Genomic DNA, 57,671 nt, shown 5'->3' with positions numbered 1-57,671 from the left:
CCACCGGAACCAGGTGCTCGCCTTTCAGCTCGTACAGGCTCTTTCCGATCACGGGAACAAGCACGCGCTGGTTGACCTCCTGCAGGAACATGAAGTTGTTATGCGGATTAATTTCGGTCAGATGTTTCCCGTCGTACCTGTAAATGCGCGAGAATGACTGAAAGTAAATGTATCGGGAGGTTTTGATAATGTGCCAGATCTCTTCGGTTTTGAGACTGGCAAAGCCCGCATTCCTGCTTAAAGACACATATTGCAGCTGTCCCTCCGGCGCTTTGCGCCAGTACCCGAACTCACCGAACCCACCTGCGTAAATCCGGTATTCCTTTCTGGCCGGCATATTCACGACCCGGCTGGGTACGGATGCAATGCTTACCTGATCAAAAAGGATGGTCCGGACAATCTGACGGTCGGGCAGCTGGTAGAGCTTCCAGGTACCTCCGTCATATTCCAGGAGGCCGTCGGAATTGGCGGCGTATACCAGGTGATCGTTGCCTTCGTCGATAGACCAGTTTTGGTTGTGGGCTTTATAGGCAGAAGCAGGATAGTTGATCAGCGGCGGTATTTCCTGTGCTTTTACAGGAAAGAAAGTAATGCCTGCTATGAGTAAAGTCAAAGCCCAAAAGGCCTTGTATGCGCATACTCCTCTTTTTATAGCTGAAAATTTAAGTTCTTCCAGTTCTTTCCCAAAAACCATTTTACCATACTTTTAATCCCGATCCAGTCGCAGGCAAAATGCTTAACGCTGGAATAGCTGCTCACCTGATTGAATTCCGTTAAATGAAAAGAGTACTTTCCCTGATGTTCCTTGCCTCAACTGCCATGGCGCAGGTGACGCCCGCAGACGAAAACACGAAGAGCGATATCCGCTACAATCTTAACGAATCCGGCTCACATTATGTAAAGATGACATTTACCAACCAGGCATGGTTCCGGTTCAACGAAAGTAACCCGGGCACAACCGTGCTGGGCGACCCGAAAGGCACTACGTTCGATATCGGTTTGCGCCGCACCCGCATGCAGTTGTTCGGGCAAATCACCGACGGACTGTTTTTCTATACACAATTCGGGATGAACAACTTCAACAAGCTGAATGCATTTCCGGCCTACAATACAAACGGAACGCTATCCAACAGGAAGATCGGCGCGTTTTTTCATGATGCACTGGGAGAGTATGAAGTTTACCGTAAAGGTACCAGCTTCGTACGCTTTGGCGGGGGACTTACGATTCTCAATGGATTGTCGCGGTTTTCACAGCCCGGTATTGCAACGATCATGACCATGGATGTGCCGTTGTTTGCCCAGGCTACGGTGGATCAGACAGACCAGTTTTCACGCAAGCTGACGGCATACAGCAGGGGTCAGATCGGTCCCGTCAACTATCGCCTGGGGGTGTCAGATCCGTTTCCGGTTGAGACCAGCGGCCTGGTACCTCCACCCATCGGACTAAATTCGACTTTTGCCCAGCGTAAGGCCAGCAAGCAGTTTCAGGCATTGCTTATTTACAACATTTTAGATACTGAAGATAATACAACGCCTGGCTACATGGCAGGTACTTACCTTGGCAAAAAGGAAATATTTAACATTGAAGCCGGAATTATATCACAAAAAAATGCCACCTGGCGGACGGAGGGTTCGGACACGCTTTACAACAATATGACCTTGTGGTCTGTGGCGGCTTACCTGGACATTCCACTCAATAACCAGAAGGCATTTTCGGCTTATCTGGGTTATTTCAGCACGGATTATGGAAAAGGCTACCTGCGGTACAACGGCGTGATGAACCCGGCTACGGCAACTTCACGTACCATTGCAGGCGTGAGTGGCAACCATGGTAATGCCTTTCCTACATTCGGAACCGGCAGTGTTATTTATGCGCAGGCAGGATATAAGCTTAAAGAAGGACTACTGGGCCGGAAAGGCACGCTGATGCCCTATGCTTCCTTACAATATGCTGATTATGATCGCATTCAGGATGGAATGGATGTATACTCGGCCGGCATAAACTGGCTGATCAAAGGACACAACGGGAAGTTTACACTGAACTGGGAAAACCGCCCGCTTTACAAGCCAGGCTCAGTGGCAAACGAACTTTCAAAAGATGGTCGTCGCAGTTCGTTTACGCTGCAGTACCAGGTTTCCATTTAGGGATAACAAAAAAGGTGACTTCATCAGTCACCTTTTTTGTTGTTTACGATTTATAAAAAATGACTTACTGCTGGGTAAGTGTCAGTGCGCCGTTCATCGACCGCACTGCTTCGGCAGACTTCTCAAAAGCTGCTTTTTCGGCATCGCTCAGGCGCAGGTTAATGATCTTCTCCCAGCCCTGACGGCCCAGTACCACAGGCACACCCATACAGATGTCTTTCTGACCGTACTCACCATTAAGGGAAACGCTGCAGGGTACAATGCGCCTCTGGTTGCGCACAATGCTTTCAACCAGCAGCAGGGTAGCTGCACCGGGGGCGTACCAGGCAGAGGTGCCGATGAGCTTGGTTAGCGTTGCGCCACCCACCATGGTGTCCGAAGCGACTTTCTCGAGTTGCTCGGGCGAGAGGAAGCGGCTTACCGGAATTCCGTTATAAGTTGCCAGGCGGGTAAGCGGGATCATGGTCGTATCGCCATGGCCGCCAATGACCATACCGTGAATGTCCAGCGGTGAAACGTCCATGGCAAGAGCGAGGTAGGTTTTGAACCGCGCACTATCCAGCGCACCACCCATACCAATCAGACGTTTTTTAGGAATTCCTGATTCTTTAAGTGCCAGGTAAGTCATGGTGTCCATAGGGTTGGAAACCACGATGATGATGGCTTTCGGGGAGTACTTCAGGATATTTTCAGTAACACCTTTAACAATGCCTGCATTGATTCCGATAAGCTCTTCACGGGTCATGCCGGGCTTGCGGGGAAGCCCCGAAGTGATTACTACTACGTCCGAGCCTTTGGTCTTTTCGTAGTCGTTGGTGGTGCCGACAGGCTTGGTGTTGAAGCCGAGCAATGCGGCAGTCTGGTACATGTCCAGCGCTTTGCCCTCACTTACTCCTTCTTTAATGTCCAGCAGTACAACTTCCTCAGCCAGTTCACGACGTATGATATTATCGGCAGTGGTTGCACCGACAGCGCCAGCACCTACAACAGTAATCTTCATAAAAAATATGGTTTATTGTATAGAAAATGATGCTTTTTAAATTTTTTTCCTAAAATAGGATACATAATTTGTTTAAACCAAGTGGAATATGATTTTTTGCCTGAAATGTAACAAGCCCTGCGGTAATTACAACTTTTTGCCTGTTTTAATGGTTATATTGTCTTTTCCGAGCTATTTTTCCTGCCTTTAACATGAATGACGAATCGATGATTTCCCGTGTATTAAAGTCGGTATTTTTTAAGAAGGCGACCGGCAAGGCCGGCAAGTACGCCCGCAACTCGGCCCAGCTTCTGCAGCTTGCCAAAGATGTGGTAGGTAAGTTACAAAAGGTAGGTTTCAGCGGAAATCTCAGTGAGTTTCAGACGCAGGTTCAGCTGCTGATCCGGATGGTACGGGCCTATGCCTCGGGCGACTATCGTGCATTGCCCTGGAAAAGTCTGATCTCTATCGTCGCCGTGCTCGTATATTTCGTTTCACCGATCGACCTGGTACCTGATTTTCTGCCCTTTATCGGGATCACCGATGATGTCGCGCTGGTACTCTGGCTCATCAAGACCATGTCCTCGGACATCCAAAAGTTCAGTGCCTGGGAGAAGCGTGAAAAAACGATCAATATCGGATAAAGTGGCCTGCAGGTATAGTTGTTTAAAATTATAATCAGTATTTTTGTAAACATTAAAAAATAAACGATATGGAATCAATAACCGTTTTGGGCATCATGGGATTAGGAGGACAGGAGATCTTTTTAGTCGCGTTGTTCGTTTTACTGTTCTTCGGTGCGAAGAAAATTCCAGAACTGATGCGTGGTTTGGGACAGGGCATCAATGAATTCAAGAATGCTACCAAAGACGTTAAAGAGAATATTGAAAAAAGCATGGAAGATCCCAAATAACGCTTTCACTTTCACACCGACAATATTGGCAGAGCCACTAAGCAACCACTTAATGGCTCTGATTTTTTTACAACCCCCACAAAGATCCTACATTGAAAGAGTATCTGACGCTGACGCAAATTCAGGAAGATTTACGTGAAGGTGTTTTAACCTGCGTCAACTTAGTTAAGCATTACCTGGACAGGATTCAGGAAAATGCGCATCTCAATGCTTTCGTCGAAGTGTATGCCGCAGAGGCGCTTGCCGCCGCCGAGGTAGTCGACCAGAAACTTGCCCGGGGAGAAGCGGGCCGGCTTGCAGGCCTGATACTAGGCCTCAAAGATGTACTTTCACATCAGGGCCATGCCGTTCGGGCCGGAAGCAAAATCCTTAATTCTTATACAGCTCCATATACGGCGACGGCGGTTCAGCGACTGCTGGACGCAGATGCTATTGTAATCGGCAGGCAAAACTGCGATGAGTTTGCCATGGGGTCATCCAATGAAAACTCGGCCTTCGGGCCAGTGCTGAACGCTGCCGACCATACGCGGGTTCCGGGGGGATCTTCGGGAGGTTCTGCTGCGGCAGTTCAGGCGGGCCTGTGCCATGCCTCACTGGGTAGTGATACAGGCGGATCTGTACGGCAGCCTGCGGCATTTTGCGGCGTAGTCGGCCTGAAACCGTCTTACGGGCGGATTTCCCGTCATGGACTGATTGCATACGCTTCCTCATTTGATTGCATCGGGCCCATTACCAGAAGTGTAGCGGACGCTGCGCTGCTCCTCGAAATCATGTCCGGTGCCGATGATTTTGACAGCACGGTCTCAACCCGGGAAGTACCTGCATACAGTGAATCACTTGCCTGGTCCGGCAAAGCCAGAATCGGCTACATACGTGAATCAGTGGAAAGTACTGCAATAGCACCCGAAATACGGGAAAAAACTACGGCATTGCTTGACCGGCTGAAAGCCAAAGGTCATGCGGTAGAGCCTATTGAAATGCCCTTGCTGCACTCTTTACTGCCAACTTATTACATTCTGACCACCGCAGAGGCAAGTTCAAACCTGTCCAGGTTTGATGGGGTGCGTTATGGTCACCGCAGCCAGGAAGCAACCGATCTGGAAAGCCTTTACAAGCGCTCACGTACGAAAGGTTTCGGAGAAGAAGTGCGGAGGCGTATCCTGCTCGGGACATTTGTATTGAGCGCAAATTACTACGATGCATACTATACCAAAGCGCAGCGCGTTAGAAGGTTGGTGCGGGAAGAATCAGAACGGTTTTTCAAGCAGTTTGATTTTCTGATATCCCCGGTAACACCTACAACTGCATTTAAAATAGGAGAAAAAACGGAAGATCCTTTGCAAATGTACCTGGCTGATATATTTACGGTACAGGCTAATGTGATTGGAAATCCGGCTATTGCAATACCTTGCGGATCCGGAGAAAACAGCCTTCCTATTGGAATTCAGGTCATGGCTCCTTATTTTGGCGAGAAAAACATGCTGGCATTTGCCAGCTACCTGGAGAGTCTCGGCTTAAAGCACTGATAGAATCATGTTAGCAGATCACCAAACTGCTAACGTTTCATTTGACAAATTTGAGTACACACGCAACATACACTGCATTAAACAAAATAATCATGCCAGCATATAGGTGTGATAAAAAAGCCACAAAGCGCGTAAAAATAGCTTTACAGGGTAATCAGAAATGTAGTAGAGATTATTCTATTTCACGAACAAATTCTCGGGAAGCCGAAAATTATGACGGAATTTTTATCTGTAAGTCGTCAGCAGGTAGTAGCCATCGAAAAACCGGAAATTGATTAACCTTCAAAAAACATTTATTGATGAGGATTTCAAAAAAAGTGTTGTGGCTCGGGGCCATCTGTGTTGGAGTTTGGAATATGCCGGCAAGGGCGTTTGTTCCGCAGGAGCAGTTGGAAGTTGAGCCCGATACATTTGAAGCAGTAAGCCAGGAAGAAACGGCCATTATGCCTTATCTCCCGGAAGTTGAAGAGATTGGTGAAAACCCGGCTATACCCGAAAAGCTTTTGAGGGCACGTTTTGCCAAGCTTGAAAAGTCCATTCCTCTTACTTACCACAAGTCTTCCCACGAGTTTGTAGAATATTTCATTTATAAAAAGGCCCATTTTACGCGGATGGTCATGGAGCGTATGCCCCTATACTTCCCGATGTTTGAAAAAGCCCTTCAGAAACATGGTCTGCCAACTGAGCTGAAGTATCTTTCCATGATTGAGTCGGGGCTCAACCCGACCATCATTTCTCATGCGAGGGCAGGCGGGTTGTGGCAGTTTATGCCAGCGACAGGCAGGGAGTTCGGATTGTACCAGGATAAATATGTAGATGAACGTTTTGAACCTGCAAAGGCCACCGAAGCTGCCTGCCTTTATCTGAAACAGCTATATAACATTTTCGGTGACTGGGAACTTGCACTCGCTTCGTATAACACGGGCCCGGGAAATGTAAAAAGGGCCATGCGCCGCTCGCGTGGCACTACTTTCTGGACGATCTATAATGTTCTTCCACGTGAGACACGGTCGTATGTACCTCAGTATGTGGCCATGAACTATATGATGAACTATGGTGCAGACCACGGTATTTATCCTGAAAATACCGAGTTTCCGGTCCCGCATGATACGATTCATGTGAACGGGTACATTGACCTGTTATCATTCTGCCAGCAGAGCGGCATGAACTTCGAGGAAATCAGGAAGCTTAATCCGCAAATTACCAAAACAAGCCTTCCGGAGCAAACGCGTGATTTTATTCTGAAAGTGCCCAGCGTGCAGTATACTTACTTTGTGAGCAACCGTGATACCATCATGAGTGCTTGTACGAGGAAAAACGGTCTGCTTCCTGCTGTGATGCTGGCGCGTGCCGACAGTACCGGGACAGACTCCCTGGGACGTGCTGCAACTGCATTTCCTTATGCTTCCGTAGCCTCCGCTGATGTGGATGAGGAAGAAGATGAACCATCCGCCGTCAGCAGAACGCGTAAGTCGTCACATACAGTGCGCCGGGGCGAAACACTGATGTCCATTTCAAGAAAGTACCATGTAACGGTATCTGAACTGAAAAAATGGAACCACCTTCGCCGCAGCTCTATCAACCGCGGTCAGCGGCTTGTGCTCTGGAAAGAAGTAAAAGTGGCCGAGCCGCGCACCAGAGTTGCTTCGGCAGAGCCCGAAAAGCCGAAAGTAGCAACCATTTCGCACAACCGGCATACTAAAAAGCGTTATCATACCGTACAGAAGGGAGATACACTCTGGATCATTTCCCAGCGCTACGGGCTCGAAATCGGGCAGCTGAAAAAGAAGAACAGAATTCGTGGAAACTCCATTAAACCAGGTCAGCGACTCATCATATCATCCTAGTGAACAAGCGTATTACACACACATACTATTTTTATGATTGCTTACGTTAACGGAACAGTAGTCTACAAAGATCCGGCTTACGCGATCATCGACGTAAATGGATTGGGCTATGAGGTTCGTATTTCGTTGCAAACCTACACATCACTCCCGGAGCTGGGCGAACGTTGCAAACTTGTGACGTACCTTAGTATACGGGAAGACGCCCACATTCTTTATGGTTTTTGGGGGAACGACGAAAAGAAGTTGTTCCTGGATCTGATCGGAATTTCCGGGGTAGGTCCCTCGACCGCTTTGGTCATGCTGTCTTCACTTTCTTCGTCCGAAATCAGGCAAGGTATTTTAGACGAAAACCTGCGCCTGATCCAGTCGATTAAAGGAATCGGATCCAAAACTGCTCAACGTGTTATCCTCGAATTGCGGGACAAAATCCGCAGGGAAGACCTTACTTCAACAGGTCTGAAACCAGCGGATCATCATGCCGGAACATTAAAAAGTGAAGCACTCGCTGCATTGGTAACCTTAGGTATCCCGAAGGCCACTGCCGAGAAAAGCCTCGACGCAATTATCAAGCGCGAGGGGCATGAGCTTACAGTAGAGAATTTGATTAAACTAGCACTTCGTTAACCGGAATTAACATGACATTGGGGAAAACTTTACGAAAGTAAAATCGCTTTGATAGATTTAAATGTAGCCAACCTGCTTTAATTAGTATACTACCTTGTCGTCAACGATTTACTCATTTTTATTCAAGACACTCACAGTTTCGGCGGGAGCAGTATTACTGGCTAACGTTTCCGGTGAAGGGGATACTACTTCCTCCGCCCAACCCATAGAGTGGGCAGCCGAAGCAGATACTGTGGGTGACACCACCAGAAGGAGCATAGACCGCTCCGGAAGCCAGCTTATTATGCGCTGGAAGGACTATTACAACAATAAGGTAGTAGCCCCCCGCCCAAGGTCGCCTTTCTACCTGCGCGATCCTTCCAATATCTCAACTAACATTACGCTGGACAGTACCGGTAAAGTTGCAATTACCGAGAAAATACAGACTCCCTCGGGTACGCTTAATTACCGTGCCCCGGAGCGTATGGACCTGAATACCTATGACAAAATTCAGGAGGACCGTGCGTTCAGAAGCTTGTTGCGGGAGTATGCCAGCAGGCAGGATGGTACCAGTGCAATGGGTGCGCGGGGCTTGCTTCCCAAGCTTGACGTACCGCCCGCAATTTCCAAGTTGCTGGGCGATGATTTCATTGATTTTAAACCCACGGGCTTTGTGTCCCTGGATCTGGGGCTAATGCACCAGTTCCTGGATAACCCTGCGATACCGATTCGTCAGCGCAGGAACACGCAGTTTATTTTCAACGAGCAGATCAGCATCAATTTTGACGCCAGGCTGGGCGATATGCTGGGTTTTCAAACCAACTTTGATACCAAGGCCAACTTCAACTTTGAAAATGCAATCAAGCTGAATTATAAGAATCCCGAAGAGAGCTTCATTAAGAAAATTGAGGCGGGTAACATCAACTGGGCCATCAACAGCCAGCTGATTCCCGGTGTACAAAACCTTTTCGGTCTGAAAACGGACTTTCAGTTCGGCCGTCTGAATGCAACATTTGTTGCCTCCCAGCAAAAGTCAAGCAAAGAGCGGATTGTACTGAGGGGCGGCGCGCAAAGCCGTGACTTCGAGCTTAAAGCAGATACTTACGACGAAAACCGGAACTTCTTCCTTTCGCAGTATTTCCGGAACAAATACGAAGCATCCCTGCAGAATACCCCTACCATTACTTCCGGTGTTACCGTAACCCGCCTGGAAGTGTATGTAACAAACCGCACAACAACGACGGAATCACTGCGCAATGTGGTAGGCTTTGCGGATCTGGGGGAGCCCGCACCTTACAAGGCTGCGAATCCGAGCGTGCAGCCGATCCGCTCGACATCGCCGGCTGACAATGCAGCCAATGGTTTATACAAAAGCCTGACGGACAATGCCGCTTTCAGGAATGTGGACAATACCAATGCGGCAATTATCAGTCTGGGTTTCGAGAAAACACTGGATTATGAATTATTGCGCGGAGCCAAACGCCTTGTAGCCGACCGCGACTATACTTTCAATCCGCAGTTAGGCTATATTTCTTTGACCAATGCATTGCGGAACGACGAAGTACTGGGGGTTTCTTATGAATATACACTTAATGGCCGGTCCTTTAAAGTAGGGGAGTTGACCGAGGATTACCAGGCACGTCAGGACGATGAAGTAATTGCATTGAAATTGCTGAAATCATCGACGATCCGCAATAATACCAAACTGCCGATGTGGGATCTGATGATGAAAAACATCTACTCGCTCGGTACGAGCTCCATAGAAAAACAGGGTTTCCAGCTGCGCATCATTTATAAAGATGATATTACCGGTATTGACAACCCTAACCTTCAGGAAAGTAGTATTGCCAACATTCCATTGGTCCGTCTGATGGGATTAGACCGGCTAAATCCGGTAAATGACCTGCAACCGGATGGAAATTTTGACTTCGTGGATGGCATTACGGTAGACAGCAGATCCGGCCGCATCATATTCCCGGTGCTCGAACCCTTCGGCTCCACACTCTCCCGCAAGTTTGGTGCCGGTGAAGACCAGTTCCGTAGTAAGTATGTCTTCAATGAGCTGTACCGGACTACCATGATCGATGCGCAGCAGGTGACCGAGCGCAATAAGTTTTATCTCAAAGGTACTTATCAGTCCAGCGGCGGCGCGGAGGTGCAGCTGCCTTTTGGCGTACTCGAAACTTCGGTAACGGTAACTTCCGGCGGCGTGCCGCTGGCCGCAGGTTCGGACTATATCGTGGAAGCCCAATTAGGTCGTGTAAGGTTGCTCAACAGCAGTGTACTTAATTCGGGCAGGGAGATCGTGATTGAATACGAACGTCCTGATATGTTCCAGAACCAGATCCGCTCACTGCTGGGTACACGTCTGGACTATGTGGTTAACCGGGATATGAGCATAGGCTTGACAGCCATTAAGTACCGGGAACGTACCGCAGGATTCCTGAGCCGGGTATCCATAGGCAATGAGCCGGTGAACAATACCATGCTTGGTTTCGATATCAATTTCCGGAAAGATGTGCCTTTCCTGACCAAGCTGCTTGACAAGCTGCCCCTGCTGCAAACTAAAGAAATGTCGAGCATCCAGTTCAAGGGTGAATTTGCCAAATTATTGCCGGGCGTTTCCAAAGATGTGAATAACCGCTCGCTGGTGGACGATTTTGAAGCGGCGCGTACCATCTATGACCTGTCGCGTCAGCCACAAAAGTGGCGGCTTGCGTCTGTTCCGCCATCTTTCCGTACCAATGCAAGCGCGACAAACCTCGACTACGGTTACAAGCGCGCCAAAATATCTGCTTATACCGTAGACAATATTTTCGGTGGAGCGCAGGGACTGGGAGGCGGATATGAGCCACCTGCCAATATTAATGAAAACGACCGCAAGAATTTTTACGAGAGACTTTACCTCCCTAACGAAATCTTCCCGAACCGGCCGATTGCAGGTTTGGTAACATACCCCCAGAACATCCTGGACATTGCTTACTATCCGAGCGAAAAGGGGATGTATAACTATAATACCGACATTGATCAGAATGGCCGGCTTAAAAACCCACGTCAGAACTTTGGGGCAATCAGCCGGGCTATTACTTCGGATAATGATTTTGACAATGCCAACATTGAAAGCATTGAGTTCTGGATGCTGGATCCTTTCATTGCAGGAGAAAACGGCAAGGTTCGCGATGGTACCGAAGACCGGAACAATACAACCGGTGGTAAGCTGGTATTTAACCTCGGGGATATTTCGGAAGATGTTATTCCGGATGAGCGCTACAATTTTGAAAATGGCTTGCCGATTGTGGACAGGCAGATCGGTGTAAATGTGGATTCCACAGCCTGGGGATATGTTACCAAGTCGCAGTACCTGATCAATGCATTCAGTAATGAGTCGGGTGCCCGCGAGAGGCAGGATATTGGTCTGGATGGATTGAACAGTGCCGACGAGCGGACATTTTTCCAGCAATATATCAACCGCCTGCCCGCAAACCTTACCCCCGAAGCAAGGCAGCTGATCCTGAATGACCCTTCCGGTGATGATTTTCAGTTTTTTCTGGGACCTGACCTGGATGCTGCCGATGCAAAGGTTTTGCAGCGATATAAAAACTATATGGGCATGGAGAACAACTCTCCGGAAAGTCAGGGAAGAGCTACCGACGTAACACCCGCCTCTACCAATGTGCCCGACGGAGAGGATATGAACGTTGATAATACGATCAATGATAATGAGTCATACTACGAGTACGAAGTAAACCTGCGTCCCGGCCAGCTCGCCGTGGGCAATGGATATATTGTGGATAAGACCGAAGCCGACGGTCAGAACTGGTACTTGTTCAGGGTTCCTATCAAGGAATTTTCGGGTGTAGTTGGTAATATGAGCGGCTTTAAGTCGATCCGGTTTATGCGTATGTACCTTACCGATTTCCAGCAGCCGGTTGTACTGCGTTTTGCACAGCTTCAAATGGTGGGTCAGCAATATCGTAAATACACCTATAACCTGGACTCACCCGGATTGCAGGAGGTACCTGAGCCGTATGATGCCAAGTTTACTGTTGGAACCGTAAGCATTGAAGAAAACAGCCAGAATAACGGCGGTGCCAACAAGTACCTCTACCAGATTCCCCCGGGATGGGTGCGCGACCAGGATAATACCCAGCGCCCTCCTTTGCTGCTCAATGAACAATCCATGAGCCTTTGCGTGACCGACCTTCGTGATGGTGATTCGCGTGCAGTCTATAAAAACGTAAACCTTGACCTGCTTTTCCGCAAGCGCCTCAGAATGTACGTCCACATGCAGAATGAGCTCAGCGAAGACAACATGGTGGGCGCATTCATGCGTATCGGTACTGACCTTACACAAAACTATTACGAGATCGACCTTGCATCCCTCAAAGCAACGCTCCCTTCGGCTTCCACTTCCGAGGATATCTGGCCGGAGCAGAATGAGATTAATATTGCACTGGCAGACCTGATTTCGGCCAAATCGGAGCGGAACAGGCAGCTGGACCGTAACCTGAGCATTCCGTATACAATCCGCACTTCTGATGGACGGTACAACCTGTCGGTAGTCGGTAACCCCGACCTGAGTGCAGTTAAGGTGATCATGATCGGAATGCGCAATCCGAAAACCAATGACGAGCGCACCAAGACGTTCTGTATCTGGGTGGATGAAATGCACGTTGAAGGCTTTGATGATACGGGTGGTATGGCGGCTATTGCTCAGCTGAATGCCAAGCTGGCTGATTTTGCAACGCTGACGGCGTCGGGAAGGATGGAGACTTTTGGATTTGGAAGTGTTCAGCAAAGAATCGGCGAGCGGTCAAGGAATTTTACGACAGAATATGGCATCTCTACCAATGTAGCCCTGGATAAGTTGCTGCCGCAAAGCTGGGGTTTCAGTATCCCGCTGTTTCTGAGCTACGACCGCCGGAATGTGAAGCCGCACTTCAATCCGCTCGATCCGGATACGCCATTAAGCACGTCACTGGATAACCTGCGGAGCGATGAGGAAAGGGATGGTTACAGGCGGATGGTCGAAGAGAACCAGGTGAAGCGGGGAATCAATTTTTCCAATGTGCGAAAGACCAAGACCAGGCCGGGCGCGCGGAACCATTTCTATGATTTTGAGAACTTCTCGTTTACGTATGCCTTCAGCGATGACAAACGCCGGAACATCCTGACGCAGGAATATAACCAGCGCATGTATAAGGCGGGAATATCTTACGTATACAGCAGCCAGCCCAAGCCTCTGGAACCTTTTAAAAACTGGAAAGCAACAAGCCGGTGGGCAGACATTATCAAAGATGTAAACCTGACTTTGCTGCCCAATATGGTCTCCGTGAGGACCGACGTCGACCGCAGGTTCCTGAAAACGCAGCTGCGCAATGCGGACCTGACCACCGACGGCATTCAGCCTTTGTATGAAAAGTATTTCTGGTTTAACCGGTACTATGATTTCGGCTGGAACCTGACCCGCAACATGACACTGACCTACTCGGCGTCAGCCAACTCGATCATTGATGAGCCGGAAGGTGACATTAATACGGGAGCCAAGAAGGATTCTCTATGGAACAACTTCAAAAAGCTGGGCCGTATCAAGAATTTTGATCAGAAAATTGACCTTACTTACCGCCTTCCGCTGGATAAAATTCCGCTTACAGACTGGGTGAGTGCGGACTATAAGCATTCAGTTGGATACCAGTACCAGGCCAATGCATTGGGATTGAAAGATACGCTGGGATTGCCTTTCGGGGATATCATCCGAAACAGCCGCGAGCGTGGTGTTACGGGAAAAGTGGATTTTGTACTGCTTTATAATAAGCTCCGGTATCTGAAGTTTGCCAATACGCCCAATACCGTGCGCAAAAACTTCGCAAGGAGCCCGGGTGATATCGAGGACATTGATATGCGTTCAACAGACCTGCTGAAAACACTGGCGAGAACACTGATGACGGTACGGGGTATTAACGTAAGCTACTCCATTCTGGAAACGACGGCGCTGCCAGGTTACCTGAAAGCACCCAAGTACTTCGGATTGGATAACTCCAATGCACCCGGACTTCCTTTCGTACTCGGAAGGCAGGATCGTGACTTCCAGGTCAGGGCGGCGCAGCGTGGCTGGATTACCAAGAGTGAGCAGCAAAACCAGCCTTTCCAGCAAACAATTGCCAAAAACTTCTCTGCCAATACAACTCTCGAACCTTTCAAGGATTTCAGGATGGTTATAGAGGCCAGGCTGACGCGCCAGGATGCATACCAGGAGTTTTACCGACCCAATTCCACCGGCGGTTTTGCATCTCAGAACCCTTTGCGGAACGGACAGTTCAGTATGTCTTTCCTTTCATTCAGAACTGCATTTGCCAAAATGCGGAGAGACAATTCCTCTCCTGTTTTTGACAAGTTCCGGGAGTACAGGGCCATTCTACGTGAACGGATGAACCGCGAAAACCTGAGTGGCGGCGAGTACAACGAGAACTCACAGGATGTACTGATATCGTCCTTCTTTGCCGCCTACCGCGGTAAGGATCCCAATACGGTACGTACGAATCCGTTCCTGAAATTCCCGATGCCCAACTGGGATGTGAAATACAGCGGACTTTCGCAGCTTCCGGCTTTCAAGCGGCTTTTCAGCTCGTTTACCTTGTCGCACAAATACATGTCCAACTACAGTGTAGGAAACTTTACTTCATCGCTGGACTATGAGGCATTGTACGTGAACCTGGCTGTGACGGGTTATCCGCTATCTTCCCGCCTGAATGACCTGGGTCAGTATGTGCCGGTATTTGCCATGAGCACCATCACGCTTTCCGAAAGGTTTCAGCCGCTGGTAGGAATGGAGTTCAGGACGCAGAGCCGTGTTACGGCCCGGCTTGAATATAACCGTGACCGGACCGTGGCGCTGAACTTGTCGAATGCACAGGTAGCGGAATTGTTCAATCAGGACATTACGGTAAATATTGGTTTTACAAAAAACAATGTACCCCTGCCTTTCAAGATCAATGGGGTTAAGAAGAAGCTTAAAAATGACATGACAATGCAGCTCGGACTGAAGTTTGTCGATACCCGGGCGATACAGCGGAAATTTGACGGTGAGAATATCCCGATTTCGGGGAACATCAACTTCCAGCTGCATCCGATCGTGAACTATACCGTGAATAACCGTTTGAGCGTACAGTTCTATTTTGACCGTACTTTCAACGATCCGCTGGTGTCCAATTCGTTTTACCGGTCGAGTACGTCGGGCGGCGTGCAGTTAAAGTTCAATCTCGCCGAGTAATTTGGAAAATACAGCCTGCATACTGTAATTTGCGCTTCAAAGCTTTTAAAACATATCCGTACACGACATGAATTTTCCGTCAGAACTTAAGTACACAGAAGATCACGAATGGATTCGTATAGAAGGAGATACAGCGATCATCGGTATTACGGACCATGCACAGAACGAGTTGGGTGACATCGTGTACGTGGACATCAATACAGTAGGCGAAGCATTGCAGAAGGGTGATGTGTTTGGTTCTGTTGAAGCGGTGAAAACAGTGTCTGACCTTTTCCTGCCGATTGCAGGTACAGTACTGGAAATAAATGAGCAGCTCGATGGTGAGCCTGAGCTTGTCAACTCCGATCCCTACGGCAACGGCTGGATGGTGAGGATCAGTCTTGCAAGTCCGGGTGAAGAAGACGGGCTGATGTCAGCAGAAGATTACCAAAAATTTATAGGTGCCTGATACTAGGTGAAAAGCTCCATTCGGAGCTTTTTTTTTGAAACCCGAATACATAAACGATCAGGCACAAGCCTGCTTTTACATGAAATTACTAATACGTTCCGTACGCATTACCGATGCTGCTTCTCCGTATGACGGTCAGATCAAAGACCTGTTGATTGAAGACGGTCTGATCCGGCAGATCGGTGAAAATCTGGAAGCCGGTGAAGCTCAGGTACTGCAGGCGTCAGGCTTGCATGCATCGGCCGGATGGGTGGATATGCGTGTCGCATCGCGTGACCCTGGATTTGAGCACAAGGAAGATCTTAACTCGGTAAGAAAGGCCGCGGCCCGGGGCGGGTTTACTGAAATCGTACTTCTGCCGAACAGCGAGCCCGTAGTACACAGCAAAGACACGCTCAACTATATCCGCCAGGCGGGTAGAGGAGGCCTGGTGAACCTGCATGTGGCAGCCGCAGTGACGCGCAAGGCACAGGGCGTTGATTTTACGGAAATGATTGACCTGCATGAAGCAGGAGCCATCGCGTTTACCGATGGTGAACATTCTGTGCAGAATGCCGACTTGTTACTGAAAACGATACAGTACCTGCAGCCGCTGGATGCTTTGCTGATGAACCGTCCGGAGGACCACCAGCTAACATTGTACGGGCAAATGCACGAAGGTGTTGCGAGCACCCTCACCGGGATGAAAGGCTTGCCCTCGCTGGCCGAGGAAATGATGCTCACGCGCGACCTGAAACTGCTGGAATATGCATTGGAAAAAAGTCCGTACAATTCCGGTAATCCGGTTTTGCACGTTTCACTGATTTCCACCAAAGAGGCCGTCGCGCTGATCAGGGAGGCTAAGCAAAAAGGCCTGCCCGTATCGTGCGACATAGCGGCACATCAGCTTGCATTCCGGGACAATGATCTGCTGGGTTTTGATACCAATCTGAAAGTGAACCCGCCATTCAGGGCCGAGGAAGACTTTGCCGCGCTGCTGGGCGGGCTGGCAGATGGTACGATCGATGCAATTGTTTCTGACCACAGCCCGCACGATGAGGAAAGCAAAAACCTTGAATTTGATCAGGCAGACTTCGGTATTACCGGGTTGGAGACCGCATTTGCAGTGGCCAATATGTATGCAGGATTAGGTGCAGGTGCGCTGGTTGAAAAGTTTACAGCCGGACCCAGGCGTATTTTAAGGTTGAAACCAAATGTTATAGAAGTAGGAGCTCCGGCCCATCTTACATTCTTTGATCCCGATGCAATGTGGACTTTCGATAAAACACTTTCAAAATCTAAGAATACGCCCTTTTTAGGGAAGGTTATGAAGGGAAAAGTTGTGGGGGTAGCGAATAATGGCAAGTTTGAGTGGTATATATGAATCCGATTGTAGCATATTTTAGTAAGCCTATCCTGAAAGTTTCCCTGATTTTTGCAGCGGTTGCCGGCATAGCTGCATTCCTGTTTTTTCTTGCGCTTTATCTTCTCGGCATACCGCCGCTGGGCAGCGGGCATATCTTTGATGCCGGTATTTACATTATCCTTGTCGCAAGTGCCTGCTGGTATTACCGCCGGAAATATGGAAACGGATTCCTGCATTTGTGGGAAGGGCTGACCATGGGGTATTTCATTACAATGGTCGCTGCAATGATTAATGGGTGGCTGATTTACCTTTTTGTATCCTATGTGGATTACAGCGTATTTACCGAGTACATACAGGCAGGACTGGCCGTACTTGCAGAGGGCAGGACTACGAATACCAAGTACCTGACTGACAAAGAGTACCTGGATCTTTACAATTCAATTAAGAACAACAAACCCTCGATACTGATATCAAATGAGATCACCCAGCGCCTGCTCGTGATGATCATACCCATCCTGGTGATCTCCCTTATTTTCAGAAAACAGGACTACGGCGTATTTCAGAATAAATCTTAGATTCACGTCTTGCTTGCTAACCTAAACAAATCCTGAACATGGAAGAAAAAGTATCAACAGCCCGCATTGCGCTCAAATACGGCCTGCTTGCTTCCGTAGTGATTATGATTTACACGGTCATCATCAATGTTACCGGTTTTTCCCAAAACCAGCTTCTGACTTCCCTTTCTACGGTTTTTGTGATTGTGGCCATTGTGTTAGGCATGAAAGACTTCCGCGAGCAGAATAAAGGCTACATGTCCTATGGCGAAGGATTGGGCGTAGGGACGCTGCTGACGGCTGTTGTAGGGCTGCTGAGCTCAGCTTTTACATTGTTTTACATGCAGTTTATTGATCCGACGCTCATCACGCAAGGGCTGGACAAAATGCGGAGCGACCTTGAAAAAAGAGGTCTGGATGATGCTCAGATCGACCAGACGATGGAAGTATCACAAAGGTTTATGTCGCCCGGGATTGTATTTGTATCGGGTGTGTTGCTGTATGTTTTCATGGGCTTGATTATATCTTTGATCGTGGCTGCTATCATGCGCCGCGAAAAGCCCGTATTCGAATGAGGTACTATTTTCTTGCAAATTGAACGGGTACAGTGTTAGCAATTTTTCAGAAGGAAATAGCCGGTTTCTTTAATTCCCTGATCGCGTATATCGTGATGGTGGTGTTTCTTACGGCTGTCGGGCTGATCGTGTGGGTTTTTCCTGACTCCAATATCCTCGACTACGGCTATGCCGATCTTGGGTCGTTTTTCATGCTTGCGCCTTATACGCTCATATTCCTGATCCCGGCGGTAACCATGCGCTCCCTGGCTGAAGAGCGTCGGGCGGGTACCCTGGAACTCCTCCTTACCAAGCCGATCCGCAATGCAGACCTGATCCTGGGCAAGTTTCTAGCCAACTGGCTGCTCATACTAATCATCCTGCTTCCAACACTACTGTATTACATTAGCGTGTACCAGCTGGGCAATCCGCCCGGCAACGTAGACTCAGCAGCGGTAGCCGGATCATACATCGGATTGCTGCTATTGAGCGGCGTGCTGGTAGCAATGGGGATCTGGTCTTCCTCGCTCAATGAAAACCAGATCGTCGCCTTTATTCTTGGCGTGTTTCTGGCTTTCGTATGGTACATTGGGTTCGGCTCGCTGGTGCCGCTGGCGGGTGCCGGTCCGCTGGGCGAAATCCTGTCCTGGCTTGCCCTCGACGAGCAGTACCGTGCGCTGGGTAAAGGTCTGATAGACTCCCGCAATGTCATTTACCTTATTTCACTGATGGGCTTTTTCCTGATGCTCACTTTCTGGCAGGTGGAGAAACTGCGCCGCTAGGAGTACTTTCCAGGTAATTTTGTAACCGTTTCAAGCATTGTTGTATAAGTGTTTATGTGTAAAAATAAAGAGTAGGGCTGATGTAAATCCAAATGGTCAGGACTTGTCGTATATCTTTAAAACACAAGAACATGACCGCCTCTGTCTTTATTTTAGAAAACCATTACAACAACTACCTGCCCTGGCTCAGAAGGTCCTTTTTTGAGCCGTCAATTAAATCCGGGGCACTTTACAGGTTCTACGGAAATTTTATTAGCTTGCCGGTACGTAACATACCAATCCATATTAAGCAACTCTTGGCGACTAGCAAGGTTAAATACTCGGAAGAGGAACTGGTGGTGGCTCTTAAACGCAACGAAAGGGCAGCCTTTGAGTTCCTGTACGATCACTACTCAGGCGCATTGTTTAATATCATTTCCAAAACATTAAGGGACGAAGAGAAAGCGGCAGACGTGTTGCAGGAGTCTTTTCTCAAGATATGGAAGAACATTTCTTCCTATGATGCCGGGAAAGGCCGACTGTTTACATGGATCATGAATATTGCCCGTAATGGGGCGATTGATGCGGCGAGGGCGGAAGGAAGAAAACCTGCAATGGATGATATTGAAAACAAGGTGGTCCTGAATGAAAGGGACCTGCATGAAGATTCCGTGGTGGTGAGCTCGGAAATGAAAGCAATTGTGGACATGCTCAGACCGGAGCGAAAGGTACTCATTGATATGGCCTACTTTCAGGGCTATACGCATGAGGAAATTTCGGAAGAACTGAAGATTCCGCTCGGTACTGTGAAATCCAGGATCCGGACTGCCTTACAAGAGTTAAAACAATACTTTGCAGCATGAACATCCAAGCATACATAGAGTCCGGCATACTAGAAGAGTATGTATTGGGCACTGTTTCTCCCCAGGAAAAACAGGAGGTGGAGTGTATGTCTCATATTTACCCTGAAATAAAAGAAGAGCTTTTAAGGACTGAAAAAGCGTTGGAGGAGTATGCGTTGAAACACCAGACTCCGCCGCCTGCCTCATTGAAGGAATCGCTTTTTGCACAAATGAACTTTGACGCTCCCCGGGAATTCAAGGAAGAGCATATAGAAACGCCGTCAGTAGTCCCGGCAGAAACAGAGGAAAAAACAGTAGTTCCGGCACAAACAGACAATGATGGTCGGCGGGCTGTTGTCAACGACGCATTTGAGCGCGTCGAAACCCGCGAGGTTGTTCCATTCTGGTCCAAACTGGCAGTGGCCGCGGCAATCCTGTTCGCCATTTTTGCAGGCTGGTCAGCCGTACAGATGACGGAGTACAAAGGAAGCAATGAGCAGCTCGCAGCCGAATTGGGAAGTGTAAAAGGGGAAATGGAAGGAATAAAAACCAACCTCGCATACAACGAAGCCCTCGCTGCCATGTACCGTAATCCGGATTACAAAGTGGTAAAAATGGCCGGTCTGCCGAAATCACCCGAAAGTGCAGTAGCCGCATTGTGGAATCAGAAAACCAACGAAGTGATGCTGGACGTTCAAAAACTTCCATCAGCACCTGCTGGCAAGCAATATCAGCTCTGGACCATCGTAGGTGGCCAGCCCGTAGATATGGGCATGCTGGATAATCAGTTTTCCGGAAAGGTTTTGAAAATGAAAGATTCTCAGCCAGGAGCGGTAGCCTTTGCAATTACTTTGGAGAAAGAAGGTGGTGTGCCGAGTCCTACGATGGAGGAGATGGTGGTGATGGGGAAGGTGAGTTAAACGTTACATCCTAAGCTACCTCCTACTTTTGTCACCCTGAGCGGAGTCGAAGGGCGATACGGCAGGAACAATGTTGTTAAGGCAGCATCTGTGCTTCGACTCCGCTCAGCATGACAAATGCAAATACTAACAAGTTGATAAGAGTAAATGAAGCGAAGAAGTTTTCTAGGAAACATAGCACTAACTAGTGCATTAACAAACATCGAAGGTCTGGACCAAAAATCCAGACCTTCTCTGCATAAAAACAAACCGCAAGAAACCCTCAAAGCCGACCTGATCATAGCCGGCGGCGGCCTCGGCGGCTGCGCCGCCTCGCTCGCCGCATTAAGAAATGGACTAACCGTCATCCTAACCGAAGAAACCGACTGGCTCGGCGGGCAGATTTCTCAACAAGGCGTCCCGCCCGACGAGCACCAGTGGATCGAAACGCATGGTGCACCAAAATCTTACCGCGATTTCCGCAATGCGATCCGCGAATATTATATCAAACATTACCCCCTCACCGATGAAGCCAAAAGCCGCAAATACCTCAATCCCGGCGATGGGTCCGTTTCGCGGATTTGCTGCGAGCCGCGCGTGGCGGTGGCGGTGCTGAACGAAATGCTGGCGCCTTACCTCAGTTCCGGCAGGCTTACGCTGCTTACCGAGCACAAATCCGTGTCCGCCGAAGTGCAGGGCAACCGCGTGAAGTCGCTCGATGTCGTGAGCACGCGCACGGGGAGGCGGGTTACCTTGTCGGCGCCGTATTTTGCGGATGCTACCGAGCTGGGCGACCTGCTGCCGATGACCGGCACCGAGTTTGTCACCGGCACCGAGTCAAAAGCCGAAACCGGCGAACTCCACGCCCCCGAAAAAGGTAATCCCGATAATGTGCAGGCATTCACGATGTGCTTCGCGATCGATTATCGGCCGGGCGAAAACCACGTCATCGAAAAGCCCGTCGAGTACGATTTCTGGCGAAACCACGTCCCCAAAATGAGCAAACCCTGGTCGGGCAGGCTGCTGGACCTGGCGTACTCCAATCCCAAAACCCTCGAACCGAAAACGCTCGGTTTTCATCCTGAGGGCATCAAAACCGGCGACGCGCTCAACCTCTGGCTGTACCGCCGCATCATCAGCCGCCAGAACTTCACGCCCGGCACCTATGCGGGCGACATCACGATCGTCAACTGGCCGCAAAACGATTATGTGCTCGGCAACCTCATCGGCGCCAGCGAAAAGGATTCCCGAAAGCACATCGACCGCGCCAAACAGCTCAGCCTCTCGCTCCTCTACTGGCTGCAAACCGAGGCCCCGCGCCCCGACGGCGGCAAAGGCTGGCCCGGCATCCGACTCCGAAAAGACATCATGGGCACCGACGACGGCCTCGCCAAATACCCGTACGTCCGCGAATCGCGGCGCATCAAGGCACTTTTCACCATCAAGGAAGAGCACGTCGGCGCCGCAAACCGCGAAATGGCCGTCGCAAATGGCGCTCCCGGCGACAAAACCAAAGCCGCCACATTCCCCGACAGCGTCGGCATCGGCTACTACCACATCGACCTCCACCCCAGCAGCGCTGGCGACAATTACATCGACTTCGCCTCCCTGCCATTCCAAATCCCCCTCGGCTCCCTGCTGCCCATACGCATGGAAAACCTGCTTCCCGCCAACAAAAACATCGGCACCACGCACATTACAAATGGCTGTTACCGCCTGCATCCGGTTGAATGGAGCATTGGGGAGGCTGTGGGGCTGCTGGTGAAGTTTGCTTTGGATAAGAAGGTTGTGCCGAGGAAGGTGCGAGAGGAGAAAGGGTTATTGGAGGGGTTTCAGGGGTTTTTGGTGGGGGAAGGGGTGGAGTTGGCGTGGAAGGGTTGAAATGAATTAGGTAAAATATTCATAGATTGTGATAAGTAAATAACACCACTAGGAAAAAAGACGATATGCCTACATTGTTTATAGTCTTCGGGTTGAGATTCTATTTTTATTCCAATGAGCACTTACCGATTCATGTTCATGTTAAGAATGCAGACGGTGAAGCAAAGTTTGAGGTAAGTCCTGTTAAGCTGATCGATAATAAAGGCATCAAGAGGAAAGACATTAGTTTAGCAGAATCCCTAATTGAAGAAAACAAGGAAATCATCATTGCTAAATGGAAAGAGTATCATGGAAATTGAAGTAAAAAAAGTTTGGTTCGAGGATGATCATATATTTATCCAAACCGTATCCGGCGAAGAGCGCAGCCATCCTTTAAAGTGGTTTCCGAGATTATTGAATGCGTCTAGCGATGATAGGGAAAACTACGAATTATCTCCTTTCGGAATTCATTGGGAAAAACTTGATGAAGATTTAAGCTTTGAAGGTTTCTTTTGTTTTTTTAAGGAGGAAGCGGCAAGCAATTTCACGAAAGCATAACAAAGTAGGTTACAACCACACCGATTTCGCCTCCTTGCTGTTCCAAATCCTGCGGGCGTCGCACACTCGGCGGCATGCTGCTCGTAAGAATGAGAAACCATTTACCCGCCAACAAAAACCCAAACATATCAAACAAACGGCTGCTACCGCATGCTCCCGGTAGAATGAATTACGGTGAATCTGTGGGGCTGCTCATGATCTATGCTTCACAGAAGAAGCGAGTCCAGAAGTTCGGAAGGAAAAAGGATTATTGAAGTATTTCAAGGGTTTTAGTTAGGAAAGGGGTGCAGTTGGAGTGGAGATGAATGCCTAATATATATAAGGCCTACGCAAACAAAATGATTGATAATCTATGAATTAGAAGATTCGGATTTGAGCATCAAAAACTAGTGTAGCGTAGCAAAATCCATGGCACTTAATAATCATGAAATTGCCATTTTAATCTGGTTTAGTGTTGTTTCTGTATGGGCTTTATTGCAGAAATCAATTCGTAAAGCACTTGCAGAGGTAATACAGTCCCTCTTTGTATTAGGTATTTTGGTAACCATTTTAATTGCGTCAATCTATATCGTTGTATGGATTTGAGCATTGTCGGGAATAGGACTATGGAAGCTTGAAAATCTTAAAACAACAATTTTATGGGTAGTCTCATTCGCCTTTCTTGAAATATTTGACATAAATAGTATTAGCAAACAAAAAGACTATTTCAAAGCTAAGATAATAGAATTGGTTGCATTCTCTGGATTGGTGTCGTTTACCGCTGAGCTTTTTGATTTAAGCATATCTACTGAGATAGTTTTGATTCCTCTTATGACTTTCTTGTCAATACTTTATTATTCATCAAAAAGCAACATTAAATACTCGCACGTAGAAAAACTGTTACGCATTATTATCGCATTGATAACCTTAATATTTTTGTTCTACCGATTATATTATGTGTTAGCTGATATAGAAAAGTATGCTACAACTGCCAATTTGATAGAATTTTTGTTGCCAATTGTTATGTCTGTCTCTTTCTTGCCGTTTATCTTCCTCTTACACATCTTTGTCCGGTATGAAGCGATATTTTTGGGAATTAAATCCAAAATTAAAGACAAGAAACTGGTTAAGCTTGCTTTATTCAAAGTTTTAAAAACTTTCAAGTTTAATCTGGATTTTGTTCATCGATGGGCGAGATTAATTCATTTGTCAGATATTAATAATAAAGAAGATATTCTGAATTCAATTAGCCAGATCAAGCAGGTAAGAAAAAGGGAGACTCAGACATTAATTGTGCCTGCTGATCTTGGCTGGACTCCGCATCTAGCAAGAAATTTTTTAGAGGAGTTTAATTTGAAGACTCGTGACTACCACTGGCAGCCAGATGACATTTGGTTTGCATCAACGGACCCTTTGGATTTAGATACAGGAGATTCTTTTCTCCACAATAATATATCATACTATATCGAAGGTGGCGAACAGATAGTGACTCGTGTGAAATTGCATTTGAATATCTATGATGTGAAGTATGCTGAATCATCAGAAGAAATATTCGTTAAAATGATGAAATTACTAGTGAAGAAAACAGTAGGTGAATATTCCGTTGCTGATCTGTATAGTATTTCAAATTTCGAAAATAAAAGGGAATACATTATTGACGGTAAGAAGTTAATTTGTAGCAAACAGCAATGGACTGGTTCGATCAAAACGGGCTATACTTTGGTTTTTGAAATTGCCTTCATTTAAGTAAGATACTTTGTTAAATTAAATTGTTTAGTAGCTTAGACGCCAAAATAATCAATTCACTACAGTATATTCAATTGACCAGAAGTAACACTCTCTTAACTGTAAATAAGTCAAATTTCTCGAGAGCAGTTTGATGAATTTATCAATGCTTCAACTTCAATCATTAAAAGGGGTAAGTGCTTTATAACAATCCCCCAAACAATATCATCCGAAATCGAATCATTACCATCAATGATCCGATTTCGAACATCGACAAGCTTTCGGGAATTAGTGATTTGGATGGTGCTGTCCTTCTTGATAATGCGGTTCATCGCCTCGCCGATGATTTTAAATGTTTCTTTCGACGGCGCGTTGCTCGCGTATTCAGCCAAGTGGATTGAATATTGAGTATGATTGCTACTCAAACTGCTCCTCAACGTTCGCAAGTATCTCACAATCGCAATAACCTCCTTCGTCGGCTAGCCATTTCACGACTTCGTCTATGTTCGCGATGTTTTCGTTTTCGAGGAAAGTTTTGGTTAATGCAGGTGTGTCATCACATGATTGTTCTTGCAGTTCTTCGTCTAAGTAGTCGAACAATTCTTCAAATTTTGCGCGGCTCATCGGTAAACTTGCCTCAAATTCTTCCGCGGCTTTTTTACGCAGGTCATTTTGAATCTGCTTTCTGAAATCCTTTTCGCTTTTATCCATGATATTAATACATTGACGGTATACAGCTTATGTGTTAATAATCTACTTCCCCCCAATCAACCGCTCCAACCTCCCCATCATCTCATCCTTCTCCTTCAACATCCGCTCATAAAGCTCCATTTTCTCCTCATGCAATCTTCTTATTTCTGCAATTGGATTTACATTAAATGTTGAATGCGGGTTACCTAGATAAGCCTGATCGTGAAATGTATTTGAAATAATATTAATTGCCTGATCTTCATCAAAATTCCGAATTGCCTCAGCGGGGATTTTAAGAATCGCGGAAACTTGTTCGAGGATGTCGGCATCGATTTTTTCTTTTTGTTCGAGGAGCGAAACTTTTTGCTGGTTCCATTCGTCGCCGAGCTCGAAAGCGAGCACATCTTGTTTGATTCCGAGCATTTCGCGGAACCGTTTGAGGTTTCGTCCCTCGTGAATCTTCGGGTTGGCGGTAGTATGTGTCATGCGGAAAGGTGTTTGGTTAAAGGGGCAATTTATATAAATCCGTCGGTAAGTTTTTGGGTAATTTACATGGGGTGGTGGTTGGTTACCTGGTGTGAAGAAGCAAGTTTTGCGGTGTAGCGGCTGAGCTAGCTCACCTTTGTCATGCTGAGCGGACCGGGCCGCCGGGCGGTCGAAGCAAGAAGGTCGCCGGGAAGTGCTTTGTGGCTGCCGCGTCGGCCCTTCGACTCCGCTCAGGGTGACAAAGGTTGGTGAGTTCAGCGTAACAAATTTCATTTTCACACATTAAAAACCTCAAAAAAACATGAACACAAAAACACACATTACCCTACCTTCCGACGAAGTCCTGTTAGCTTACGGCAAAGAAGTGAATACCCTGCTGAGCAGCAGTAGCGCCGGGCGGTGGAAGGAGGAGCTTTGGACGATGTTCGACGGGTACATTATGGCCTTGCAGGAGCTCGGCCACGACCCGGATTTGCATCATACTTACTTTTGTTTTAGGGAGTTGTTGAGGTTTTTTGAGAAGGTGGAAAGTTTGTCTGCCAGTTCAAATTGATAGAAGCAACATTTGCATCAGTTAAACAAAAAAAATGAGCAGCGCCACCACGCTGCTCACTTCACATTTGTCACCCTGAGCGGAGTCGAAGGGCTGATGCGGTACCAAATGCGGCCGAGGGGCCAACGCGGTCGCGACCTCGCCCTTCGACCGCCCGGCGGCCCGGTCCGCTCAGGGTGACAAAGTCAACAAGGGCTACTCCTTCGCCCGCTTCAACGCCTCAGTAGTAATCCAATACTTCGCCAGCATATTCGGCACTTCCCAGGCCGGCAGCTTGCCGACTTTCAAATACTCCATATACTTATTCGCTACCTGCGCGAAGTGCGCTTCGTGGCCGTTGTCGTATTTTTTAGGCACTACTACTTCCCAGCCCGTGCCGATTTTTTTCAGCTCGATGCCCGGGTATTCGCCCTGCACCCGCTTGAAAGCCGCGGCCAGGCCCTCGGCGTATCGGTCGCCTTTGTCGGTGGGTTCGATGTAGAGTACCGGCTTGTAATTCTGGTCTTTGCCCTGGCGGATGATCAGGTTTGCTTTGGAGCCTTTCATCACCGAATAATGCGTGTCGCCCGTGCCTTCCGGCGCCTGGAAATTCCATAGCACCGACACTTTGGCGTGCACACCTTTCAGCGTATAGTTCATTTCACCATTCGAATACACGTTCAATGTGCTGTCTTTCAAATCTTTGCTCAAAAAGTCCGGATACTTGTCGGTCTTGGTGACGAGCTTGAACTGCGAAGGCGTAAGATGCGTGGCAGTACGTTTGGCATTGAGGATTTTCACATCTTTTTCATAGTTGATCGACTCGTTCGGAAAAGCGCTCCATTGCACCAAATCCACCAGGTGCGTCGTCACGTCAACCATGCCTTCACCCTGCTGTTTTACATCAAAAAACCACGTAGGACGTACCAATGCTTCGCCCGAAATGTATTTGAAAAAATGGTGCACACTTTCCTTCGATATGGCCGGGTCCTGGGGCGTCCCTTTTTGTAACTCGCCAAAAATCTGCGGCAATGCAGCCAGCTCGCGCTGCAATGCATTGGTGATCTCGTACCGCTCCGTCATGATGTCGTACAGCAGTACCTTATTTTTTTCTGCACTCTCAAATGCAGCTTTCAGTTTCTCAAATCCCGCCGCATCGATCGCCATCGGCTTGTCAGCCAGTACATTAAGACCAGCGTCCACGGATTGTTTGATGTAGTCGGTCTTCTTCTGGTTATTACCCGCGAGCACCACCACGTTGCCCTTTTTATCAGAAAGCATCTTTTGCAGGAAGTCCGTTCCTGTATATACTTCCTCCTTCCAGTGCGTCGGATCGTCTGGCCGGGCATTGTATTTCTCCACTTTGTCGAGGTAAGCCTTCACGTCGGGACCTTCGCTGGCGTACACATGCACCACCGAGTCCACGTCCGGGTACATGGATTTTTGTACCAAAGCCGCATGAAAATGCCCCGGCTCGACCATGATCAGGCTCAATGGTTTTTTGTCTTCCGCACTTTTTTCTTCCCCCTCTTTCTTCGAATTGCATCCCTGGTTCAATGTCATTGCACCCAATAAAGCGATGGTCAGGATTTCTTTTCTCATTTGAATGGATTGAGGTAATACTTGCAAGATAGCCCGTCTGCGACTAGGCCCTACTGTACGACGAAATTTCTTTCAGCATCCCTGAACTCGCCTTGTCAATGAAAAGTACGGCATTCGGGTGCATCCGCAGGATCGTAGCCGGATAATCCTGCTGAATTTCTTCATTCAAAGTATTGTAAATCGCCTGCGCCTTGTTTGGGCCGGGTACCATGGCATAGGCGTATTTTGCTTTCAAAAGGGTGGGAATCGTCAAAGTCAGCGCCGTGGCGGGCACTTCGCCGAAGGTCCGGAAGCAGCCGTCGTTTACCTGCTGGTTGCGGCAGGCATCGTCCAGCTCCACGATTTTTACGGTCAGGGGGTCATCAAAAAATGCGACATGCGGGTCGTTAAATGCGAGGTGACCATTCTCCCCTATACCCAGGCACACAATGTCCGTCGGGTATTGTTCCAGCAGACCGGCATAGCGCGCACATTCTTTTTCCGGATCGGTAGCGTTACCGTCGAGGTAGTGAATGGAATGCATCGGGACGAAATCAAACAGGTTTACTTTCAGAAAATTACCGAAAGTCTGGGGCGCGTCGGCTGGCAGGCCCACATATTCATCCATATGAAATGCATTGATCCGCTCCCAGGCAATGCCGGGTTCCTGTTTCAATGCAGCCAGAAACTCATTTTGCGAGGGGGCAGAAGCGAAAATGATGTTGATAAATTCCTTTCCCGATTGCAGTTCACGGATCTTGCCCGCTACCGTCACAGCCGCGGCTTCACCCATTTCTTTTCTGGTTTCGAATATCCTTATTTCCAGTTGGTCAACCTTCATTTTGTAGTGTAGTTAAATGGTATTTTTTTCTTTCTGGTAAATGACCTTTCCACGCACGATGGTGGTCTGGACTTCAATATTTTCGTTGAAAATGACGATGTCTGCATCCTTCCCGGCCACCAGTGTACCTTTGCTACCGTCCACGCCCATGATGCGTGCCGGCGTAGCGCTCATCATCCGCACGGCATCCAGCAGCGACACATCCGCCATCTGCACCATATTTCTGACAAGCCGATCGGCGGTGGAGACACTCCCTGCAAATGACGTCCGGTCGGGCAGCTTGGCCACGCCATCCTCCACGATCACTTTCAGGCCGTTTTTCAGCGAACCAAGTGTACTTTCACCTTCGGGCATCCCGGCGGCGCGCATGGCGTCGGTGATCAGGGCAATGCGATCGGGGCCTTTTATTTTGTAAATCAATTTTAAAAGCGGAGCAGGCAAATGCAAGCCATCGGCGATGATCTCTACATCCATATCCAGCAAAAAAGCACTTTCAATCGTCCCCGCATACCGGAATGCATTCCGCCGCGTCACGCCCGACATGGCCGAGTATAAATGTGTCGCCAGCGTATAGCCATTTTCGTAAGCTTCCAGCACATCTTCATAAATCGCATCCGTGTGCGCCACAGCGGCCAGGATGCCTTTTTGTTTTAACCTTTTACCAAAATCAATCGCCCCCGGCAGCTCTGGGGCGGCACTCCATCTGGCGATCGACGACGAGTAGGCAAGCACCTCTTCATACTCCGCCGGATCAGGGTTCCGGATGTAGCGGGGATCCTGCGCACCCCGCTGGCTCAATGCGAAATAAGGGCCTTCCAAGTGCATCCCCAGAAATTGGGCACCCTTCGTATTCAATGCATTTGCCTTTTCGTATAAATCCAGTGTTTCCAGCAGATCCTCTTTTTCGCTGGTCAACGTTGTGGGTACCATGGCCGTCGTGCCATATTTCGCATGCGTCTCAGCAATTCCCAAAAATGCCTCCACGCTGCCATCCATAAAATCATGGTTTCCACCACCATGAATATGCAGATCGATAAAGCCAGGGGCAACGTAGTTGCCGGCAGCATCAATGGTTTCGGCATCAAGGAAATCGATGTTTCCTTGATGTATGCCTAGTATCACACCATTTTCCACGATTACAGTACCATTGCGGATGTAGCGGTAGGGGGTGATGATGGTGGCGTTGGTGATTTTTAATTTCATTTAATAAATATTTCTTAAAACGTAGCCCTCCTCAACTTTGTCACCCTGAGCGGAGTCGAAGGGCCGATGCGGCAGGTAAAGCGTAGTTCTTATAACAAAAGTTGCAAACGTGTTGATGCAAAAGTGCCTTGTTGATGCCGCATTTGCCCTTCGACTCCGCTCAGGGTGACAAAGGAGGGGGTACCACCCATTCAATCATTCACTCATTCAGTCATTGAAGCGCCAGCGTCTCAACTTATGCCCTGCCACTGCATAATACACCAGATACAAATAGCAAGGCAGCAGAACCCAATAGGCCTGCCGCACATCGAACTGATCTGCGAAATAGCCGTAAAACAGCGGCATGATTGCATTGCCGCATAGTCCCATGATCATAATGGAAGCGCCAAGTTTGGTAAAGCGGCCCAGATCATCCAGTGCCAGCGGCCATATTCCGGCCCAAACCAGCGAGTTGGCCAGTCCCAGCAGCACCACAAACCAGATCGAAATATCCGTGGTGTGGCCAAGAAAATTAACCTGACCTTTTGTAAAAATGATCAGTAATGTAAATGCAGTTCCCAGCAGCGTGCAGATGCGCAATGCATTCACCTGACTGATGTATTTTGGAATGACTGTAATGCCGATCAGATACCCACAAATCGTACAGAACAAAGTGTAGGATGGAAACACCTTCGCTTCGAGCAAATCGATGCCCATGGAATTGGCGTAACCGATAATGGTGTCGATCGCGATGACCTGTGTACCCACATGGAGGAAGATCGCCAGCGCGCCGAGGATGAGGTGCGGGAATTGAAAAATGCTCGTTTTGCCTGCATTGGCCGTGGCAATGGCTTCGCTTTCGTGCTCGGTATCAATCTCGGGCAGGGGAGATTTGTAAACCAGAAAACCCAGCACAAACAAAAAGCTGCCCAGCCCGATGTAGGGCTTGATTACCCGTCGGATCAGCTCATCCAGCGCACTGCTTTTTTCAACATCCGTCATGGAGCCGAGCTGCGCAAAAAGATCCGTATCCGTAGGTCGGAGGATTACCGCAGCAAAAACAATGGGTGACAGAATACCCGCTGCCTTGTTACAAATGCCCATAATGCTGATCCGCTGCGCCGCACGTTCCTTCGCGCCCAAAATGGTAATGTATGGATTGGCAGCTGTTTGCAAAATCGCGAGTCCGATCCCGATCGTAAACAAGCCGAGCAGGAAAACCTCATAAGTGCGCGTCATCGCCGCCGGCACAAAGATGAATGCACCCAAAGCCATCGCCCAAAAACCGAACATCATTCCTTTTTTAAAACCCACTGCCCGGAGCAAATACGACGACGGTACCGACATCACGAAATACGCAATGTAAAACGCAAATGCGACCAGGTAAGCCTGAAAGCTGGTCAGCTCGCAGGCAATTTTGAAGTAGGGAATAAGAATGGAATTCACCCACGAAATAAAGCCAAATATGAAAAACATCACCCCGATCAGGAAAACAGAAATATTGGTTTCCGTGCGGGTGAGGCTGTCGACTCTTACTGCCATGGCGGGGGTTTTCATTTTTGGGGGGAAAGATGGGGTTTGGTTAAATAGCTTGTTTGCTTAGCTTGTAGTAAGCTTGGTTGTCAGTTCCGCCCTTCGACTCCGCTCAGGGTGACAAAGTTGGTTGCAGTGCTATTTTCAAGAAATGGCACTTACTAATTTTTGTCACCCTGAGCGGAGTCGAAGGGCGGAATAAGTGACCAAGGTGGCCGGGCGGTCGAAGGGCGGAACTAGCCAACCAAGCTTCTCACATCAATTAGAAGCCAACCAACTACACCGTCGGCTCCCAGCCCTTCTGATATTCCCTTTTCCAGAACTTCTCCGCCTCCTTGTTCCCCTTGATATGTCCATTGCTCGGATCAATATTCAGTGTACCGCCGGAGCGTAAGGCAATGTTGCCCAACTGTGCGAGCAAGGTACTTTGATGCCCGCCCACGATCTCCGCATTCACAGCGGTTCCTTTTTTTATACCCTCAAAGAAATTCTGAATGTGCAATGCATCCAGCGCCTGCGACGGGTTCATTTTGTTTCTCGGATCGATCTCAAAATCATTGACCACATCTTTTACAAGCTTGTTATCAAGGTCGTACTGCTTGTAGGCATTGCCTTCCATAATCTGGATGGAGCCGTTTTCCCCGTAAAAAATCACCCCCACACTCGCGCCTTCATTCGTACGTCCATTACAGCTGCGGCCTTCCCACGACATGGCGGTATTGTTGGCAAATTCAAGGTTGATCACTTGTGTGTCAGGTGCTTCCCAGTCGTCTTTGTACCGGTAGCGGCCGCCTGCGGAAGTTACCCGGGTAGGATAGTCTACCTGCAGGCCCCAGCGCATGAGGTCAAGCATGTGGGTACCGTTGTTCAATGCTTCGCCCGTGCCCCAATGCCAGAACCAGTGCCAGTTGTAATGGATGATGTTGTCTTTGAATGCACGCCGCGGCGCGGGTCCCTGCCAGAGTTCAAAGTCCAGCCAGGCAGGTACCGCCGTCTCTTTTCCCACCCCGATAGACGCGCGGTTGTTGGTATACCAGCCTTTGGCAAAATACGGACGACCGATGGCGCCGCCATGCACTGCCTTGATGCCTGCGGCCACATTGGGCCACGACCGGCGCTGGTTGCCCATCTGAATGACATTTTTGTATTTTTTGGCCACCTGCACCAACATTTCTCCCTCGTTTGGATTGTGGCTGCATGGTTTTTCGAGGTACACGTGCTTGCCGGCTTTGGACGCCAGAATAGCCGCAGGTGCGTGCCAGTGATCCGGTGCAGCGATAACCAGTGCATCAACATCCTTGTTTTCCAATGCCTTACGGAAGTCAGGAACATCTGTGGGTTTGTATTTGGCTACCTCGTTCACGGTGGAAATTGCCTTTGCGGTAGCCCGGGAATCTACATCAGAAATGGAAATCACCTGGCAATTGGGCTGCACGGCATAGTTGGAAGTGAGCGCAAGACCGCGGCTGTTGACGCCCATCATGGCCACATTTACTTTTTCATTCGCACCCATAATATTGGCATAGCTCTTCGGACTGAAACCCGGCAGCACACCGCCAATAGTAAGCAGGGCACTTCCTGCAAGCGATTTTTTGATAAAGTCCCGGCGGTTTTCGCCCGTCGGGTTTTCTGGACTTTTCATATTCAGGTTGGTTAAGGTCAGGTTTTATAAATTCCGGCTTTACTCATCTTTGTCGTGCGGCGCCCAGTAGGTGCAAAATCCTTCTTCCGGCACCGGCCCTTTAAAAAGCTGGCAGCCCCCGCACGCATCCTCATCCTCGGGTGGCAGCCAGAGCTGGCAGTTGCCGCAGGTAGAGTTGGGAATCGGCGAAATGGCTACATAGCCCATAGCTTCCCGGTTGGTTTTGTCACTTTCCGTCAGGCCCGAAATGTCGCTGCATGCATCCTTTGACTTGCCTCTACAGCCCGAAAGCCAGAAAGTTGCGGCAATCAGCGGGCCCGTACAGATCGTCTTGCAAAGAAATTTTCTGCGGTTAATGGTATCGGGTTTTTTCATTGCGGTCAGTTCACGTGTAAGGGCAATTTATGCATTTACCCAAACGATCCCGACAAATCAGGGCAATGCTCAGGATGATTTTTTACGGGCTTTGGCCAGCACACTTTCCAGTGTCACACTTTTGCCGCCCTGCCGCTTACTTTCGTCCGCTGCCTCCATGAAAGCGAATATCTCAATGGTTTCTTCGGGCGTCACCGGCATTTCCCCTGTTTTGAAATACTTGATAATATCCACCAAAAGCGGCTCATAGCCAGCGTATGGGCCTAATGTTTTGTTGCCGTCTTCGGTAAAAACGGTCCCGCCGTAATCGTGCTTGCCTGTGCGGGTGCCGCGGAATGTGCCTGTGCGCCCGTTTTCCCAGATCCCTACCACAATGTCGGTATCGGGCGTACTGACCCGGGTGACGCTTTTACAGCCAGTACCCATCACCGTATAGAGTGTTTCTACACCGTGAATGCCGTACCAGTAGAGGTCAGGGTGTGTTTTTTCAAGGGTGGCAGGACTGTATGTGTCGGCCCCGAGTACTTTTGCCTTATCAATGCCTTCCAGCCCTTTGATGTACCGCAGGGACGAGGCAGAAAAAACAGGAATTTTGTATTTTTTTGAAGCTTCATAAATAGCGAGCGTATCACTCAGCGAGCCTGCTACGGGCTTGTCGATAAACATCTTTTTACCTGCCTTGAATACTTCGAGTGCCTGCTGCAAATGGAGGCGGCCATCATTGGTTTCGAGCAGAATGTAATCCGACTTGGCTAGCACGTCCTGGATGGAGCCGGAAATCTCGACCCCCATTTTTTTTACTTCCTCTATATAACCCGGAATGCGCTTCGCACTCGACTCAATGTCCTTACTGCCATAAGGGTAGGCAGCCGTGACGCGGAAACCATCGTAGGCAGTGTCGGGCTGCTCTGCATTGAGCGCCTTCACAAACGCGACGCTGTGCGAGGTGTCCAGTCCGATGATACCAACCCGCTTTCCATCGGCACGTCCGGCCTTTGCAAACGGAACCTGCATCAGGCTCAGGCCTGCACCGGCAGCCAGTGAGGAGTGGATAAACTTTCTTCTGCTAAAATGCATGGAGCTTTAAGGTAAGGAGTTTAGGAATAGTTTTGTATTTCCACCTTCGGGTACGTACCCGTAAATATACGAACATATTTGAATTTGCAAGGTTTCTGATCTTTTCCTGATCAATAATTTTGCAATAATCATTATTTACGGTTGCAATCAGCCGTCAAAGGTTGTGAAGGGCTAATTCTGGTAAAATGCCTGGTTTTCTTTGGTGATGATATCGATCGGCATAAAATGCACTTTTTCGATTGTTGCACCGAGCACCAGTTTCTGATACAGCGCCATCATTCCGCGGTAACCTTGCTCTTCGGGTTTGTGGCAGATCAGGAAATCGATCAGGCCTTCTTTGAGGTAGGTAATATTTTGTTTTAAAAAATCGTATCCGATCAGCGAAATGTCGGTTCGCGCTGCTTTTTTCAGAAAAGCAGCCACGGCAAAAACCCGGGAATTGGTCACGAAAATGGCTTCCAGATCGCTGTGCTCGTGCAGAATGCGCGTAAGGTCGCGGGTAATGGAAAGAGGGTCGGTGTGGCTGATGTCGCTGCGGATAATTTCGCAAGGCTGCTGGTGGTCGGAGAAGTAAGCTCGGAAACCCTCCTCGATCTGCATGAAGTTGTAGCTGTCTGCCTCCTGCGATATGTTGAGCACCAGTACCTTATGGTTTTCTTTCAGGCGGTAGGTCAGGAGTTTGGCACCTACATATCCGCTTTGAAACAGGTGTGGGCCAATGTAGCAAAGCCGGTCCAGATCGGGTACGTCGGAGTCGATCAGCACAAAGGGGATCTTGCGGTCATGACATTTCTGCAGAAAATCGCGTGACTCGTCCAGGAAAGTAGGGGAGAGCAGCACGCCCTGCACATCACTGCCAAGTACCAGCTGTGCCTGCGTTTCAAATGAATGCTTGTCGTTGAGATCAAAAAAATGTTCGCTGACCTGAATGCCGTATTTCCTGATCTCGGCCTCCGCACGGCTGATCCCGCGCAGCGGTGCTTCCCAGAAGTCAGTCTCCTCCGAAACCCGCGGGATTAAGACCGCCAGTGAAATGATCTTTTTGGATGCCAGCCGGCTCGCCAGGATGTTGGGCTGGTAATCGAGCTCAGTAATAATGTCATTGATTTTCTTCTTAGTTTTTTCCGAAACCCCGCTCCTGTTATGCAGCACACGGTCTACCGTAGCAATGGAAACGTTGGCGCGGCGGGCAATTTCTTTTACGCCAAAGTAGGTAGCTTCTTTTTTCATTTGTGCCATAGAGAAGGTAGCGAAACTGCTCAAAATAGAAAGCGTTTTGCAAATTAACAATCGCTCCGCAGGAATTTGCTCTTTGTGAATTTGACAACAAACTTTTGCCAAACCGGATTTTCATAATTTACTTTGCCTATCGAATCGCTAGACTTTATCTAGTTTTTCTCAGAAAGCAACCACCAAACACTACGATTGCATGTTTAAAAATTTCCCCCAACTCATTTCAGGGCTTTTCTTTCTGGTGGTGCTCCTGGCACTGACCGGTTTACAAGCCCATGCGCAGACGATCAGCGGAACCGTGACGTCGGCCGCAGACAAGTCGGCCCTGCCAGGTATCAACATTGTGATCAAGAATACCGTAACTGGCACCACCACCGATGCCGAAGGTAAATACCAGCTGAATGCCCCGACAGACGCGGTTCTTGTTTTCTCGGGCATCGGGTACGTTACCCAGGAGGTAGAAGCGGGCAAGCGCACCATTGTGGATGCCCAGCTTGCGGCAGATACCCGTCAGCTCGATGAGCTGGTGGTCGTAGGTTACGGTACCCAGAAGAAAACCAGCCTGACCAATTCGATTGCGCAAATCAGCGGGGAGGAGATCACCCGCAGGCCGGTGTCCAGTGTGCAGCAATCGTTTCAGGGCGTAATGCCGGGCGTGACTGTGCTTGATCAGGGCGGATCACCCGGCAGGTCCAATGCCGCGATCCGTGTCCGGGGTATTACTACGTTTAATATTAATAACAGTTCGACCAGCGGATTCGACCTGGGTAAGAATGATGCACTCGTGATCGTGGACGGCATTGAGCAGCGCCTGAGTGACCTGAATCCGGATGATATCGAGTCTGTTTCGGTGCTGAAAGATGCATCTTCTACGGCCATATACGGTTCACGGGCAACCAACGGGGTTGTGCTTATCCGTACCAAAAGAGCTGCGGGCAGCAAGGTGCAGGTCAATTATCACGGCTACTACGCAATCCAGAAGTCGACCAACGTACCTAAAATGATGGGCCTGGAAGCCTACATGCGCGAGCAGGTGGCTGCCTATACCAATGCAGGTGCAACTTTGCCCGCCCGGTTTACGGAGGAATCCATCCAAACGTGGATCCATGCAACGGACCGTGAGCGGTACCCACTTCCCAATACCTGGTTTCAAACCCTGCTGCATGCGGCTCCCCAGCAGAATCATACGTTTTCGATCGCCGGCGGCAATGAGTCACTGCGTACCCGGCTGAGCGTCCGTTACCAGGACCAGAAAGGGGTGATTGACAATTTTGGCAATAAAATCGGTGAAATCCGGCTGAACTCGGACTATGAGGTATCCAAAAAGATCCGCGTGAGTGCGGATGTGAATTATCGTTTTAACAAGACCCTGAGCCCGACCACAAATGCCAATGCACCCCTGGACAGGTTTTTCCACGGCTCGCTGTGGGCTGTGCCCAAGTACGCTGACGGTACCTACGGCCTGAGTACGCAGGGAAATAACCCGCTGATGTTCATTGAAATCGGCGGCCTGTCGCGGCAAACGACCGACTACCTGTCGGGATATGTAAAGGCAGATTGGGACATTGCGGAAGGACTGACGTTTTCCACCCAGCTGGCAGGAAGAGGGTTTTTTACCCAGCAAAAAAACTACACGAACTCCTATACCAACATTGATAAGAATACCAATATTACCAAGGTCATTGCCAACAACAGCCTGACGGAAGTACGTGATAACCTGAAAGAGTACACGCTCAATAACCTTTTGACGTACGAAAAAAGCTGGGGTCCGCATAACTTCAAAGGCCTGCTGGGCTACTCGCAGATCGGTAATACGCAGACTTTCCTGTCGGCTTACCGGGAGCGTTTTTACAACAACGATATCGGCTCTATCGGGCAGGGTGCCAATGATGGTACCAAAAGCAACGACGGCCGTGACGCGGTATACGGGCTTCGATCTTTCTTCGGACGTATCAATTATGATTTTAATGAAAAATACCTGCTTGAAGTCAATGCACGGTACGACGGGTCGTCCAAATTCACCGGCGACAAGCAATACAGCATTTTTCCCTCATTTTCGGCAGGCTGGCGTATTTCCAAGGAAAACTTCTGGCAGCCGCTTGAAAAGACAATCAATGACCTGAAATTCAGGGGCTCGTGGGGTATCACCGGAAACCAGTCGGTGGACCTGTACAGCTACTATGCATCGCTTACTGCCGCAGGTTACAACCTGGGCGGGGCTTCGGTACCGGGTTACCGCCAAACCACACTGGCCAATACCGGTCTGGGCTGGGAATCGACCACGCAACTGGACCTTGGACTGGATGCTTCCTTCCTTGGCAACCGCCTGAACCTGACGGTGGATTACTACCGCAAGTTAACCAATGACATTTTGCTCAACCTGGATATCCCGGCCACGATCGGGCTGAATGCACCGCCGCAAAATGCCGGATCCGTGGAGAACAAAGGCTGGGAATTTGCCCTGAACTACCGGGGTACGCCGGCTCCTTCGGGCTTCCGCTACAACCTGGGTGCCAACCTGAGCATCAATGAAAACAAGGTAACCGACCTGAAAGGCACGGGTCCTTACCTGGCCGGTTCGGACATTGACCCTCGGTATATCATTGCAAAAGGCCTCCCGATCAATACGCTTTGGGGCTATAAGACGGACGGGCTTTTCCAGACTCAGCAGGAAATTGCCGAATATGGCGCAACCTACGCGGCCAATACCAAGCCCGGCGATGTGAAATACCTCGATCTTAATGGAGACAAGCGCATTTCGGCAGACGATATGACGGCTATCGGCAACTCATTTCCGAAATATACCTTTGGGCTGAATGGTGATTTTTCATATAAAAACTTTGAGCTGAACATCCTCTTCCAGGGAACTGCCAAAGTAGACGCAAGGCTGGCGGGTGCCCTCGCCGAAATGGGGAACCAGGAAGGTTTTACGCATGAAATTTACACCAACAATTACTGGACGCCCGAAAACACCGGTGCCCGCTTTCCGCGGCCGGTCAAGTTTGACCTTCGGAATGTAGCCACTTCGGACAGGCTGGTGATCAACGGGTCTTACCTGCGCCTGAAAAACGTGCAGGTAGCGTACAACCTGCCTGCCGCGCTGGTCAAGAAGATCTACCTCGGCCGGGTGCGTGTGTATGCCTCGGCGACCAATGTTTTCACGATTTCAAAACTCAATGAATGGAACCTTGATCCGGAAGTGCCGTCGGGAAGGGGTGTGTACTATCCGCAAACAGCACTTTACACGCTGGGCCTGAACCTGCAATTCTGATCCCCAACATTGAAAACCACCATTATGAAAAAATTCACAAATACCATCAATACATGGGCTATGGCGCTGGTTGCGGGCGTGGTCCTGATTTCCTGCGACAAGGATCTGCTCGAAACCGTACCCAATGACCGGCTTTCGGTGGACGTTTTCTGGAAAAGTGAGAACGATGCACGAACGGCGGTCAACTCGATCTACCTTGACCTGGACAGCACCAATATCATCAGCTGGGATGCGATGACGGACATTGCACATACAAACCAGAACTTCAACGTGGAAGCGTATGTGGAGCTGGGAAGTTACGATGCTACGAGCGCAAAAGTGTACAATGAATGGAGAAAAGCCTATCGCGGGATCGGTGCTTCCAACTATTTCCTCGACAACGTGGACAAGGTACCTTCCACCAATACGGCCCTGATCAACCAGTTCAGGGGAGAGGCAAAAGCATTACGGGCATACCAGTATATCAAGCTGATCGGCCTTTTCGGGCCGGTGCCGCTGGTGACCAGCTCCCTGACCCTGGAAGCTTCCCGCCAGCTTACCAACACACCCGTGGAGGAGCTCTGGGATTTTGTAGACAAAGAACTTACCGAAGCTGCTGCTTTGCTGCCTGCTGCCTATGCGGCCTCGGAAACGGGACGCATGACAAAAGGGGCTGCACTCGGACTGCTGGCGCGCGCCAACCTGTATGCCGGCCGGTTTCAGAAAGCCGCCGCTGCCGCCGACCTGGTGATCAAGTCGGGTACATACAGCCTGTACGATTCGTACCAGAAACTGTTTACCTATGCAGCTGAAAACAACAGGGAAGTACTGCTGGACCGGCAGTTTATCAAGGATACTTACCCGGTGAATGTATTTCAGCTGCTGGCTCCTTACAGTCAGAAAAACAGCCAGAGCACCTTTGTGCCCACCAAGGCGCTGGTTGATCTTTATGAAACCACCGAAGGTAAAAAGATCACTGACGCCGGCAGCGGCTACAACCCTGCCAAGCCCTACCTCAACCGGGATCCGCGATTGAAGTACTCCATTTACCTCGAAGACGATGTGCTGCCCAGCGGCATTGCATTCAAGCCGCAGCCTACGAGCGGTACTGCGGATGCGATAGGCAGTACCTACATTGCGTCGACGACGGGTTTTAACATCAAAAAATACATCAATAATGAGGATTATGGCAATCCTGTGAACAGCGGGATTAACATCATCCTGCTCCGCTACGCAGAGGTTTTGCTGACGTATGCAGAAGCTAAAATAGAGCTGGGGCAGGTGGATGCGAGCGTTTATAATGCCATCAATGCAGTGCGGAATGGTCGTACAGATGTGAAGCAGCCCGATGTTACCTCAGGCAGTCAGGCTGCATTGCGGGAGCTGGTGCGCCGGGAACGGACTGTGGAGCTGGCTTTTGAAGGACAGCATTTGTTTGATATCCGCCGCTGGAAAACGGCAGAAATGGTCATGCCGGGCCCGGTTTACGGGATTACTTATACCAATGCACAAGGCCAGCTGGTGACCGCAGAAGCCGTGGCGGTCAACAAGGTGTTTGATGCCACGCGCCATTATTTGTGGCCTATTCCGCAGAAAGAGCTTAATTTGACGCCGACGCTTCGCCAGAATGTGAATTGGTGAGCATGCTGCTGACTGTCGGTTTTATTGGGTTTGTTTAAAAAGAATTTATGGTATGATGACATTTGGAAAAATGAGGGGGGTGGTTTGTCTGGGATTGTTGCTGGCAGGTGCTGTTATTACGACGGCTATGAAGGGTACCAAACCGGAGGCCAAAAAGCCCAATATAGTGCTGTTTTTCATTGATGACCTGGGATACGGCGATTTGTCGGTGACGGGGGCATTGGGTTACACAACCCCGAACCTGGATAAAATGGCCAAGGAGGGGACGCGTTTTACCAACTTCATGGCCGCTCAGGCAGTTTGCAGTGCTTCCCGCGCGGCTTTACTGACAGGCTGTTATCCCAACCGGGTCGGTATTTCGGGTGCATTGGGACCCAAGGACCCTACCGGGCTGAACCCCAAAGAAGAAACCATTGCAGAACTCGTGAAAGCACAGGGCTATGCAACCGGGATTTTTGGAAAATGGCATCTGGGAAATCAGGAGGAGTTTTTGCCTTTACAGCAGGGCTTCGACGAATATTACGGCGTGCCTTATTCCCATGACATGTGGCCTCTGCATCCATGGCAGGAACGCGCGCAATACCCGCCCCTGCACTGGATTGATGGTAACAAGCCGGGCAAGGAAATCAAAAACCTGGAAGATGCCAGCGAGCTTACGCCGGCGATCACGGAGCGTGCCGTTTCATTTATCCGTAAAAACAAAAACAAACCCTTCTTCCTGTATGTGCCGCACCCGTTGCCGCACGTACCCCTGGCTGCTTCGGCGAAGTTTCGCGGCAAGAGCGAGAGGGGAATTTTCGGGGATGTTTTAATGGAGCTCGACTGGTCGGTAGGAGAGATCATGAAGGAGCTGAAAGCCCAGGGACTGGATGAAAACACGCTGGTGATTTTTACCAGCGACAATGGTCCGTGGCTCAACTACGGCGACCATGCCGGTTCGGCAGGCGGGTTCCGCGAGGGTAAGGGTACGTCCTTTGAAGGAGGGCAGCGCGAGCCGACGATCATGCGCTGGCCGGGCGTGGTGCCTGCGGGCAGGATTTGCAACAAGCTGCTGTCGGCCATTGATATCCTGCCGACGATTGCAAAGCTGACCGGCGCCAGGTTACCCAAAGAAAAGATCGACGGAGTGGAATTTGTGGACTTACTAAAAGGGGACGAAACCAAAACACCCCGGGAGACTTTCCTGTATTATTACCGTAAAAACAGTCTGGAAGCAGTACGGAAAGGTGACTGGAAGCTGGTATTTGCACATCCCGGCCGTACTTACGAAGGTTCTTTGCCTGGTAAAAACGGCCAGCCCGGATCTGCGCCGGAGGATCACCAGTATCCCAAAGCATTGTACCACCTGACCCGTGACCCGGCTGAGCGCTACGACGTTCTGGAACAAAATCCTGAAATCGTGGCCGAGCTCGAAAAAATCGCTGAGGCCGCCCGCGAAGACCTGGGTGACGACTTGCAGCAAAAAGCTGGAAAGAATAATCGCGAAGCCGGCAAAGGCCAGAAAATGTAGCAGCCGGATAAGGACTTTATAAAAAGTCGTAAATTGTAACCCTTGGGGTAGCACACTATATTTTAAAAATGATCAAAAGTATAAGCCACAAAGGACTTTGTATGCTTTGGGAGAAGGGGAATGCCTCCAAATTGCCTGATGCACAAATTGAAGAGTTGAGGCGCGTTTTAACTGCCCTGAACACTGCCAGAACATTGGAGCCCCTGCGTGCCATTCCAGGGTACAGGCTGCATTCACTTTCTGGAACGATGGCGGGGATGTGGTCGATATGAGTGACAGGTAACTACCCGATCGTTTTTACATTTGAAGACGGAGATGTTTTTGACGTGGATTACATAGGCTATCATTGAAACAAAATATGGAGAATGAAATGAGGCCAGTGCACCCGGGTGCAGTTCTGCGGGAGGATATTTTGAAGGAAATGAAAATATCTGTGACACAAGCGGCAAAGAATCTGAATGTCAGCCGGAAGCAACTATCGGAAGTGGTCAATGAAGTAGCGGCTATTTCGCCCGAAATGGCCGTACGCCTGGAAAAAGGGTTCGGAGTTAATGCAGAATTCTGGCTGGATATGCAAAAAAACTACGATATCTGGAAGGTACGCAGCAGTGGGACGGTACAGGGAATTAGCAGGATACAGATTCCGGGAACTTTGCCATCGTAAAAAGATGATGTACCTCCTGTAAAATACTTGTTTAAATCAAAACGATAATTTTACTTTGTCTATCAATTAAATAGATTAATAGTTGAACTATAAAATCCAATGAAGCATTTTTTACTCCTGATACCCTAATGACAGCACGAGCCGACTTGCGGAATTTTCGGTGGTTGTCAATTCGGGCGGGTCGACCGGCTGTCGTAGGGTATCAGGGGGATAAATATACACATCAATTTCTTTTCAGGTAACTTTTACCTTGATACCTTCCGCATTCCGGAAGGTTTTCTTTATGCTTATGAAAAGGTTTACATCACTTTTTATTGCCTTGCTACTTGGTTCTGCGGCCTGGTCACAGGTTCAGAAAGGCAGCTCAGGTCGCCCCAACATTGTTTTTATTCTTGCTGACGACCTGGGTTACGGTGATGTGGGCTTCAATGGTCAGAAGCTGATCCGTACTCCCAATATCGACCGCCTTGCCCGCGAAGGAATGATTTTCTCCCAGTTTTATGCAGGGACACCGGTTTGCGCACCGTCGCGGTCGTCATTGCTGAGCGGAAAACATACGGGCCATACCTACATCCGAGGCAACAAGAGCGTGGAGCCCGAAGGTCAGGAGCCGATTGCCGACTCGGTGCAAACCCTGGCCGAAGTGCTGAAAAAAGCAGGTTATGTGACAGGTGCATTCGGGAAATGGGGCCTCGGTCCGGTAGGATCAGAGGGTAATCCCGCCAGGCAGGGCTTTGATCGTTTTTATGGTTATAACTGCCAAGGTCTGGCACACCGGTATTATCCGGCGCATCTCTGGGACAATGCACAGAAAGTGGTGCTGAAAGGCAATGATAACCTGCGGTATAATAAAGAGTATGCCCCCGACCTGATCCAGAAAAAAGCACTGGATTTCATTGATGCAAGAAGTACAAAAGAGCCGTTTTTCCTGTTTCTGCCCTACATTTTACCGCATGCTGAGCTGATAGTACCTGATGACAGCATCCTGCAATCGTACAAAGGCAAGTTTGAGGAAAAACCGTACAAAGGTGCAGATTATGGTGCAGGGGCAAAGGGTGAAGGCTATGCGTCCCAGCAGATTCCGCGCGCTACTTTCGCGGCCATGGTCACGCGCCTCGACCTGTATGTAGGTCAGGTACTTGCCAAATTGAAAGAGAAGGGCCTGGATCAGAATACACTCGTCATTTTTACCAGCGACAACGGTCCGCACATTGAGGGCGGCGCTGATCCCAAGTTCTTTAACAGTGCGGCGGGTTTTCGTGGCGTAAAACGCGATTTGTACGAAGGTGGGATTCGTGAACCCTTTGCGGCCAGGTGGCCGGGCGTGATCAGGCCGGGCTCAAAGAGTGACTACATCGGCGCATTCTGGGATGTGCTGCCAACTTTTGCCGAGCTGGCCAAAGCTGCTGCTCCCCGGCAGATTGATGGAATTTCGTTTGCAGACGCACTACGCGGCAAACCAACCCAGCAAAAACACGACTATTTATACTGGGAATTTCATGAACAGGGCGGGCGCCAGGCTGTGCGGCAGGGCAACTGGAAAGGAGTAAGACTTAAAGCTGCCGGCAACCCCAATGCCCCCGTGGAACTATACGATTTGTCCAAAGACCCTTTTGAAACCCAGGACATTGCTGCCCAAAATCCCGCTAAGGCCAAAGAGCTTGGCGAGATCATGAACAAGGCCCACATCAATTCAGCGATTTTCCCTTTTACGGCTCAACAGAAGTAGGATTACAGTTGTTCAAGAAAAGCTGTAATCGTCTGTATTCGGGTACCTCTGTATGTGTCTAAGGTTAAAAGATCGGCATCACCTGTGATTAGTACATCTACCTGTCCGTCAACACCCAGAGCCAGGAGAAAATTATCTTTTTCATCCCGGCACTCGTTTACAATCGTTGTTACGAATACAAACTCCGAGTAGTCAGAGATAATCGTAACAACGCTCTTTATGTCATTCGCAGAGAAATACCTGGTGAATTTGAGACGGCTGGCTACCTCTATAAATTTGTCCAGCAATTCCTGACTGAACAGCAGCTTTACTTTTCCGGAAAGGATATGTTGATCCAGCCTGGAAAAGTTTTTTGATATCAGAAAGCTGATTCAGAGATTCGTATCCAGAATTATTCTCATGGATTATACCGAATATCTTACACTTCGTACGGCTTCAACTTCTCTGGCTATTTCGTCCAAGGTTGGTGGCGGGACATCACCAGATCTGAGTCTGTCCAGGGTTGCATAGAAAGCAGTTTTTGGATCGTCCTCAATGGAGATCAGATCAAGGTCGGCAAGATCTCTTAAAAGCTGCGCAGCTTTTGGATTTAGTATGTTAATTTTCAATACTTCCATACTCAAAAATAGCTACATTTTCTCATACTAAAATCTTGGATCACGGCACGTACGTCAGCTGCAATACCCAGCCTTGTGAGCCGTCGAAATTGGAGCGCTGCCAGCCGGCTGATATGGGAAGTTTCTTGAAAAAGTAGATCCCGATACCCGCAGAGAGTGCGCCTTTTGCATGATCCCCGGAGAGCCAGTCGGCGAGTAAATGTATTTTTTCGTACCAGATACCTGCATCCAGCCCGGCCTGAAAGCCCGCCACTTTTCCTTCTCCTAAGTAACCATTGTTCCCGTAATAACCGCCAGCCGCAAGCTTGTACCGCTTGTCTGCCAGCGATGCAGCCAGGTTGCCATAGGTAAAATACACGAAATGCTTGTTGCGGGAAATGTTTGTACCAGCCTGCCCGCCGATGCCAATGCCCAGGAAGTTTGTAATTTCAAACAATTTTTGACTGTTGATCAGCACCAGGGGGGCATAGGGGTCGTGCGTGGTGGAATCGTTTCGGATGAAGTGATGCGAAGCTTTTTCGTAATCAATATTGAAAACATTGACCCCGGCCTCCCAGTCTTTTCCCAGCCCGTAGGTCATGGTGGTTGTAGACACGACCACATCCTGCACTTCAAACTGCTGCTGAAAGCTCAGCCCGTTTTTTTCGGTGATTTCGGAAGAGGATACATTGAAGATGGTGAGCTGGCCATAGGCAGCAGGAAAGCAGAAGCAAACAAGAAACAGGATTTTGTAAAATATTCTCATCATGTTGGTAAGGTTTTAGGCCTATCGCATAAAATCCTTGCCAAACGTATATTCCTGCGGTAATGCTCAGATCAGTCCCTGTCCCGCAGCCAGCCTGATGAGGGAAGCCGTGTTGGAAACTTCAAATTTCATGAGCAGGTTTTGCCGGTGACTGTTGACGGTAGTAACACTGATAAAAAGCTGCTCGGCGATCTGCGGATTGGTAAGTCCCTGCGCAATGAGTACCAGCACTTCCTTCTCCCGGCGCGTCAGAAAAGGCATGGGTTTGGAAACCGGACTTGCGATATGCTGGTCAAAACTGACATTCATGAAATAACCTCCCGCCTGTACCTGCCGGATTGCTTCAAGGATTTCCTCTTTGCCGGAGCTTTTGATGAGGTAGCCCGACGCGCCATTCTGGATCATGCGGGAAACGTAGGCACGTTCATTGAAGGTGCTCAATGCGAGCGTTTTTACCTGCGGAAACTGATCTTTGATTTTTTTACAAAGATCAATTCCATTGATATCCGGCAGGTTAATATCCAGGAAAGCAATATCCACTTCATGATTTTTCAGAAATGCGATCGCATCAATAGCATTGGTGACTGTACCCGTCACTACCACTTCGCCGCTGTCTGCAAGAAGGGATTTCAGCCCTTCCAGTACCAGCGGGTGGTCGTCCACGATGAGTATTCTTGTGCGCATATCCATTGATTAAACCACGATTTCTACTAATATCGAAGTGCCTTCGCTGGGTTTCGACCGGATGTCGAGCCTGCCATTGAGATAGTCTACCCGTGCCTTCACATTCCGCAGTCCGGCACCCTTGTTCAGGTCCAGGTTATTGACATCAAAACCCTTACCATTGTCTTCAACAGTCAGACTTACCTGATGATCCACCCAGGTCAGCTGTACATGGGCTTCACTGGCTTCGGCATATTTCAGGACATTGTTCAGCAGCTCCTGAACAACCCGGTAAAGTACGATTTCAACGGAAGAGTCGAGCCGCTTTTGAAACCCAAACTCCTGCATAATAACCTGCAAAGCGCCTGAGGCGGAGATTCCGTCGCAAAAGTCGTGCAGCGCATCAATCAGCCCGAAACGCACGAGGGTTTCGGGCATCATGCTGTGCGCTACGCGGCGCATTTCTGAAATGGCACCATCGAGCTGGTTAAGAGCCCGCGAAAACGTCATGGCGCTTTCTTCGGGCAGGATCATATTTCCTTTCACGGAGTTTAACGTTAGTTTGATGCCTGACAGCAGCCCGCCCAAACCATCATGCAGGTCGCGGGCTACACGGGTACGTTCTTCTTCCTGACCTTTCAGGATAGAATTGGTGGCTACGAGCTGCTTTTCCTGCTGCAACTGCAATACTTCATTTTCGGCTACCTTTTTCCTGATTGTAATGTTCCTGTAAATGAGCGCGGATATGACTGCCAGGACCAGTAAACCTGCTGCCAGACTGTAAATCAGGGTAGTACGCCTTTGCTTATCTGCTTCAAGCACAGCAATCTGCTTTTCTTTCTGTGCGGTAAGGTACCGTGTGTCCAGCTCCTGCAGTTGCTTTTGAACATCCGCACCCTGGATAGAGTCATTCAATGTATTGTACCTGAGCAGGTAGTCGTAGGCAGCCTTGTAGTTTTTCCGCCTGGCTAGGTCGGCGGCATAGTCCTCATACAGCTCCACCAGATGGTCGGTCATTCCATTTGCCTCGGCGATTTCCAGCGCCCTGGCGGTGTACCGGGCCGAAACTTCCGGCTGGTTGTCCTGCTCGGCCACAAACATCAGCGCACGCAAGCATTCCATTTCCAGAAAAACATTACCTGTCTTCCGGGCGAGTTCCAGGCCCATTTCACCATATCTTTTGGCTTCACCCATCCGTTCCAGGTGGCGGAATGCGCCCGAAAGTCCGCTGTAAGCCTGGATCACATAAATATCAGCCTTCACTTTTCTGGCGATCCCGATTCCTTCATAGAAATAGGGAATGCAGTCGTTGTACCGTTTCAGGTTAAACAGGCAGGTACCTACATTGGTCAGGATGTCGGCGAGCTGTACGCTGTCGGCCATCGGGCGGGCAAGTGCGAGTGCTTTTTGTTTGTACACCAATGACTTTTCAAACAGGTTGGCATGCTCAAAGGCAGTACCGATGTTTACATACAGCTTCGGCAAAAACATTGTCACTCCTGCTCGGGTAAACTGATCGGCGGCCTGCTGATAATACCGGATGGACTCCGTATAGTTACCCAAGTACGTATAGCTTGCCCCGATGTTGGCCAGTGCTTTGGCCATGTTGAGCTTGTTTTTTGCTTTTGTTGCAATCGCCAGGCTCTCCTTGTTCAGTTTCAAACCCTGCCCGAACTTTCCCTGCAGATTGAGAATGTAGGTGTAATTGGATCTGTATTTGAACTTACCGGTAGCATAGTCCAGCTTTTCACTCAATGCATTGGCCCTCTGATAGTAGTGGGCTGCACTATCCAGGTTTTCATTTTCCAGCAGTTGTCCGTATTCAATATAGGCCAGTACGCGGTTGGTGTCTTCCTTTCCCTGCCGGGTGCGTTTCAGTGCATCTTCCATTTCCTGTGCATCTGCATACAGGCACAAAAGTGTCATCAAAGCCACGCAAGAGTACTTTTTCATAGGAGCAAACAGAGGAGTACGGCGGAAATTAAGGGCGTAAAATTCCTAAATAAAACCATTTACTAATATCCTGTAAAAGTATGATTTCTTGAAAATCATGTTTTCAGAGGATTGATACGGGTGGGTGGGAGCAGCTAATTTTGCAGCATCAAAAACAAACCTAGTTTTTTGAAAGCCAATCTAAATCAGCCATGAAAAGTAAAGTATTTCCCATTATCCTGTACTGTGCAACCATTGGCCTGCTGAGCTTTGTAACCGCGGACGAATATGCCGTGTTCGGGATCAGCGGGCCCGAAGTCGGGGAGCGGCTGTGGAGCGCATTTGTAAACAATGCTACCACGCCTTACTTCGGCGATGCCGTCAGAGATGCCTGCAAAGCAATCCCGGCCGAGCGGCAGGCAGCTGCGGTGCGCAAAGCGGGCGATTTGTTCAAGAGCTACTTTCAGTCCGGTGATTTTAAAGAAAAACACAAAAGCTGGCTGATGCACGCGTTTCAGCAGGAAAGTACGGGTGCAGATGCCGCCAGCCTTGCCGGGATCCGCGAGCGGAAGCTGAAAGAAATACAGCCTCTGAAAGCAGCCGACCTGGAAATGGTCGTGGATATTTATATTCAGGCAGGTGAATCCATGACAAGCATGGAAGGTATGCTGGGCAGCCTCCCGAAAGAGCAGCAGGCTGAATTCAAAAAGCAGATTGAAAGCGCCAGGCACAATGCGGCTTATTTCAAAAAGATCAAACCCCTGCTGAGCTCCGACTTCCCGGCTTTCCAAAAGCAGTACGCCGACTTTCTGGCCAGAGAAGAAATCGCAGCGTCGGACCGGCGGATTGCTGACACCAATGCACGCAATGCAGCTGAGTATGAACAATGGAAAGACACGGACAAGATTCTGAAGCAGCGTATTTCCGGTTTTCTTGAAAGAACAAAAAACATTGACTTTGCTGCGCAGACCAGGGATGTGAATGGCCGCAGGAAGTTTGTGAACGGAGCGTATGAGGCCAAAGACAATGTCTGGAAGTTCTGTTACCGCATGGGTCCCGCACCCACGCTTGCCGCCAGGGAATATGCACAGCAATGGCTTACAGAGCTGAAATAGATCTTCGGGTAAACCGGTTTTTGATGACAGATAAAGGAAGGGCCACAGGTTTCTTCCTTTATGCATTTATGGTCGTACTACCTGTGATACTGCCGGCCGGGCTGCTCTGAGCGGTACTGTCGGGATGTACCCGATGGTGCCATTTTCCAGGACTACCCGGTAACCTTTCGCCATTTCTCCCAGTATTTTGACGGGGGTGTCTGCGGGGAGTGCGGCGATCTGTTCTTTGGAATCCAACTGGGCTGAGGCAAAAATGCCGGCTTTCTTCCGGATCCTTACCGTATCGCCGAGCCATTTTGATTTTTCAGGTAAACCGGGCAGTTTTTCTTTGCGGTCATTGATAAATGGCAGCGGGTTGACAGCCCCTGATCCCCGCGCATAAATCCCGAAATGCAGGTGCGGAGTGGTCGTAATAGCATTTCCTGTGTTGCCCACCAGTCCAAGGGTATCGCCACGCGCCACGCGGGTACCGGTTACCACCAGCTGGCTATCAAGATGCGCGTAGTAGAGTGAGTAAGGGCTCTGTAATGACGATACAAATACAACTTTTCCACCCAGGTTATTGGTGCCGGTCTGGGTTACAAACCCCTGCTCACATGCTACTACGGGTGTGCCCCTTTTTGCTTTGATATCAATGCCCTCGTGCAGGCGCGCACCTGCGTCACGGTCGGCGCCCCAGTAGCTGATCACGCTCGACATACCGTGGCCTGCCACCGGAAAATGCAGCAATGGCTGGGTAGTCAGCGACAGGGATACTGTAAGTTTTTCGTTCAAACCTGTTTGCAGCCGGAGCAGCAGGGTATCTCCGTTATGATCAGAAAAGGTGAGCGAATCCTGGCTATCAGCGAAATATTCAAGGCGCTGGGCTTTTCCTTTGCTTTTGATTTTAAACAACTCTACAAACAACTTGGAAGTGGTATCCTCCGGGTCGCGGACGGGCCTGATTACCAGCTGCCTGCCTTCCGGAATGCGGATACGCAGTGCCTGGGCCGGCATCGAATCACCAAGGTAAAAACGCTCCTGGTAGGGTGCCGCAGAAAACAAGGTATCCTGTAAAACGAGGGTTGCCATTTTCAGCCAGGTTTGTCCTGCGGTCGTTTTTTCGAGTTTGGCTTTGTAAAGTTCCTTTTCATACTTCTCCTGAGGGGTTACCGGAAACCAGTGCGAGACGGGAACCGGCTTACAGGCCAGAAAGTATAGCGCAAGCACCAGAAGTGCAGCACTGTTGAAGGATTTCATGGATTGGCTTTGTTTGTATTTATGCTGCTCCTAACAAAGTTGTGCCATTTGGTTCTTGCCACGGATGCACGGATGTGCACGGATATTCGTGTAAATCCGTGTATCCGTGGCTGGATAAATCAGAACAGAACCGGATAGTGCCATTTGGTTTTTGCCACGGATGCACGGATGCGCACGAATGTTGTTATGAAAGTAACCGACAGGGGGGATTTGGGTCAAAAATTTCTATATTGGCGCCCGCTTCACAGATACTCTTTCAAAAGCTATGATACAGTTAGGTCTTTTGATTACGAATGGCCACCGTCTGCTGAGCGTGGCCGCAATTCTCGATGTTTTTGAAAGTGTCAATGTATTTTACGAGCAATCGGGCCTGCCGCATTTTTTTAAAATCACCCTGCTCACACCTGAACCAACTCCCGTGAGGTTCAATGCAGCGTACGAGATGCAGCCCCTGGCTATGGCCGGCTTTCAGAACCTCATCCTCGTACCTGCCTTTGGTGCTGGCGACATCCGGTTTGCGATCGGGCGAAACCAGGCCTGTATTCCCTGGCTGCGCGAGCAGTTTCAGAATGGATCGGAGGTGGGCAGCTTTTGTACCGGAGCATTCCTGCTGGCTGCGGCGGGCTTGCTCAATGGAAAGCAGGCCACTACGCACATCGACTCGGCTACCACACTGGCAACCAATTTTCCTGAAATCATTCTCAGGAGCGATGCCGTAGTTACGGATGACCACGGGATATTCACAAGTGGCGGGGCTACCAGCAGCTTCCACCTGATGTTGTACCTGATCAAAAGATTCTGCGGTAAAGAAGTGACACTCCGCACCGCCAAGATGTTTGCAATTGATATGGATCGGGAGCAGCAAACGTACTTCGGGTCGTTCCTGCCCATGCAGGACCACGGCGACGGACTGGTGAACATGGCGCAGAAAAAAATCGAAAATGAGTACCAGGAAGGCCGCACCATTGAAGAGCTCATCCAGGACATTCCGGCAAGCCGGCGTAATGTGGTGAGGCGGTTTAAACAGGCAATCGGGCTTACTCCCATTGAATATCTGCAGAAAACCCGGATTGAAGCCGCCAAAAAGCTGCTCGAACAAACCGACCAGAGCGTACTGGAAGTTATGCTCAACTCGGGATACAATGATCTGAAATCATTCAGGCAGCTGTTTAAGAAAAGCACCGGCATTACTCCCAAAGAGTACCGCGACAAGTTTAATATTTCTAGGATGACTATCACCAGAATGGCTGCCGTATAATTATTTATGTAGCCGTAAATAAAAAAACAAGGGCCTCAAAACGGGCCCTTGTTTAAGAAAATGCCAACATAACCGTCAATATCCCTTTGCGATTTTGCGGAATGCCCGCTGCTCGCCCTGCCTGATTTCTACAATATAAACTCCCGCGGGAAGATGCGCCACATTGAACTGGTGCGACAGGCTGCTGCCCGTTTTCTTCACCTGAACCGTCTTGTGCAACCTTCCGCTCGCTGAGTCAAAGATCTTGATGTCTACATGCGCCATGTTTTCATTTTGTAATTCAATGTTAAGGTAATCCACGATCGGGTTGGGGAATACCCTGACATCTTCGCCCATGACCGGCACAGCTTCTTTGTTGAGCAGGGGCGTAGCTTCTACGGCAGCCTGGCGCAAATTCTGCCCTTCAATGCCTGTTACAAACACCGGGCTTTCCGTTGCCGTAAGCGTAATCGAACCATTTTCAACTGGTACATCCGTAAACGACATATCATTGCTGCCGATCCTGGGGGTATAAATTCTCGCAGATCCCGCTCCGCCGAGGTTCAAAGTATAGGATTTGGTGCGGCCGGTTTCGTCCGGTACAGCAATGATGTACAGCGATTTGCCATTCAGCTCGTACCGGTCTACCATCGGGTCGGAGTGGATGGTTTCTTTGTAAACATACTCACCAAAAAGCTTGTTGGTTTGCACAAAGTAGTCTGCGGCCGGCCGGCGGGTCTGGTCGTCATTCAGGAAACCCGATGAGCCGAACATGCCTGCCAGGGGATTATCGTCATACATTTGGTAAAAGAACAACTTTTCTATTCCGTGCCGGGCTGCAAACAAGGACGTTCTCAGGATCCAGTCGGCCTGAACCTGTACTGCTGATTTATCACCAATCGCTACTGCTTTCAGCGGGCTTGATTCGTTGATATCATAACCTGCCTCCGTAATCCAGAGCGGCAGATCATTGGAGTACTCGCGGGTCACTTTTACAAAGTTGTCCATGATGGTTCCCGCATTGGTCACTTCCGGTGCAGCACCCCGGGTAGAAGTCCCGCTTTGGCTGGACGATGCATTGTCCGTATAGAGGTGGAAGTTGACAATGTCCCAGCAAAGGTTTACTGTACCGTCTGCATTGTAACCCCTGAACTCTTTGCACCAGTCAACCATTCCTTTGATGAAGTCTGGCCCGGTCACGAGGCCGGCAATCACCACCTTCATATTAGGGTCTGCATTCTTGACGCCCACGGCAGGTCCCATTGTATTTTTATGACCATCATAAAAAGCCGACATATTGGCTGCATATTCCCGGGCAGTCTGGTATCCTTTGCGTGCTTTCCACCACTTGTCGCGCTCGTTATCACATTCAATGTACTTGATGAGATCCAGGCCGATTTTGATTGTATTGGCATAATCACCATACCAGCGTGGGGTAGTAGATACGCTCAGCAATGAGGGATCAACGTTTTTATTGCTGCCATAGCGGGCCACATACTGGAATGCCACCCGTGCCTGCTCAACGTAGGAAGCTGGCTGCGTGAAGTCCGCTCCATAGCGCACTGGCACATTTTCAGCGTCACGCATGCCTTCGGGATAGGTGTTCTGCATCCAGTTGGGCTGGGTTTTCAAACAGGCCAGTACTTCAATGTTCTCAGCCTTGCAGCGTTCGTAAATCAGGTCGTAGTTCCAGCTTCCGCTGAGTGTGGGGTTGTATGAAAAAACACCTTCGGTGGATTCCAGTTTTTCCCAGTCCATATAGTGCCGCAGCCCTGTAAAGCTTTTGGCCGCCTGCACTTTTGACTCTACAAGCAGTTCGGTATGCGCACCGTCCTGAAAATTCCATTCATAACCGTTCACGCCCAGCATGTCTTTGAGGCGGATGTTTTTGGTACGGGCAGTTTTGGTGATTGCAGGCGGAGCCGTGTAGCTTCCGTAAAATTCAATTTCGGTGGGCAGCGTGTGCGGAATGGTAAGTACAATATACCGTGCATTGGAAATAGGGGCATCCAGCCTGAACTGTGCATTGCCACTGAGGTTCCGGCCGGGATAGGGACCTACCCATCCGTTGTATACTTCACCGGTAAACCTGCCGATTTCGACTTTTTGCCACTGATCATTGATGATGGAAATAATCATGGGCTGATCAATGGTAGACCCGGTAAAGTCAAACATCTTAATACTTTCCAGCGTCATCGACTCGCCGTCCTTCAATGGATAATAGGCATCATAGTAGTCGATTACCTTGCCCCAGCCTGTCAGCACATTTTCCTGGGTAAGTCCGTCAAAAAGGCCTTCGAGTCCGTTTGCAGCATTGGTCAGCTGGTACCAGCGCTTGCTGTCAATAGGAATACGTTCGCCCAGGCCGGTATTGGTCACCGCAGTAACGGTCACGGTGCGGCTCACGCTTTCAGCTGCATTGAAGTTGAATGTCGCAGCCTGCGAAGCCGTGATCGTTGCCTGGCCGGGCCCTGCCACGGTCGCTTTCCACGAGCCGGTAGCATTGGAGACGCTGATCACCGACGGATTGGAAGAACTGAAAGTGATCGGTGACTCGCTATGGTTGCTGCTGGCAGTCAGATCAAAAGGATCATCGGCCGTAGTGCGTGCGCCAATTTCGTTGAAGGTGATGGCAGCCTGTCCGAGCACAGAGCCGGGAATGATCTCAAACCAGTTGAGGTTGAATGAGCCGCGCTTTGCATGAATCCGCAGTACCTGGCTGCCTGCGGTGAGCTGGGCAGTGGTACGGATGGTACGCCAGTTTTGCCAGCCGCCTGTCTGCGGTACATCTACGCTCGCCAGCACACTACCTGATGCGGTCTGCAACTCGATGTTACCATTTCCGTAGCTGTTTGAAACACGAAAATTAACCGTATATAAGCCAGCACTAGCAATGTTGACATTGTAATCCAGCCAGTCATTGTCGTCGATGTAGCTGACATTGAGCCCGCCGTCGGTATCACCCGTTTCTTCGGTACGTATGTCGCCGGCCACGTCAAAGTGTTCAGCTTCCATTTTGCCCAGAAAAGGACGTGAAGCGGATGCAGACCACCAGTTCAGACTGAAAATACCTTTATCGGCAAACACACGCAATGTTTGATTGCCTGCGGGTAAAGAAGCAAGTACCGGAATGGTTTTCCAGCCCTGCATTCCGCCGGTTTGCGGCAGGCTGATACTGGCCAGCACATTGCCTTCTGCGTTTTTAAGGGATAACCTGGCATCGGGACTAAATCCGTTCGCAATGCGGAAATTAAAAGTATATACGCCTGCCGCAGCCACCTGCACAGGGTAGTCGGCCCAGCTGCTGTCCTCAATCCAGCGCAGGTTTTGTCCTCCACCGGTATCCTCGGTAGCCTCAGCGGCCATGTTAAGCATGTCACCAAAGTTCTCGGCCTCGACCTTGCCGGGTAATGTATTCTCGGTCACAGGCTGGGCATTTTGCGGTACGAGTTCAAACCAGTTGAAATTGAACGCACCGCTTCTGGCAAACACGCGCACTACCTGGCTGCCTGCGGGCAGGGTTACCTGCGTGCTGATGGTATTCCAGCTCTGCCAGCCGCCGGTCTGCGGAACATTCACTTCGCCCAGTACATTGCCTTGTACATCGCGGAGCTCAATAATGCCCTGTCCGTAAGCATTGGAAATCCGGAAGCTGGCGGTATAGTTGCCTGCCGCAGTTACCTGCAGGTTGTAATCCATCCAGTCGTTATCATCAATATAGCCCAGGTTGCCGCCGCCGCCAGTATCGCCTGTTTCTTCAATACGTACGCCCGACATGTTGTCGAAATGCTCCGCCTGAATCAATCCGGCAATGCTTTTTGACCCCGAACACTCAAACCAGTTAAAACTGAAAATGCCTTTTTCTGCAAATATGCGGATGGTCTGGCTGCCTGCGGGAAGCGGGGCGATCATCGTGGCGGTCTGCCAGCCCTGCATACCCCCGGTCTGAGGGAGTGTGACGCGGCCGAGCTCACTGCCGACTGCTGATTTAAGTACAATTGTTGCTTCGGGACTAAAACCGTTTGCAATGCGGAACCGGAAGGTATAGTATCCCGATTTTGTAACCTGTACATGGTAATCCATCCAGCTACCATCCCCAATCCAACCGATATCCTGTCCGCCACCTTCATCCTGGGTGTCTTCGGTGCCTACACCATATACGGCGTCGAAGTTTTCGGCCTGTATTTTTCCGGGGATGGTTTTATTTGACTGAGCCTGAGTAAGGAACGAAACAACCAGTAAGAAGAGGGATATGTAGATTTTCATTCAGATTAAAACTAATATTTCCCGGAAGATACGGGAATTTTACAAAAGTACTACATTGACGTATAGAATATTTTCTAGAAAATAATTCTAATAAGTTACATTGATACGAATTACTTTTTAATAGTGAAAGTATCGTACTTTTTTAACTCTAAAATATAGGTTTTGTACAAAAACAAAAAGGGCGGTGCACAATGAGGAATGATTGTTTATATAACTTCCCGGCCTGAACAAATATCCCTTTTTTCCTATGGATCAGATTATTGAACTCATCAAAGGTGACATAACGCAGCTTAAAGTGGACGCCATCGTGAATGCGGCCAAGTCATCCCTGCTGGGCGGAGGTGGTGTGGATGGTGCCATACACCGCGCCGGCGGGCCGCAGATTCTGGAAGAGTGCCGGAAAATTGTGGCCAGGCAAGGAAGCTGCTCCACGGGAGATGCGGTGATTACCAGTGCAGGAAAGTTGCCGGCCAGGTATGTGATCCACACCGTAGGGCCGGTATGGCAGGGCGGGAGCAAAGGGGAGCCCGAAAAGCTGGCAAGCTGTTATGCGCGCTCAATGGAGCTGGCGACAGCGCATGGCTGCAGGAGTATTGCATTTCCCAATATCAGCACGGGTATTTATGGTTATCCCAAAGAGCAGGCTGCCAAGGTGGCAGTAGAAGCAGTAACTGCTTTTCTCCTGGATCATCCGGGGCAGATCGACCGGGTGGTTTTTATATGTTTTGACCAGGAGAATTACCTTCACCTGGCCAAAATTCCCGGTGTACACCGGCCATCGACATTCGACGAATAGACTATTTAAATGGTATTTCCGGCTGGTCGCCTGGGGTGATCGGCTCTGTTTCGGGCACCACGGGCTCTACCGGCGGCAGCTCAGGCTCCGGGATTACGGGCGTTGTCTCGGGCTCCCTTTCAAACGGGGGTGTTTCCTCGGGTGGCGTGGGTACCGGCACTTCGGGACGAGGGTCAAACGGCGGTGTTTCGGTAGGGTCAGTAGGGTCTATCGCTACCGGCATGCCGGCCCAGGATTGATTGGTTTCCATGTTTCTGGTTTTTAGATGATATAGGACCTGGTCAAAA

49 protein-coding genes (1 of these 49 cut by a window edge) are annotated in these 57,671 nt (G+C 49.4%); 28 read left to right on the top strand and 21 right to left on the bottom strand.

The features are described 5' to 3' along the window. Window positions 1-613 carry the beginning of a triple tyrosine motif-containing protein gene (locus HWI92_RS15555; RefSeq protein WP_229248092.1) on the bottom strand. 2,201 nt of this gene lie to the left of the window's left edge, so the window shows 613 of its 2,814 coding nt (coding positions 1-613); its start codon is at window positions 611-613; its stop codon lies off the left edge, out of view. A gap of 164 nt (window positions 614-777) precedes the next feature. On the opposite strand from HWI92_RS15555, the gene HWI92_RS15550 reads away from it, so the two are divergent. Continuing rightward, window positions 778-2,145: a hypothetical protein gene (locus HWI92_RS15550; protein ID WP_204656920.1), complete on the top strand. Its 1,368-nt coding sequence runs from the start codon at window positions 778-780 to the stop codon at window positions 2,143-2,145. A gap of 64 nt (window positions 2,146-2,209) precedes the next feature. On the opposite strand, the gene mdh is transcribed toward HWI92_RS15550, so the two are convergent. After that, window positions 2,210-3,145 (bottom strand): malate dehydrogenase, encoded by a 936-nt coding sequence (gene mdh, locus HWI92_RS15545; protein WP_204656918.1) that lies wholly within the window; start codon window positions 3,143-3,145, stop codon window positions 2,210-2,212. 191 nt (window positions 3,146-3,336) lie between these two features. Between mdh and HWI92_RS15540 the strand changes: the two genes are divergently transcribed. The 17 genes from HWI92_RS15540 to HWI92_RS15460 all read left to right on the top strand — a co-directional run bounded on the left by HWI92_RS15540 (window position 3,337) and on the right by HWI92_RS15460 (window position 24,829). After that, entirely contained in the window at window positions 3,337-3,768 is a 432-nt protein-coding gene (locus HWI92_RS15540; protein WP_229248090.1) for a YkvA family protein, read from the top strand. Window positions 3,769-3,836: 68 nt separating this feature from the next. After that, entirely contained in the window at window positions 3,837-4,037 is a 201-nt protein-coding gene (locus tag HWI92_RS15535; protein ID WP_015813903.1) for a Sec-independent protein translocase subunit TatA/TatB, read from the top strand. A gap of 92 nt (window positions 4,038-4,129) precedes the next feature. Further along, a complete protein-coding gene (gene gatA, locus HWI92_RS15530) occupies window positions 4,130-5,563 on the top strand; it encodes an Asp-tRNA(Asn)/Glu-tRNA(Gln) amidotransferase subunit GatA (RefSeq protein WP_204656917.1) in 1,434 nt (477 codons plus the stop codon). A 299-nt stretch (window positions 5,564-5,862) separates the two neighbouring features. Further along, window positions 5,863-7,410: a lytic transglycosylase domain-containing protein gene (locus HWI92_RS15525; protein ID WP_229248087.1), complete on the top strand. Its 1,548-nt coding sequence runs from the start codon at window positions 5,863-5,865 to the stop codon at window positions 7,408-7,410. A gap of 33 nt (window positions 7,411-7,443) precedes the next feature. Further along, window positions 7,444-8,034, top strand: coding sequence for a Holliday junction branch migration protein RuvA (gene ruvA / locus HWI92_RS15520; protein WP_204656915.1), 591 nt, complete (start codon window positions 7,444-7,446; stop codon window positions 8,032-8,034). A 94-nt stretch (window positions 8,035-8,128) separates the two neighbouring features. Next, entirely contained in the window at window positions 8,129-15,283 is a 7,155-nt protein-coding gene (gene sov / locus HWI92_RS15515) for a T9SS outer membrane translocon Sov/SprA (RefSeq protein WP_204656913.1), read from the top strand. 67 nt (window positions 15,284-15,350) lie between these two features. After that, on the top strand, window positions 15,351-15,731 hold the full coding sequence (gene gcvH / locus HWI92_RS15510) for a glycine cleavage system protein GcvH (protein WP_204656911.1): 381 nt from the start codon (window positions 15,351-15,353) through the stop codon (window positions 15,729-15,731). Window positions 15,732-15,810: 79 nt separating this feature from the next. Continuing rightward, window positions 15,811-17,094: a dihydroorotase gene (locus HWI92_RS15505; RefSeq protein ID WP_204656909.1), complete on the top strand. Its 1,284-nt coding sequence runs from the start codon at window positions 15,811-15,813 to the stop codon at window positions 17,092-17,094. Next, window positions 17,091-17,651 (top strand): DUF4199 domain-containing protein, encoded by a 561-nt coding sequence (locus tag HWI92_RS15500; protein ID WP_204656907.1) that lies wholly within the window; start codon window positions 17,091-17,093, stop codon window positions 17,649-17,651. Before HWI92_RS15505 ends, HWI92_RS15500 begins: the two co-directional genes overlap by 4 nt. 38 nt (window positions 17,652-17,689) lie before the next feature. After that, window positions 17,690-18,205, top strand: coding sequence for a DUF4199 domain-containing protein (locus HWI92_RS15495; RefSeq protein ID WP_204656905.1), 516 nt, complete (start codon window positions 17,690-17,692; stop codon window positions 18,203-18,205). Between the two features lie 32 nt (window positions 18,206-18,237). Continuing rightward, window positions 18,238-18,966 carry a gliding motility-associated ABC transporter permease subunit GldF gene (gene gldF, locus HWI92_RS15490; protein WP_204656903.1) on the top strand — a complete coding sequence of 243 codons (729 nt, stop codon included), beginning with the start codon at window positions 18,238-18,240 and terminating at the stop codon, window positions 18,964-18,966. A 296-nt stretch (window positions 18,967-19,262) separates the two neighbouring features. Next, window positions 19,263-19,808: an RNA polymerase sigma factor gene (locus HWI92_RS15485; RefSeq protein ID WP_229248082.1), complete on the top strand. Its 546-nt coding sequence runs from the start codon at window positions 19,263-19,265 to the stop codon at window positions 19,806-19,808. Then, window positions 19,805-20,707, top strand: coding sequence for an anti-sigma factor (locus tag HWI92_RS15480; protein WP_204656901.1), 903 nt, complete (start codon window positions 19,805-19,807; stop codon window positions 20,705-20,707). Before HWI92_RS15485 ends, HWI92_RS15480 begins: the two co-directional genes overlap by 4 nt. A 147-nt stretch (window positions 20,708-20,854) precedes the next feature. Next, window positions 20,855-22,567: an FAD-dependent oxidoreductase gene (locus HWI92_RS15475; protein WP_204656899.1), complete on the top strand. Its 1,713-nt coding sequence runs from the start codon at window positions 20,855-20,857 to the stop codon at window positions 22,565-22,567. A 65-nt stretch (window positions 22,568-22,632) separates the two neighbouring features. Continuing rightward, entirely contained in the window at window positions 22,633-22,866 is a 234-nt protein-coding gene (locus HWI92_RS15470; RefSeq protein WP_204656897.1) for a DUF4160 domain-containing protein, read from the top strand. Further along, complete coding sequence (locus HWI92_RS15465; RefSeq protein WP_229248074.1) at window positions 22,856-23,104, top strand: DUF2442 domain-containing protein; 249 nt, start codon at window positions 22,856-22,858, stop codon at window positions 23,102-23,104. The genes HWI92_RS15470 and HWI92_RS15465 overlap by 11 nt, the downstream gene beginning before the upstream one ends. A 588-nt stretch (window positions 23,105-23,692) precedes the next feature. Further along, window positions 23,693-24,829 (top strand): hypothetical protein, encoded by a 1,137-nt coding sequence (locus HWI92_RS15460; RefSeq protein WP_204656895.1) that lies wholly within the window; start codon window positions 23,693-23,695, stop codon window positions 24,827-24,829. Window positions 24,830-24,939: 110 nt separating this feature from the next. Here the strand turns inward: HWI92_RS15460 and HWI92_RS15455 are convergent, their stop codons facing one another. From HWI92_RS15455 to HWI92_RS15445, 3 genes are read right to left on the bottom strand one after another with little or no spacing between them, the layout of a single operon-like run. Next, window positions 24,940-25,200 (bottom strand): HepT-like ribonuclease domain-containing protein, encoded by a 261-nt coding sequence (locus HWI92_RS15455; protein WP_204656893.1) that lies wholly within the window; start codon window positions 25,198-25,200, stop codon window positions 24,940-24,942. A gap of 25 nt (window positions 25,201-25,225) precedes the next feature. Then, a complete protein-coding gene (locus tag HWI92_RS15450) occupies window positions 25,226-25,519 on the bottom strand; it encodes a DUF2695 domain-containing protein (protein WP_204656891.1) in 294 nt (97 codons plus the stop codon). Between the two features lie 42 nt (window positions 25,520-25,561). Continuing rightward, a complete protein-coding gene (locus HWI92_RS15445; RefSeq protein WP_204664598.1) occupies window positions 25,562-25,984 on the bottom strand; it encodes a helix-turn-helix domain-containing protein in 423 nt (140 codons plus the stop codon). A 301-nt stretch (window positions 25,985-26,285) separates the two neighbouring features. Here HWI92_RS15445 and HWI92_RS15440 point away from each other — a divergent pair, with 301 nt between their 5' ends. Continuing rightward, on the top strand, window positions 26,286-26,537 hold the full coding sequence (locus HWI92_RS15440; protein WP_204656889.1) for a hypothetical protein: 252 nt from the start codon (window positions 26,286-26,288) through the stop codon (window positions 26,535-26,537). 195 nt (window positions 26,538-26,732) lie between these two features. On the opposite strand, the gene HWI92_RS15435 is transcribed toward HWI92_RS15440, so the two are convergent. The 8 genes from HWI92_RS15435 to HWI92_RS15400 form a co-directional block, all read right to left on the bottom strand. Beyond that, the gene (locus HWI92_RS15435; RefSeq protein WP_229248072.1) at window positions 26,733-28,118 is read right to left on the bottom strand and encodes a putative oxidoreductase C-terminal domain-containing protein; all 1,386 of its coding nucleotides are present in this window, start codon (window positions 28,116-28,118) and stop codon (window positions 26,733-26,735) included. 43 nt (window positions 28,119-28,161) lie between these two features. After that, window positions 28,162-28,938 carry a glucosamine-6-phosphate deaminase gene (locus HWI92_RS15430; protein WP_204656887.1) on the bottom strand — a complete coding sequence of 259 codons (777 nt, stop codon included), beginning with the start codon at window positions 28,936-28,938 and terminating at the stop codon, window positions 28,162-28,164. A 12-nt stretch (window positions 28,939-28,950) separates the two neighbouring features. Then, window positions 28,951-30,141, bottom strand: a complete 1,191-nt coding sequence (gene nagA / locus HWI92_RS15425; protein ID WP_204656885.1) for an N-acetylglucosamine-6-phosphate deacetylase — start codon at window positions 30,139-30,141, stop codon at window positions 28,951-28,953. 207 nt (window positions 30,142-30,348) lie between these two features. After that, complete coding sequence (locus tag HWI92_RS15420; RefSeq protein ID WP_374757877.1) at window positions 30,349-31,662, bottom strand: sugar MFS transporter; 1,314 nt, start codon at window positions 31,660-31,662, stop codon at window positions 30,349-30,351. Between the two features lie 268 nt (window positions 31,663-31,930). Next, window positions 31,931-33,295 carry a Gfo/Idh/MocA family protein gene (locus HWI92_RS15415; RefSeq protein WP_204656875.1) on the bottom strand — a complete coding sequence of 455 codons (1,365 nt, stop codon included), beginning with the start codon at window positions 33,293-33,295 and terminating at the stop codon, window positions 31,931-31,933. A gap of 39 nt (window positions 33,296-33,334) precedes the next feature. Further along, window positions 33,335-33,670, bottom strand: coding sequence for a high-potential iron-sulfur protein (locus HWI92_RS15410; protein WP_229248061.1), 336 nt, complete (start codon window positions 33,668-33,670; stop codon window positions 33,335-33,337). Between the two features lie 69 nt (window positions 33,671-33,739). Then, window positions 33,740-34,747: a Gfo/Idh/MocA family protein gene (locus HWI92_RS15405; protein WP_204656873.1), complete on the bottom strand. Its 1,008-nt coding sequence runs from the start codon at window positions 34,745-34,747 to the stop codon at window positions 33,740-33,742. Between the two features lie 171 nt (window positions 34,748-34,918). Beyond that, window positions 34,919-35,977, bottom strand: coding sequence for a LacI family DNA-binding transcriptional regulator (locus tag HWI92_RS15400; RefSeq protein ID WP_204656871.1), 1,059 nt, complete (start codon window positions 35,975-35,977; stop codon window positions 34,919-34,921). A gap of 199 nt (window positions 35,978-36,176) precedes the next feature. On the opposite strand from HWI92_RS15400, the gene HWI92_RS15395 reads away from it, so the two are divergent. The 6 genes from HWI92_RS15395 (at window position 36,177) to HWI92_RS15370 (ending at window position 44,774) form a co-directional block, all read left to right on the top strand. Further along, window positions 36,177-39,251 (top strand): SusC/RagA family TonB-linked outer membrane protein, encoded by a 3,075-nt coding sequence (locus tag HWI92_RS15395; RefSeq protein WP_204656869.1) that lies wholly within the window; start codon window positions 36,177-36,179, stop codon window positions 39,249-39,251. 24 nt (window positions 39,252-39,275) lie between these two features. After that, window positions 39,276-40,871: a RagB/SusD family nutrient uptake outer membrane protein gene (locus tag HWI92_RS15390; protein ID WP_204656867.1), complete on the top strand. Its 1,596-nt coding sequence runs from the start codon at window positions 39,276-39,278 to the stop codon at window positions 40,869-40,871. A gap of 127 nt (window positions 40,872-40,998) precedes the next feature. Then, the gene (locus HWI92_RS15385; protein ID WP_229249396.1) at window positions 40,999-42,381 is read left to right on the top strand and encodes a sulfatase family protein; all 1,383 of its coding nucleotides are present in this window, start codon (window positions 40,999-41,001) and stop codon (window positions 42,379-42,381) included. A gap of 68 nt (window positions 42,382-42,449) precedes the next feature. Further along, on the top strand, window positions 42,450-42,653 hold the full coding sequence (locus HWI92_RS15380; protein WP_204656865.1) for a type II toxin-antitoxin system RelE/ParE family toxin: 204 nt from the start codon (window positions 42,450-42,452) through the stop codon (window positions 42,651-42,653). A gap of 98 nt (window positions 42,654-42,751) precedes the next feature. Beyond that, window positions 42,752-43,045 carry a HigA family addiction module antitoxin gene (locus tag HWI92_RS15375; RefSeq protein WP_229248058.1) on the top strand — a complete coding sequence of 98 codons (294 nt, stop codon included), beginning with the start codon at window positions 42,752-42,754 and terminating at the stop codon, window positions 43,043-43,045. A gap of 289 nt (window positions 43,046-43,334) precedes the next feature. Beyond that, window positions 43,335-44,774, top strand: coding sequence for an arylsulfatase (locus tag HWI92_RS15370; RefSeq protein WP_204656855.1), 1,440 nt, complete (start codon window positions 43,335-43,337; stop codon window positions 44,772-44,774). Between the two features lie 2 nt (window positions 44,775-44,776). On the opposite strand, the gene HWI92_RS15365 is transcribed toward HWI92_RS15370, so the two are convergent. The 5 genes from HWI92_RS15365 to HWI92_RS15345 form a co-directional block, all read right to left on the bottom strand. Continuing rightward, window positions 44,777-45,133 (bottom strand): putative toxin-antitoxin system toxin component, PIN family, encoded by a 357-nt coding sequence (locus tag HWI92_RS15365; protein ID WP_262897704.1) that lies wholly within the window; start codon window positions 45,131-45,133, stop codon window positions 44,777-44,779. A gap of 45 nt (window positions 45,134-45,178) precedes the next feature. Then, window positions 45,179-45,391 (bottom strand): hypothetical protein, encoded by a 213-nt coding sequence (locus tag HWI92_RS15360; protein WP_204656853.1) that lies wholly within the window; start codon window positions 45,389-45,391, stop codon window positions 45,179-45,181. Window positions 45,392-45,431: 40 nt separating this feature from the next. Further along, the gene (locus HWI92_RS15355) at window positions 45,432-46,139 is read right to left on the bottom strand and encodes a hypothetical protein (protein WP_204656851.1); all 708 of its coding nucleotides are present in this window, start codon (window positions 46,137-46,139) and stop codon (window positions 45,432-45,434) included. A gap of 63 nt (window positions 46,140-46,202) precedes the next feature. Further along, window positions 46,203-46,820, bottom strand: coding sequence for a response regulator (locus tag HWI92_RS15350; protein ID WP_204656849.1), 618 nt, complete (start codon window positions 46,818-46,820; stop codon window positions 46,203-46,205). Window positions 46,821-46,829: 9 nt separating this feature from the next. Further along, on the bottom strand, window positions 46,830-48,752 hold the full coding sequence (locus HWI92_RS15345) for a tetratricopeptide repeat-containing sensor histidine kinase (protein WP_204656847.1): 1,923 nt from the start codon (window positions 48,750-48,752) through the stop codon (window positions 46,830-46,832). A gap of 191 nt (window positions 48,753-48,943) precedes the next feature. On the opposite strand from HWI92_RS15345, the gene HWI92_RS15340 reads away from it, so the two are divergent. Continuing rightward, the gene (locus HWI92_RS15340; RefSeq protein ID WP_204656845.1) at window positions 48,944-49,846 is read left to right on the top strand and encodes a hypothetical protein; all 903 of its coding nucleotides are present in this window, start codon (window positions 48,944-48,946) and stop codon (window positions 49,844-49,846) included. A gap of 66 nt (window positions 49,847-49,912) precedes the next feature. On the opposite strand, the gene HWI92_RS15335 is transcribed toward HWI92_RS15340, so the two are convergent. Then, window positions 49,913-51,085: a peptidoglycan DD-metalloendopeptidase family protein gene (locus tag HWI92_RS15335; RefSeq protein ID WP_204656843.1), complete on the bottom strand. Its 1,173-nt coding sequence runs from the start codon at window positions 51,083-51,085 to the stop codon at window positions 49,913-49,915. A 265-nt stretch (window positions 51,086-51,350) separates the two neighbouring features. Between HWI92_RS15335 and HWI92_RS15330 the strand changes: the two genes are divergently transcribed. After that, on the top strand, window positions 51,351-52,343 hold the full coding sequence (locus tag HWI92_RS15330; RefSeq protein WP_204656841.1) for a GlxA family transcriptional regulator: 993 nt from the start codon (window positions 51,351-51,353) through the stop codon (window positions 52,341-52,343). A gap of 75 nt (window positions 52,344-52,418) precedes the next feature. Here the strand turns inward: HWI92_RS15330 and HWI92_RS15325 are convergent, their stop codons facing one another. Beyond that, complete coding sequence (locus tag HWI92_RS15325) at window positions 52,419-56,588, bottom strand: carbohydrate-binding protein (protein WP_204656840.1); 4,170 nt, start codon at window positions 56,586-56,588, stop codon at window positions 52,419-52,421. Between the two features lie 247 nt (window positions 56,589-56,835). Between HWI92_RS15325 and HWI92_RS15320 the strand changes: the two genes are divergently transcribed. After that, a complete protein-coding gene (locus HWI92_RS15320; RefSeq protein WP_204656838.1) occupies window positions 56,836-57,384 on the top strand; it encodes an O-acetyl-ADP-ribose deacetylase in 549 nt (182 codons plus the stop codon). Between the two features lies 1 nt (window position 57,385). Here HWI92_RS15320 and HWI92_RS25455 read toward each other — a convergent pair whose 3' ends face one another. Then, the gene (locus tag HWI92_RS25455; protein WP_204656836.1) at window positions 57,386-57,634 is read right to left on the bottom strand and encodes a filamentous hemagglutinin; all 249 of its coding nucleotides are present in this window, start codon (window positions 57,632-57,634) and stop codon (window positions 57,386-57,388) included. Window positions 57,635-57,671: the final 37 nt, after the last annotated feature.

This window comes from Dyadobacter sandarakinus, assembly GCF_016894445.1.
Taxonomy (GTDB): Bacteria; Bacteroidota; Bacteroidia; order Cytophagales; family Spirosomataceae; genus Dyadobacter; species Dyadobacter sandarakinus.
The sequence above is the reverse complement of the archived record's forward strand: the minus strand, read 5'-3'. Positions and strand labels throughout refer to the sequence as shown.

What these genes read in the sequence shown, in the direction of transcription:
- HWI92_RS15550 (WP_204656920.1), top strand. Translation starts at nt 778, where the DNA reads ATGAAAAGAGTACTTTCCCTGATGTTCCTTGCCTCAACTGCCATGGCG.
- mdh (WP_204656918.1), bottom strand. Translation starts at nt 3,145, where the DNA reads ATGAAGATTACTGTTGTAGGTGCTGGCGCTGTCGGTGCAACCACTGCC.
- HWI92_RS15540 (WP_229248090.1), top strand. Translation starts at nt 3,337, where the DNA reads ATGAATGACGAATCGATGATTTCCCGTGTATTAAAGTCGGTATTTTTT.
- HWI92_RS15535 (WP_015813903.1), top strand. Translation starts at nt 3,837, where the DNA reads ATGGAATCAATAACCGTTTTGGGCATCATGGGATTAGGAGGACAGGAG.
- HWI92_RS15525 (WP_229248087.1), top strand. Translation starts at nt 5,863, where the DNA reads ATGAGGATTTCAAAAAAAGTGTTGTGGCTCGGGGCCATCTGTGTTGGA.
- ruvA (WP_204656915.1), top strand. Translation starts at nt 7,444, where the DNA reads ATGATTGCTTACGTTAACGGAACAGTAGTCTACAAAGATCCGGCTTAC.
- gcvH (WP_204656911.1), top strand. Translation starts at nt 15,351, where the DNA reads ATGAATTTTCCGTCAGAACTTAAGTACACAGAAGATCACGAATGGATT.
- HWI92_RS15505 (WP_204656909.1), top strand. Translation starts at nt 15,811, where the DNA reads ATGAAATTACTAATACGTTCCGTACGCATTACCGATGCTGCTTCTCCG.
- HWI92_RS15500 (WP_204656907.1), top strand. Translation starts at nt 17,091, where the DNA reads ATGAATCCGATTGTAGCATATTTTAGTAAGCCTATCCTGAAAGTTTCC.
- HWI92_RS15495 (WP_204656905.1), top strand. Translation starts at nt 17,690, where the DNA reads ATGGAAGAAAAAGTATCAACAGCCCGCATTGCGCTCAAATACGGCCTG.
- HWI92_RS15480 (WP_204656901.1), top strand. Translation starts at nt 19,805, where the DNA reads ATGAACATCCAAGCATACATAGAGTCCGGCATACTAGAAGAGTATGTA.
- HWI92_RS15475 (WP_204656899.1), top strand. Translation starts at nt 20,855, where the DNA reads ATGAAGCGAAGAAGTTTTCTAGGAAACATAGCACTAACTAGTGCATTA.
- HWI92_RS15470 (WP_204656897.1), top strand. Translation starts at nt 22,633, where the DNA reads ATGCCTACATTGTTTATAGTCTTCGGGTTGAGATTCTATTTTTATTCC.
- HWI92_RS15465 (WP_229248074.1), top strand. Translation starts at nt 22,856, where the DNA reads ATGGAAATTGAAGTAAAAAAAGTTTGGTTCGAGGATGATCATATATTT.
- HWI92_RS15450 (WP_204656891.1), bottom strand. Translation starts at nt 25,519, where the DNA reads ATGGATAAAAGCGAAAAGGATTTCAGAAAGCAGATTCAAAATGACCTG.
- HWI92_RS15445 (WP_204664598.1), bottom strand. Translation starts at nt 25,984, where the DNA reads ATGACACATACTACCGCCAACCCGAAGATTCACGAGGGACGAAACCTC.
- HWI92_RS15440 (WP_204656889.1), top strand. Translation starts at nt 26,286, where the DNA reads ATGAACACAAAAACACACATTACCCTACCTTCCGACGAAGTCCTGTTA.
- HWI92_RS15435 (WP_229248072.1), bottom strand. Translation starts at nt 28,118, where the DNA reads ATGAGAAAAGAAATCCTGACCATCGCTTTATTGGGTGCAATGACATTG.
- HWI92_RS15430 (WP_204656887.1), bottom strand. Translation starts at nt 28,938, where the DNA reads ATGAAGGTTGACCAACTGGAAATAAGGATATTCGAAACCAGAAAAGAA.
- nagA (WP_204656885.1), bottom strand. Translation starts at nt 30,141, where the DNA reads ATGAAATTAAAAATCACCAACGCCACCATCATCACCCCCTACCGCTAC.
- HWI92_RS15420 (WP_374757877.1), bottom strand. Translation starts at nt 31,662, where the DNA reads ATGGCAGTAAGAGTCGACAGCCTCACCCGCACGGAAACCAATATTTCT.
- HWI92_RS15415 (WP_204656875.1), bottom strand. Translation starts at nt 33,295, where the DNA reads ATGAAAAGTCCAGAAAACCCGACGGGCGAAAACCGCCGGGACTTTATC.
- HWI92_RS15410 (WP_229248061.1), bottom strand. Translation starts at nt 33,670, where the DNA reads ATGAAAAAACCCGATACCATTAACCGCAGAAAATTTCTTTGCAAGACG.
- HWI92_RS15405 (WP_204656873.1), bottom strand. Translation starts at nt 34,747, where the DNA reads ATGCATTTTAGCAGAAGAAAGTTTATCCACTCCTCACTGGCTGCCGGT.
- HWI92_RS15400 (WP_204656871.1), bottom strand. Translation starts at nt 35,977, where the DNA reads ATGAAAAAAGAAGCTACCTACTTTGGCGTAAAAGAAATTGCCCGCCGC.
- HWI92_RS15395 (WP_204656869.1), top strand. Translation starts at nt 36,177, where the DNA reads ATGTTTAAAAATTTCCCCCAACTCATTTCAGGGCTTTTCTTTCTGGTG.
- HWI92_RS15390 (WP_204656867.1), top strand. Translation starts at nt 39,276, where the DNA reads ATGAAAAAATTCACAAATACCATCAATACATGGGCTATGGCGCTGGTT.
- HWI92_RS15385 (WP_229249396.1), top strand. Translation starts at nt 40,999, where the DNA reads ATGAAGGGTACCAAACCGGAGGCCAAAAAGCCCAATATAGTGCTGTTT.
- HWI92_RS15380 (WP_204656865.1), top strand. Translation starts at nt 42,450, where the DNA reads ATGATCAAAAGTATAAGCCACAAAGGACTTTGTATGCTTTGGGAGAAG.
- HWI92_RS15375 (WP_229248058.1), top strand. Translation starts at nt 42,752, where the DNA reads ATGAGGCCAGTGCACCCGGGTGCAGTTCTGCGGGAGGATATTTTGAAG.
- HWI92_RS15370 (WP_204656855.1), top strand. Translation starts at nt 43,335, where the DNA reads ATGAAAAGGTTTACATCACTTTTTATTGCCTTGCTACTTGGTTCTGCG.
- HWI92_RS15360 (WP_204656853.1), bottom strand. Translation starts at nt 45,391, where the DNA reads ATGGAAGTATTGAAAATTAACATACTAAATCCAAAAGCTGCGCAGCTT.
- HWI92_RS15355 (WP_204656851.1), bottom strand. Translation starts at nt 46,139, where the DNA reads ATGATGAGAATATTTTACAAAATCCTGTTTCTTGTTTGCTTCTGCTTT.
- HWI92_RS15350 (WP_204656849.1), bottom strand. Translation starts at nt 46,820, where the DNA reads ATGCGCACAAGAATACTCATCGTGGACGACCACCCGCTGGTACTGGAA.
- HWI92_RS15345 (WP_204656847.1), bottom strand. Translation starts at nt 48,752, where the DNA reads ATGAAAAAGTACTCTTGCGTGGCTTTGATGACACTTTTGTGCCTGTAT.
- HWI92_RS15340 (WP_204656845.1), top strand. Translation starts at nt 48,944, where the DNA reads ATGAAAAGTAAAGTATTTCCCATTATCCTGTACTGTGCAACCATTGGC.
- HWI92_RS15335 (WP_204656843.1), bottom strand. Translation starts at nt 51,085, where the DNA reads ATGAAATCCTTCAACAGTGCTGCACTTCTGGTGCTTGCGCTATACTTT.
- HWI92_RS15330 (WP_204656841.1), top strand. Translation starts at nt 51,351, where the DNA reads ATGATACAGTTAGGTCTTTTGATTACGAATGGCCACCGTCTGCTGAGC.
- HWI92_RS15325 (WP_204656840.1), bottom strand. Translation starts at nt 56,588, where the DNA reads ATGAAAATCTACATATCCCTCTTCTTACTGGTTGTTTCGTTCCTTACT.
- HWI92_RS15320 (WP_204656838.1), top strand. Translation starts at nt 56,836, where the DNA reads ATGGATCAGATTATTGAACTCATCAAAGGTGACATAACGCAGCTTAAA.
- HWI92_RS25455 (WP_204656836.1), bottom strand. Translation starts at nt 57,634, where the DNA reads ATGGAAACCAATCAATCCTGGGCCGGCATGCCGGTAGCGATAGACCCT.